The 57671-nt window shown below is 53.8% G+C and carries 49 protein-coding genes (2 of these 49 only partly in view); 26 read left to right on the top strand and 23 right to left on the bottom strand.

The genetic code is table 11. From position 1 onward, the window contains the following. From KWG64_RS12655 to KWG64_RS12625, 7 genes are all read left to right on the top strand, one after another. Window positions 1-994 carry the 3' portion of an intracellular growth attenuator family protein gene (locus KWG64_RS12655; protein ID WP_218522080.1) on the top strand. 1148 nt of this gene lie to the left of the window's left edge, so only the last 994 of its 2142 coding nucleotides appear in the window; its start codon lies off the left edge, out of view; the stop codon is at window positions 992-994. A gap of 122 nt (window positions 995-1116) precedes the next feature. Continuing rightward, window positions 1117-1806, top strand: a complete 690-nt coding sequence (yrfG, locus tag KWG64_RS12650) for a GMP/IMP nucleotidase (protein ID WP_218522079.1) — start codon at window positions 1117-1119, stop codon at window positions 1804-1806. 24 nt (window positions 1807-1830) lie between these two features. Next, window positions 1831-2235 carry a ribosome-associated heat shock protein Hsp15 gene (gene hslR, locus KWG64_RS12645; RefSeq protein ID WP_195825412.1) on the top strand — a complete coding sequence of 135 codons (405 nt, stop codon included), beginning with the start codon at window positions 1831-1833 and terminating at the stop codon, window positions 2233-2235. A gap of 21 nt (window positions 2236-2256) precedes the next feature. Continuing rightward, entirely contained in the window at window positions 2257-3141 is an 885-nt protein-coding gene (hslO, locus tag KWG64_RS12640) for an Hsp33 family molecular chaperone HslO (protein ID WP_152327523.1), read from the top strand. Window positions 3142-3380: 239 nt separating this feature from the next. Then, window positions 3381-5003 (top strand): phosphoenolpyruvate carboxykinase (ATP), encoded by a 1623-nt coding sequence (pckA, locus tag KWG64_RS12635; RefSeq protein WP_218522078.1) that lies wholly within the window; start codon window positions 3381-3383, stop codon window positions 5001-5003. Between the two features lie 112 nt (window positions 5004-5115). After that, the gene (locus KWG64_RS12630) at window positions 5116-5328 is read left to right on the top strand and encodes a plasmid stabilization protein (RefSeq protein ID WP_218522077.1); all 213 of its coding nucleotides are present in this window, start codon (window positions 5116-5118) and stop codon (window positions 5326-5328) included. Beyond that, a complete protein-coding gene (locus KWG64_RS12625) occupies window positions 5325-5804 on the top strand; it encodes a type II toxin-antitoxin system VapC family toxin (protein ID WP_218522076.1) in 480 nt (159 codons plus the stop codon). Before KWG64_RS12630 ends, KWG64_RS12625 begins: the two co-directional genes overlap by 4 nt. Window positions 5805-6436: 632 nt before the next feature. Here the strand turns inward: KWG64_RS12625 and envZ are convergent. Together envZ and ompR are read right to left on the bottom strand one after the other, a co-directional pair. Then, entirely contained in the window at window positions 6437-7798 is a 1362-nt protein-coding gene (gene envZ / locus KWG64_RS12620) for a two-component system sensor histidine kinase EnvZ (protein WP_152327527.1), read from the bottom strand. After that, a complete protein-coding gene (gene ompR, locus KWG64_RS12615) occupies window positions 7795-8514 on the bottom strand; it encodes a two-component system response regulator OmpR (RefSeq protein WP_009635740.1) in 720 nt (239 codons plus the stop codon). The genes envZ and ompR overlap by 4 nt, the downstream gene beginning before the upstream one ends. Before the next feature lie 650 nt (window positions 8515-9164). On the opposite strand from ompR, the gene KWG64_RS12610 reads away from it, so the two are divergent. The 4 genes from KWG64_RS12610 to KWG64_RS12595 all read left to right on the top strand — a co-directional run bounded on the left by KWG64_RS12610 (window position 9165) and on the right by KWG64_RS12595 (window position 14186). After that, on the top strand, window positions 9165-9713 hold the full coding sequence (locus KWG64_RS12610) for a fimbrial protein (RefSeq protein WP_218522075.1): 549 nt from the start codon (window positions 9165-9167) through the stop codon (window positions 9711-9713). A 92-nt stretch (window positions 9714-9805) separates the two neighbouring features. Continuing rightward, window positions 9806-10492, top strand: a complete 687-nt coding sequence (locus tag KWG64_RS12605; protein ID WP_218522074.1) for a molecular chaperone — start codon at window positions 9806-9808, stop codon at window positions 10490-10492. A 58-nt stretch (window positions 10493-10550) separates the two neighbouring features. Continuing rightward, the gene (locus tag KWG64_RS12600; protein WP_255562173.1) at window positions 10551-13085 is read left to right on the top strand and encodes a fimbria/pilus outer membrane usher protein; all 2535 of its coding nucleotides are present in this window, start codon (window positions 10551-10553) and stop codon (window positions 13083-13085) included. Window positions 13086-13094: 9 nt separating this feature from the next. Then, window positions 13095-14186, top strand: a complete 1092-nt coding sequence (locus KWG64_RS12595) for a fimbrial protein (protein ID WP_255562172.1) — start codon at window positions 13095-13097, stop codon at window positions 14184-14186. A 38-nt stretch (window positions 14187-14224) separates the two neighbouring features. Here KWG64_RS12595 and pbpC read toward each other — a convergent pair whose 3' ends face one another. After that, entirely contained in the window at window positions 14225-16594 is a 2370-nt protein-coding gene (gene pbpC / locus KWG64_RS12590; protein WP_255562171.1) for a penicillin-binding protein 1C, read from the bottom strand. A 58-nt stretch (window positions 16595-16652) separates the two neighbouring features. Next, window positions 16653-22670: an MG2 domain-containing protein gene (locus KWG64_RS12585; protein ID WP_218522073.1), complete on the bottom strand. Its 6018-nt coding sequence runs from the start codon at window positions 22668-22670 to the stop codon at window positions 16653-16655. 272 nt (window positions 22671-22942) lie between these two features. Between KWG64_RS12585 and greB the strand changes: the two genes are divergently transcribed. The 6 genes from greB to KWG64_RS12555 all read left to right on the top strand — a co-directional run bounded on the left by greB (window position 22943) and on the right by KWG64_RS12555 (window position 30189). After that, a complete protein-coding gene (gene greB / locus KWG64_RS12580) occupies window positions 22943-23416 on the top strand; it encodes a transcription elongation factor GreB (RefSeq protein ID WP_165060991.1) in 474 nt (157 codons plus the stop codon). 119 nt (window positions 23417-23535) lie between these two features. Then, window positions 23536-25869, top strand: a complete 2334-nt coding sequence (locus tag KWG64_RS12575; RefSeq protein ID WP_218522072.1) for a Tex family protein — start codon at window positions 23536-23538, stop codon at window positions 25867-25869. Window positions 25870-26294: 425 nt separating this feature from the next. After that, window positions 26295-26519: a ferrous iron transporter A gene (gene feoA, locus KWG64_RS12570; protein ID WP_195814764.1), complete on the top strand. Its 225-nt coding sequence runs from the start codon at window positions 26295-26297 to the stop codon at window positions 26517-26519. A 95-nt stretch (window positions 26520-26614) separates the two neighbouring features. After that, window positions 26615-28933, top strand: coding sequence for a Fe(2+) transporter permease subunit FeoB (feoB, locus tag KWG64_RS12565; RefSeq protein WP_218522071.1), 2319 nt, complete (start codon window positions 26615-26617; stop codon window positions 28931-28933). 8 nt (window positions 28934-28941) lie between these two features. Next, entirely contained in the window at window positions 28942-29178 is a 237-nt protein-coding gene (locus KWG64_RS12560) for a FeoC-like transcriptional regulator (RefSeq protein WP_195814766.1), read from the top strand. A gap of 90 nt (window positions 29179-29268) precedes the next feature. After that, window positions 29269-30189, top strand: coding sequence for a LysR family transcriptional regulator (locus tag KWG64_RS12555; RefSeq protein WP_195825399.1), 921 nt, complete (start codon window positions 29269-29271; stop codon window positions 30187-30189). Here the strand turns inward: KWG64_RS12555 and KWG64_RS12550 are convergent. The 11 genes from KWG64_RS12550 to bioH form a co-directional block, all read right to left on the bottom strand. After that, window positions 30169-30813, bottom strand: coding sequence for a hypothetical protein (locus KWG64_RS12550; RefSeq protein WP_218522070.1), 645 nt, complete (start codon window positions 30811-30813; stop codon window positions 30169-30171). The two genes, KWG64_RS12555 and KWG64_RS12550, sit on opposite strands and share 21 nt — an antisense overlap. A gap of 188 nt (window positions 30814-31001) precedes the next feature. Further along, entirely contained in the window at window positions 31002-31937 is a 936-nt protein-coding gene (gene mdcH / locus KWG64_RS12545) for a malonate decarboxylase subunit epsilon (protein ID WP_218522069.1), read from the bottom strand. A 27-nt stretch (window positions 31938-31964) separates the two neighbouring features. Then, window positions 31965-32591: a malonate decarboxylase holo-ACP synthase gene (locus KWG64_RS12540; RefSeq protein WP_218522068.1), complete on the bottom strand. Its 627-nt coding sequence runs from the start codon at window positions 32589-32591 to the stop codon at window positions 31965-31967. Window positions 32592-32610: 19 nt separating this feature from the next. Further along, window positions 32611-33573, bottom strand: a complete 963-nt coding sequence (locus KWG64_RS12535; protein ID WP_195814772.1) for an AEC family transporter — start codon at window positions 33571-33573, stop codon at window positions 32611-32613. Between the two features lie 188 nt (window positions 33574-33761). Beyond that, on the bottom strand, window positions 33762-34577 hold the full coding sequence (gene mdcE / locus KWG64_RS12530; protein ID WP_218522067.1) for a biotin-independent malonate decarboxylase subunit gamma: 816 nt from the start codon (window positions 34575-34577) through the stop codon (window positions 33762-33764). Then, the gene (locus KWG64_RS12525) at window positions 34574-35416 is read right to left on the bottom strand and encodes a biotin-independent malonate decarboxylase subunit beta (protein ID WP_195814774.1); all 843 of its coding nucleotides are present in this window, start codon (window positions 35414-35416) and stop codon (window positions 34574-34576) included. The genes mdcE and KWG64_RS12525 overlap by 4 nt, the downstream gene beginning before the upstream one ends. After that, complete coding sequence (locus tag KWG64_RS12520; RefSeq protein WP_165060969.1) at window positions 35406-35708, bottom strand: malonate decarboxylase subunit delta; 303 nt, start codon at window positions 35706-35708, stop codon at window positions 35406-35408. The genes KWG64_RS12525 and KWG64_RS12520 overlap by 11 nt, the downstream gene beginning before the upstream one ends. A 44-nt stretch (window positions 35709-35752) precedes the next feature. Continuing rightward, window positions 35753-36610, bottom strand: coding sequence for a triphosphoribosyl-dephospho-CoA synthase (locus tag KWG64_RS12515; protein WP_218522123.1), 858 nt, complete (start codon window positions 36608-36610; stop codon window positions 35753-35755). A 6-nt stretch (window positions 36611-36616) separates the two neighbouring features. Beyond that, on the bottom strand, window positions 36617-38278 hold the full coding sequence (gene mdcA / locus KWG64_RS12510) for a malonate decarboxylase subunit alpha (protein ID WP_218522066.1): 1662 nt from the start codon (window positions 38276-38278) through the stop codon (window positions 36617-36619). 308 nt (window positions 38279-38586) lie between these two features. Then, window positions 38587-38856 carry a YdgH/BhsA/McbA-like domain containing protein gene (locus KWG64_RS12505; RefSeq protein ID WP_195814778.1) on the bottom strand — a complete coding sequence of 90 codons (270 nt, stop codon included), beginning with the start codon at window positions 38854-38856 and terminating at the stop codon, window positions 38587-38589. 230 nt (window positions 38857-39086) lie between these two features. Continuing rightward, a complete protein-coding gene (bioH, locus tag KWG64_RS12500; RefSeq protein ID WP_218522065.1) occupies window positions 39087-39857 on the bottom strand; it encodes a pimeloyl-ACP methyl ester esterase BioH in 771 nt (256 codons plus the stop codon). A gap of 62 nt (window positions 39858-39919) precedes the next feature. Between bioH and gntX the strand changes: the two genes are divergently transcribed. Continuing rightward, on the top strand, window positions 39920-40609 hold the full coding sequence (gene gntX, locus KWG64_RS12495) for a DNA utilization protein GntX (protein ID WP_218522064.1): 690 nt from the start codon (window positions 39920-39922) through the stop codon (window positions 40607-40609). A 97-nt stretch (window positions 40610-40706) separates the two neighbouring features. Further along, window positions 40707-41282 (top strand): Fe-S biogenesis protein NfuA, encoded by a 576-nt coding sequence (nfuA, locus tag KWG64_RS12490; protein ID WP_120135273.1) that lies wholly within the window; start codon window positions 40707-40709, stop codon window positions 41280-41282. Between the two features lie 149 nt (window positions 41283-41431). On the opposite strand, the gene malQ is transcribed toward nfuA, so the two are convergent. The 8 genes from malQ to ulaA form a co-directional block, all read right to left on the bottom strand. Next, complete coding sequence (gene malQ / locus KWG64_RS12485; RefSeq protein WP_218522063.1) at window positions 41432-43564, bottom strand: 4-alpha-glucanotransferase; 2133 nt, start codon at window positions 43562-43564, stop codon at window positions 41432-41434. Between the two features lie 8 nt (window positions 43565-43572). Continuing rightward, window positions 43573-45987: a maltodextrin phosphorylase gene (gene malP / locus KWG64_RS12480; RefSeq protein ID WP_218522062.1), complete on the bottom strand. Its 2415-nt coding sequence runs from the start codon at window positions 45985-45987 to the stop codon at window positions 43573-43575. A 390-nt stretch (window positions 45988-46377) separates the two neighbouring features. Further along, entirely contained in the window at window positions 46378-47067 is a 690-nt protein-coding gene (locus KWG64_RS12475) for an L-ribulose-5-phosphate 4-epimerase (protein WP_218522061.1), read from the bottom strand. Next, entirely contained in the window at window positions 47064-47924 is an 861-nt protein-coding gene (locus tag KWG64_RS12470) for an L-ribulose-5-phosphate 3-epimerase (protein WP_195814784.1), read from the bottom strand. Before KWG64_RS12470 ends, KWG64_RS12475 begins: the two co-directional genes overlap by 4 nt. 10 nt (window positions 47925-47934) lie before the next feature. Then, window positions 47935-48591: a 3-keto-L-gulonate-6-phosphate decarboxylase UlaD gene (locus tag KWG64_RS12465; protein ID WP_218522060.1), complete on the bottom strand. Its 657-nt coding sequence runs from the start codon at window positions 48589-48591 to the stop codon at window positions 47935-47937. Window positions 48592-48624: 33 nt separating this feature from the next. Beyond that, complete coding sequence (gene ulaC, locus KWG64_RS12460) at window positions 48625-49095, bottom strand: PTS ascorbate transporter subunit IIA (RefSeq protein WP_218522059.1); 471 nt, start codon at window positions 49093-49095, stop codon at window positions 48625-48627. Between the two features lie 10 nt (window positions 49096-49105). Beyond that, a complete protein-coding gene (gene ulaB / locus KWG64_RS12455) occupies window positions 49106-49414 on the bottom strand; it encodes a PTS ascorbate transporter subunit IIB (protein ID WP_195814787.1) in 309 nt (102 codons plus the stop codon). A gap of 14 nt (window positions 49415-49428) precedes the next feature. Continuing rightward, complete coding sequence (gene ulaA / locus KWG64_RS12450) at window positions 49429-50832, bottom strand: PTS ascorbate transporter subunit IIC (RefSeq protein WP_195814788.1); 1404 nt, start codon at window positions 50830-50832, stop codon at window positions 49429-49431. A 404-nt stretch (window positions 50833-51236) separates the two neighbouring features. Here ulaA and ulaG point away from each other — a divergent pair, with 404 nt between their 5' ends. The 7 genes from ulaG to glpD form a co-directional block, all read left to right on the top strand. Further along, complete coding sequence (gene ulaG, locus KWG64_RS12445) at window positions 51237-52301, top strand: L-ascorbate 6-phosphate lactonase (RefSeq protein ID WP_165060948.1); 1065 nt, start codon at window positions 51237-51239, stop codon at window positions 52299-52301. A gap of 122 nt (window positions 52302-52423) precedes the next feature. Beyond that, window positions 52424-53179, top strand: coding sequence for an HTH-type transcriptional regulator UlaR (gene ulaR / locus KWG64_RS12440; RefSeq protein ID WP_104923682.1), 756 nt, complete (start codon window positions 52424-52426; stop codon window positions 53177-53179). An 84-nt stretch (window positions 53180-53263) separates the two neighbouring features. Further along, window positions 53264-53584, top strand: coding sequence for a thiosulfate sulfurtransferase GlpE (gene glpE, locus KWG64_RS12435; RefSeq protein WP_104923683.1), 321 nt, complete (start codon window positions 53264-53266; stop codon window positions 53582-53584). Between the two features lie 164 nt (window positions 53585-53748). Next, complete coding sequence (locus tag KWG64_RS12430) at window positions 53749-54939, top strand: PLP-dependent aspartate aminotransferase family protein (protein WP_218522058.1); 1191 nt, start codon at window positions 53749-53751, stop codon at window positions 54937-54939. Window positions 54940-55239: 300 nt separating this feature from the next. After that, entirely contained in the window at window positions 55240-56070 is an 831-nt protein-coding gene (glpG, locus tag KWG64_RS12425) for a rhomboid family intramembrane serine protease GlpG (protein WP_104923687.1), read from the top strand. A 9-nt stretch (window positions 56071-56079) separates the two neighbouring features. Then, a complete protein-coding gene (locus KWG64_RS12420; protein ID WP_104923688.1) occupies window positions 56080-56838 on the top strand; it encodes a DeoR/GlpR family transcriptional regulator in 759 nt (252 codons plus the stop codon). Between the two features lie 278 nt (window positions 56839-57116). Next, window positions 57117-57671, top strand: the beginning of a protein-coding gene (gene glpD, locus KWG64_RS12415) for a glycerol-3-phosphate dehydrogenase (protein WP_195825382.1). Its footprint extends 957 nt past the window's final position; only the first 555 of its 1512 coding nucleotides appear in the window; it begins with the start codon at window positions 57117-57119; its stop codon lies beyond the right edge, outside the window.

The raw sequence follows: 57671 nt of genomic DNA, 5'->3' as shown, positions 1-57671 counted from the left end.
GGTCAACAGCGTGCAGGAACTGGAAAAAACCGCATTGCGCGTCGGCGATACCCTGAAAGTTCAGGGAACCGGCATGTGCTATGTGCCGCCGTCCGCCAGCCGGACAGCCTCCGGTTATATGCCTTTTGACTGCTCCGGGATTTACTGGAATACCGCGACGCCGTTGCCGGTTCCGCAGTCCGAGATTATTGATGCCGCTACCGCGTTGCAGACCACGGTCAATAACCAGATGCATCCGGGGGAAAGCCCGGAGCAGAACATCAACCCGCAACTGGCGACCGCCATTGAAAAATCCGGCATGATCCTGCTCGATGATTTCGCGGATATTGTTCTGAAAACCGAAACGCTATGCGGCAAGAGCAATGACTGTGTGCGTCTGAAAAATGCGCTGGTCAATCTGGGTAACTCCAGTAACTGGAACGCATTAGTCAAACGCGCGAAAGCCGGTTCTTTGCAGGGGATTAATGTCCTGCTGCGCCCGGTCAGCGCGCAGTCGCTGAGTGAGCTGGTTAACAACGCAACGTCTTCGTTCTTCATTCAGGAAACCCGTCGCGCCGCTGACAGCCTGAACAGCCCGCCGCCGGGAGGCTTTTTGATCAGCAATGATGAAGGACATCAGCTTATTGAAATGCCGGTGCCGCCAGCCGGGTTGTCCGGAAATCCGGCGCAGGATCAGTGGAAACAGCTGCAACATCTCTCGTCACTGCTGCTGCATACGCCGTTCAGCGCGCAGGGCGTGATTACCAGTATCAGCATTGATGCCAACGGAACCCGCCATATTTCACTGCACAGCGAGCCGGATATTTCGACGCTATGGCGCTATCTGGGGACCAGTTTACTGCTGTTCCTGCTCATCGGGATCCTGCTGGTGAATACCCTGCTGTTTGTCCGCCGCTTCGTGAAAGATAAACGCCGTATCGACGACATTCAGCAATATTACAACTCTTGCTTTCACCCCACGCTGATGCCGATGCCGGTCCATAATCCCGGCTAAAAAACACACGGTGGCACTGCGCCACCGTGAGTGATTATGTTACCCTGACGCCCTTCCCTGCTTTTCATCATTCGTTCCTGCGCCGCCCGATTTGCATCCAGCCGCCAGGACATGGAGTTGTCATGCCCCCTGATTTTGACTGGAACAATATCGACACCGTTTTACTTGATATGGACGGTACGCTGCTGGATCTGGCCTTCGACAGCCAGTTCTGGTTGCAGGATGTGCCGCTGGCGCTCAGCCAGCAACGCGCCATTCCCCTTGAGAATGCGCGCCAGATTATTCATGACGAATACCTCGCCGTTCAGCACACCATGAACTGGTATTGCTTTGATTACTGGAGCGAACGGTTAGATCTTGATATCTACCAGATGACCACGAACATCGGCAAAAATGCGCGTTTACGCGACGATACGGTGCCTTTTCTGACCCGTTTGCGACAATCCGGACGCCAGACCATTTTGCTGACCAATGCGCATCCGCACAGCCTTTCGGTTAAAATTGAACATACCGGTCTGGATCAGCACCTTGATTTATTACTTTCCACCCACACATTTGGTTATCCGAAGGAAGATCAGCGGTTGTGGTCCGCGGTGCAACAACAGACCGGTTTTAATCCTGAGAGAACATTATTTGTCGACGACGGCGAACCTATCCTGAAAGCGGCAAAAACCTTCGGTATCCGCTATTGTCTGGGTATAGAAAATCCGGATTCCACCATGGCAGACAAGTCATTTCAGGATTATCCCTCGATTAATGACTTCCGCAGCCTGTTGCCTTCGATTGACCCCGTGGCAGGCCCGGCCAGGTAATACCGGCACGTTCAGGGGAGAAAAATGAAAGGCAAAACGGAAGAAGACGATAATGCAGTACGTCTCGATAAATGGCTTTGGGCGGCTCGTTTTTATAAGACCCGCGCGCTGGCACGCGAGATGATTGACGGCGGCAAAGTGCATTACAACGGCCAGCGGGGAAAACCCAGCAAGCTGATGGAACTGAATGCCGAAATCACCCTTCGTCAGGGAAATGACACCAAAACGATCATTGTGCTGGGGCTGACGACTCAGCGCCGCAGTGCGGAAGAAGCGCAGACGCTTTATCAGGAAACCGACGCGAGCATCGTCAGCCGGGAGAAAATCTCGGAAGCGCGGAAAATGAATGCGATGCCGCATCCGGACAGACGTCCGGATAAAAAGGAACGCCGCAACCTGATCAAATTTAAATATGGCGATCAAGAGTGATCGCCACTGAGAGAGAAAACTATGTCCAATCATGACCAACTGCACCGTTACCTGTTCAATAACCACGCCGTCCGCGGTGAACTGGTCGCGCTCAATGAAACCTTCCAGCAGATCGTTGCCGGTCACGATTACCCGGCAGAAGTCCGTAATCTTCTGGGCGAGATGCTGGTTGCTACCAGCCTGCTGACTGCCACGCTGAAATTTGACGGCGACATTACCGTTCAGCTGCAAGGCGACGGCCCGCTGAAACTGGCGGTGATCAACGGGAACAACCGTCAGGAACTGCGCGGTATTGCGCGCCTGCAAGGTGATATCGCTGAAGGCAGTTCTCTGAAAGAGATGATTGGCAACGGCTACATGGTGATCACCATTTCCCCAAGCGTGGGCGAGCGCTATCAGGGCGTCGTCGGCCTGGAAGGCGAGAATCTGGCGGAGTGTCTGGAAAACTACTTCATGCAGTCCGAACAGCTGCCGACCCGAATTTTCATCCGTACCGGTGAAATTGAAGGCCAGCCAGCCGCAGGCGGCATGCTGTTGCAGGTGCTGCCAGCCGAAGATACTGATCCGGAAGAATTCAGCCATCTTGCTCAGCTGACTACCACGATCAAAGCAGAAGAGCTGTTCACCCTGCCGGCCAACGAAGTGCTTTATCGTCTTTATCATCAGGAAGAAGTCACCCTGTATGAGCCGCAGGACGTTTGTTTCCGCTGCACCTGCTCGCGCGAACGCTGCGCCGGCGCCCTGCTGACGCTGCCTGATGAAGAAATTCTGGAAATGCTGGAAGCTGACGGGAAAATCGAAATGCACTGTGATTATTGCGGATCAGACTACGAGTTTGACGCGATGGATCTGGCTACCCTGAAAGCGGACGGCGACGTTCATCCGGGAAATGATCATATTCATTGATTGTTAACTCATGCGATCTGAGGGACTTTTCACTGAAAAGTCCCTTTTTTATTGCTTATATATAACCAACGTTGCACATATTTCGCGTTTTTCATCACAATTATGGAAAAATATTCACATCTCCCGTTATTCTTTGAGTTCTATCGCGGTTCAAAAGCGATAAATACCTACAATTACAACTAGTTTATCCCTAATGCGTCAGGCTTTGGGGTTTCAAATTCAGGCCAAGGAGCAGGGAAATGCCTACCACTATCGGGGTCACCGCCGAAACACTCGCCCGTTACGGGATCCATCAGAACAGCGAAATCGTCTATAACCCTGATTACGAACTTCTTTTCAAAGAAGAGACAGCGCCCGGTCTGGAAGGCTTTGAACGCGGGCAGGTGACAGAGCTGGGCGCCGTGAATGTCGATACCGGTATTTTTACCGGCCGCTCGCCGAAAGATAAATACATTGTCCGCGATGACACCACCCGCGACACGCTGTGGTGGGCCGATCAGGGCAAAGGAAAGAACGATAATAAACCGCTTTCTCAGGAAGTCTGGGCTTCACTGAAATCGCTGGTCAGCCATCAGCTTTCAGGAAAACGCCTGTTTATCGTCGACGCTTTCTGCGGCGCGAACGCCAACTCCCGTCTGAAAGTCCGCTTCATTACGGAAGTGGCCTGGCAGGCGCATTTCGTCAAAAACATGTTTATCCGTCCGACGGACAGCGAACTGGAAGGTTTCGAGCCTGACTTTATCGTGATGAACGGCGCGAAATGCACCAATCCGGACTGGCAGAAACAGGGCCTGAACTCGGAAAACTTCATCGCTTTCAACCTGACCGAACGCATCCAGCTTATCGGCGGATCCTGGTACGGCGGCGAAATGAAGAAAGGCATGTTTGCCGTCATGAATTACCTGTTGCCTTTGCAGGGGATCGCGTCGATGCACTGCTCTGCCAACGTGGGTGAAAAAGGCGATGTGGCCGTCTTCTTTGGCCTTTCCGGCACAGGTAAAACCACGTTATCCACCGATCCAAAACGTAAACTTATTGGTGATGACGAACATGGCTGGGACGACGACGGTGTCTTCAACTTCGAAGGTGGCTGCTACGCCAAAACCATCAAACTGAGCAAGGAAGCTGAGCCGGAAATCTTTGGTGCTATCAAACGCGATGCGCTTCTGGAAAACGTGGTGGTCAGCGCCGACGGCAAAATCGATTTTGATGACAACAGCAAAACCGAGAATACCCGCGTTTCCTACCCGCTCTATCACATTCAGAACATTGTGAAACCGGTATCGAAAGCCGGGCACGCCAGTAAAGTCATTTTCCTGACGGCTGATGCGTTTGGCGTATTACCGCCCGTTTCACGGCTGACCGCATCCCAGACGCAATACCATTTCCTCTCCGGCTTTACGGCGAAACTGGCGGGCACAGAGCGTGGCGTCAATGAACCAACGCCGACGTTTTCTGCCTGCTTTGGCGCTGCGTTCCTGATGCTGCATCCGACGCAATATTCCGAAGTGCTGGTAAAACGCATGGAAGCGGCGGGCGCACAGGCTTATCTGGTCAACACCGGCTGGAATGGTACGGGCAAACGTATTTCCCTGAAAAACACCCGCGCCATCATCGATGCGATTCTGAACGGGACTATCGACGACGCCGAAACCTTCACGCTGCCGTTGTTCAATCTGGCAGTGCCAACCGAACTGCCGGGCGTCGACAGCCATATTCTGGATCCGCGTAATACTTACGGCAGCCGCGTGCAGTGGCAGGAAAAAGCCGAACATCTGGCCCAGCTGTTTATCGATAACTTTGATAAATATACAGACACTCCGGCAGGCGCAGCGCTGGTGAGCGCAGGCCCGCACCGTTAAGCGATAATCTCTGCTTTCTCAGGCGCGGGCTTCCGCGCCTTTTTTATTGCATCCCTTTCGGTCACATTCCAGAATGACAGCAATGCTTCCACTGCTCTCACAGGAATTTCACATGGCTACCCTGACTGTCCGCAATCTGGATGACGAAGTGAAGGAATTGCTGCGCATCGCCGCCGCCAAAAAAGGCCATTCAATGGAAGAGGAGGCGCGTTTAATTCTGAAGCAGGCACTGACCAGCACGCCCCCTGATTTTGGCCTCGGCAGCCAGCTCCGCCAGCGTTTTGCCGCGCTGAATACGACGCCGCTGGAGCTGCCGCCCAAATGATTATTCTCAATACCGCCATCATCCTTGAGATGATCAGCCCCAAACCACAGAAGGCCGTTCTCCAGTGGCTTGATGCGCAGGACGCCGCTCAGCTTTACCTGACCAGCCTCACGGTCGCCGAACTCTTTATCTGGGTGGAAAATTTACCCGAAGACGCCCCGAAAACCGCGCTCGCCGACGCGTTGCTCGGCATGCTGAATCAGGATTTTGAGGGCCGCCTGTTGTCCTTTGACGCCGCCAGCGCGCTGCATTACCCGCGCGTAGCGGCTTTATCAAAACAGGCGAACGTGGCGATGACTGAACGCGAGACGCAACTGTCGGCGATTTGCCTGCAACATCACGCCAGCCTGGCGACAGACCACGGTGACAGGTTTGCGCATACCAGCATTACGCTGGTTAATCCGTGGGATGTGACGGAGACGCCAAGATGGCGGGAGGAAGCCGCGGAGTATTATGTGATGAGTCGGAAGAGTTAAAACGTTCGCGGGCGTTTTATCCCGCTAATAACTTGGGCTGGCTCCCAAACGGGCCTTAAGGTCAAGGTCGTGGGTTGCCACCCACACCGGCCTCAAGAGGCGCCTATCGCCGCGCCTCTTAAGAATCTCAGGCTCTTTCACTGCGCGCTACCGCTCGCTGGCTATGTTTCAGAAACTCCTGCGATTGCCGCGAAATCTTGCCGCTGCGCGGTCCCCTTACTCGGTTTCGAGCCATGGGTCTCGAAACGCTTCGTTCGGCAAGCTTTCTGAAAGCGGCTGGAGGCTTTATTAAAGTCAGAGGAAATCTGCCCAATAATTTCTTCCTACAAGCAGTTGGTAAGGTTGCGCTTTAGAAAGCCTTTGGCCGCTTTCAAAACGACGTCGAGTGAGTGGTGAGAAACAGCGAGAGTCTTTTTTCGAGCAGGTTCGAATCCGAGGCGAGAGAACCGCGCAGTGGCGGCGTTTGCGGCAATAACCGAAGTTGCTGAAAAATAGTTTGCGAGCGACAGCGCGGGTTGTAAAAAGACGGGGAGAGTCAAGAGAGGGGCCGTCCTGGCCCTCTCTTGTCGGTTTCGGCGCAGCGCGTTAAGCGATCACCTTACGTGAAAAACCGAAACCTCCACTCTTCCAATTTAAGAACCCGTAACGGTTACGGCAGCTTTCTGCAGCATCTCCACCGGTAATGGCAGATACGCCCTGATCCTCAATCCACCGCGGTCACTGCGGCCGATATCCAGAGTCCCGGAATGTGCATCAATAATACGCTGCACAATCGCCAGCCCCAGGCCGGTTCCGCTGGTAGTACGGGCACTTTCGCCACGCACAAACGGCTGGAACAGATGTTTAAGCTGGTCCGGCTCGATCCCCGGACCGTCATCTTCTACCTGGAACCACGCGCGCTGCAGTTCACGTCCGCTGCTGACTTTGATCCAGCCATTCCCGTAACGGGCGGCGTTCACCACCATATTCACTACGGCGCGTTTGATGGACAACGGATGCGCATTCACCAGCAATTCACCGTCGGCCAGATCGGAATCAATTTCACGTTCGTAGCCGCTTTCGGTGGCAATCACTTCGCCCAAAATACCGTTGAGATCGGTGATCTCCGTCGGCATCTCCTGCCCCGTGCGCAGATAATCAATGAACTGTTCGATGATGGCGTTGCACTCTTCGATGTCTTTATTTATCGACTCGGCGAGATAACCGTCACCATCACTCATCATTTCTGTCGCTAAGCGGATACGCGTCAGCGGCGTACGCAGGTCATGGCTTACACCGGCCATCAGCAGCGTGCGGTCATCGGCCAGCAACTTCACACCGGCAGCCATCTGGTTGAAGGCACGCGTCACGGAACGCACTTCGGAAGCACCGTATTCCCGCAATGGCGGCGGAATAATACCTTTCCCGACCTGCAAAGCCGCATGCTCCAGTTCGACAAGGGGTCGGTTCTGGATGCGGATAAACAGCCACGCGCCACCAATGGCCAGCAACATAATCGCCAGCGTATAGCGGAACAGCGGCGAGAAATCGCCCTGATGGATTTCGGTAAGAGGAACGCGTACCCAGATGTCAGGCGACAACCAGGTTTTCAGCCACACAACCGGGGTATTTTTGTTGACCTCAACGCGCACATCCGTCGGGCCACCAAGCTGTTGCGCCATCTGCTGGCTAAGAAATTCGTAGTGCTGCGCCCAGCGCAGACCGCTCTCCTCAGCCGCAGAGTTGGTGTAAAGCGAAATGCCCAGTTCGCGGTAAATCTCGCGACGAAACGCAGGCGGCACGGCCAGCAACGTGCCATCTTCCAGTTGCAGCCGGTCAGTCATCAGCATACGGACTTCATACGCCAGGACTTTATTGAACTGCTGCAAGCTTGGCAGAATGGCGAAGTTCAGCACCACCAGATAGGTCGTCACCAGGCTGACGAACAGCAAGGTGACGATTAATAACAGTGTTCGGGCAAACGAGCTACGCGGTGAAAAGCGTATTCGTCTCATGCCTTACTGCCGTCCGGCACAAATACATAGCCCAGGCCCCAGACGGTCTGAATATAACGCGGATGCGCCGGATCTTCTTCTACCATGCGACGCAGACGGGAAATCTGCACATCGATAGAACGCTCCATCGCACTGTATTCGCGACCACGAGCCAGATTCATCAGCTTGTCACGGGACAGCGGCTCACGCGGATGGCTCACCAGAGCTTTAAGTACGGCGAATTCACCGCTGGTCAGCGGCATAGGCTCATCTTCACGGAACATCTCGCGGGTACCGAGGTTCAGCTTGAACTTACCGAAGGAAATCACGGCCTCTTCCTGAGAAGGCGCGCCCGGCAGTTCGTTCGCCTGACGGCGCAGCACCGCACGGATACGGGCCAGCAATTCACGCGGGTTAAATGGCTTAGGAATATAGTCGTCGGCACCGATTTCGAGGCCCACGATACGGTCAACTTCTTCGCCTTTTGCCGTGACCATAATGATCGGCATCGGGTTACTCTGGCTGCGCAGTCGGCGGCAGATAGACAAACCATCTTCGCCAGGCAACATCAAATCCAGAACCATCAGATGGAATGACTCACGGGTCAGCAAACGGTCCATCTGTTCAGCATTGGCAACGCTACGCACCTGGAAGCCCTGTTCAGTCAGATAACGCTCCAAAAGTGCGCGCAGGCGCATGTCGTCATCGACCACCAGAATCTTGTGATTTTCTTGCATGTAACTCTCCCAAAGGCGTGAATGCCTGAAGCTTGTATTGTTAGAAATATCAATCAAAACAGACAGCGTTTATTGGTATATATTCTAGACGAAATTGTAACAATGGATATGGTTTTCCTAATTTATCAACAATATCAGAGCAATCTTCTTCCTTCTCTGCCGGGTTTTCTCCGCGTAAACCCGTGGATAAGCGCCTCTCTCTTCTTGTTTCTGGTTAAAAAACGCACGACCTGCTTTCTGAATCAAATAAAAGTGAGATTTAAATGAAAGGAACCATTCTTAAAAAGATCTGAAACAACGCCATTAATGCTCCTCAATTTACTTTCAATCGTCTCAGGCCTGTTGGAATATAATTAAATCACCAATTTAAAGAGAACGTATTAATTGTTTCTTTAGAATATATACACAGCGTATTTATCGCGAAAACAAACAATAAATTAATTGAATTAAAAAACATTAACGATCATCCATATGAATATGATTGATCAATTTTAAAACAGCGTATAATTCAACGAAGTAATGCGTACTACCCAATGCATAAAACAGTTGATAGAATCTTTTTCTGCGGAAATTTCATCAGTGACATTACGCAAATCCTGATAAACTCCGCAGAATAACCTTCAACGTTTTATTTCAGAATGGATGCAACAATGAAAACGACATACAAACTCATGGTAAGTGGGTTACTCCTGGCATTAGCCGGGAATAGCTATGCAGTAGATGGAACGATAAAATTCACCGGGGAAATACTTAAGACCGCATGTGTTATTAATAACAACTCTGATATCCATGTTGAATTAGGGCATTATGCCGCCGCGCAATTTACCAAAATTGGCGAGACGTCGCCCCAACATGTTCCTGTAATACTTCCCCTCACTAACTGCCCGGTAACAGACACTATCCCCCAATTCCGTGTTTGGGTGGAAGCCACTCCCGTGAACGCAAGTAACCCTAATTTAATCCAGGTTGGGGACGGCGTTGTGTCAGATGATATTGCTACCGGGGTAGGCATAGAAATTATTGATACCGCTAGTGGTGCGGTAATGCCGCTCAATAAACTGTCAGATATCAGTTACCCTATCACAGGTACAAACATGAATATCAACTGGACTGCTTATTACCGCTCATATGTCGCGCCGCTGGCTATCCATGAAGGTACTGCAGACGCAAGTGTAAATGTGACCCTCGATTACCATTAAAAACGAGTAACTCGCCAGACTGACCCATTTAAGTCTGGCGAGATCATTCAATAGCTGAATAACAATTACTCATTACTGGATGTAATAATTACATGCGTAATATAATAAGCTTTATAATTAATTTTTCGCTAACTTTTATTTTTACCATTCAGCTAAGTTATGGTGGAGGGATACTGGTCGGTCGAACCCGTGTAATTTACAATGCCGACAAGAAAGAAGCCTCATTACCTTTGAGCAATAATTCAGGCACTAACCCCTATTTGATTCAATCATGGATTGACAATAGTGATGGGAAAACTCGGGGACCATTCGTTGTTACACCACCGCTGTTTCGCCTGAACGCGCAGGAAGAAAATAACCTACGAATTTCCTATACAGGAAAAGAATTACCACAAGATAAAGAATCCGTATTTTATATTAATGTGCGCGCTATTCCCTCTACACCAAAAAATGACGTGAATGAATTAAAGGTTGTTGTAAAAACCCGAATAAAGCTTTTTTATCGTCCGGAAAAAATAGAGGGTACAGCATCGGATGCACGCAAATCCCTGACATTCTCAAGAGAGAATGGAGAGCTTCATATTACAAACCCTTCATCTTATTACGTGGTATTCAGTTATCTGATGGTAGGTAATTCCTTACTCAAAGATACCGATATGGTTGCTCCCGGAAGCCAGATCACGGTGAAATTACCTGACAATAATTCCGGAAATACGGTCGAGTGGCGAGCCATCACCGATTATGGCGGAGATACCGCTTTAATTAAAAAAACTCTGTAATTTTCGCCACACGGACCGCACCGCATGAATGCTTTTTGAAAGTTCAGGGACAATGACAATGGATTATTCGCCGTCTGTAAAAAAAGTGAGGGAGCGACGCTACTCAATTCTGTTTCAACGCCATTTTTTGAAAGTTTGCCTGACCTGCTCCTTTCCGGTAGTGAGCTTAGTTATCGATTCAGCTCAGGCTGAAGACGTTTACTTCGATCCGCAATTGCTTGAGCACCATGGTCAGTCCTCTGACAAAGTGGATCTTTCAATTTTCACTTTGAGTGACAAAGCACAAATTCCCGGCATTTACGACACGACAATCTACGTCAATCAGACTGAAGTGCTGGAACACAAAATCCGTTATGACCCGCTACCCGATGGTTCGCTGAGCCCTCAGATCACACCTGATTTGCTACGAGCCCTCAATGTAAGGGTTGATGCATTCCCTGCGTTGGTCACTCATCAGAATGATTTGCCGCTTGGCGATCTGGCGCTGTACATCCCGGCCGCCACTGCAAAATTCGATTTCAACCGTATGCGTCTGGATTTGAGCATCCCACAGGCAGCACTGAATCAACAAGCCCATGGATACGTTGACCCGAGCAGATGGGATGATGGCGTTCCCGCTTTGTTTTCTAACTATGCATTATCTGGCTCTCAGCGTAAGAACAATAATGGCAGCAATGATTCCAGCCAATATCTAAATATGCAAAACGGGCTAAATCTGGGCCCATGGCGTTTGCGCAATTACAGTACCTACAGCAGCGGCGATAATGAGCACAGCTGGGACAGCATTTCGACTTATGCTGAGAGAGACATTAAAAGCCTCAAATCCCAGTTCCTGGTGGGCCAAAGTTCCACATCCGGCGATCTGTTTCCCAGCCTGCAATTTACCGGTGTTCAGCTGGCCTCCGATGACAATATGCTGCCAGACAGCCAGCGGGGATTTGCTCCCACTATCCGTGGCATTGCTAACTCAAATGCTGAAGTCACCATCCGGCAGGATGGCTACATCATTTATCAAAGTTACGTGCCACCCGGGGCTTTCGAGATTAATGACCTTTACCCTTCTTCGTTTAGCGGCGAACTGGAAGTCACTGTAAAAGAAGCTGACGGTACGGAGCGCAGGTTTAATCAGCCTTTCTCTGCGGTGCCCGTTATGCAACGCCCCGGACGTTTTAAATACAGCGGCACTCTCGGCAAATACCGATCAAACGAAAGTGGTGATAAGGAACCTGAGTTTGCTCAGGGCACCGCTATTTATGGCGTGTCTAATGAAATTACCGCCTACGCCGGCACCTTATTGTCATCTGATTATCTTTCTGGCCTGGCGGGTGTGGGATTTAGTTTAGTCAATCTGGGCTCCGTTTCTGTCGATGTCACACAAGCCCAAACCACGCCGGGTAACAATCAGAACAATAGTGGTCAGTCTTATCGGGTCCAATATTCTAAAAATATCGAGACGACGGATACTAACTTCTCCGTCGCCAGTTACCGCTATTCCACCAGCGGTTTCTACGATTTTGACGAGGCTAACCAGTCACAGAACGACTCTTCCCAAGGCAATCACAAACGCAGCAAGTATCAGGTCAGCATCAATCAGTCACTATGGGAAGGTGCCAGCCTTTACACCTCGGTTTATCAGCAGGATTACTGGCAAGATGCCAGCAAAGAGAAAAATATCACCGTCGGGCTGAATACCAGTTTGAGTGGTATCAGCTACAGCCTCTCGTACTCCTACAGCCAGGTACAAGAGCAAAATAATGATCAGCAGGTTGCCCTGAACATTCGCGTTCCATTAAGTCGCTGGCTTCCGCAAAGCTGGGCTACGTATAACGTAACGCATCAAAAAAGCGATAACACACGTCAGCAGTTAGGCCTCAGCGGCAGCGCTCTGGATGATTATCGCCTCAGCTATTCGGTTCAGCAAAGTCACACCGATCACGGTGGAACCGACAACACCAATCTGAACGCGACCTACCGCTCGACATACGGCACGCTTAATACGGGCTATTACTATGACAATACTTCTCAGCAAACTAATTACGGTATTTCTGGTGGCGTTATCGCGCACTCTCACGGTGTCACACTTTCCCAACCTTTAGGTGAATCCTTTGCGTTGATTGATACCAATGGCGCCAGCGGTGCGAGAGTCCAGAATATTCCCGGTTTAAAAACTGACTGGCGTGGTTACGCCGTGGTGCCTTATCTGACTCCATACGCAGAAAACCGTATCGATCTTGACACCACGACCCTGCCCAAAGATGTTGATGTCACAAAATCTTCCGGAATGGTCATCCCTAACCGCGGGGCAATGGTCACTGCGCATTTCGATGCACGCATTGGCGTCCGCGTGCTTATTAAGTTGCTTCGCACTGATGAAACTCCGGTGCCGTTCGGTGCTGTCGCGGTCAGTGAAGATCAGACATTGGAAAATATCGTTGATGAAGGTGGTGTTCTTTATTTGTCAGGTGTGAAGGTCGATGAAGAAGTGGGCTTACATGTGAAATGGGGTGTAGCAGCTAATCAGCAATGCACAGCAAAGGTGAATCTCAAAACCTCTGCTGACTCAGTTCAATCCATCACAGCCTCATGTACTTAGGGAAAAAACATGAATCTAAAAACGCTTTTGTGCCCGGCATTGATATTTGCTCTGTTCTCTCTACACCCAAATGAAGCTCTGGCTGCAAGTTCTGTTATCTGTAATCCCTTGAACGGAGGGGCCGCTTCTTATGAAAACACTTTACTGCGCGATTTAAAAAGTGAAGAAAATAAAAGGTCATTTACTTTTGAAGAGGCATTAAACAGTGGCCAGCAAGGTTACCAGATATCTTGTGACTGTTTGGATGCGGATGCCGCCAGCTCCAGCGGAGTGCAACTTATCTACAGCCTGCAAACTTCGTTGCCAGCAGGACATGGACTTAATTATTATGAAATTAACGATCATATTGATTTAATGACACAAATTACTATTCCCAACAACAGTGATGTCACTGTTCCCACATTGAATGCCGTCAGTGATAAGACGTTACATCGCGACAGAAGCAACAACGGTATTTGCAAGCAACAAACAACGCACGACACTTTAACCGTTGGTTCCAAGGGGAAACTTAGCTTTTACATCACCACACCATTTGTTGGTGAGATTGATATTCCCCGTACCGAAATCGCCCGCGTTTACGCTTCTGCTGCCACCTCCGCAGAGAAAAATCCCTACTTGGGTACACCGGTAGCGATTCTCTATCTCAGTGGTACGCTGACGGTTCCGCAAAGCTGTGAGATTAATCAGGGAGAAATCATTTCTGTTAATTTTGGCGCTATTCAGGCCAGTAAGTTCGTTATCCGGAACAACCCGCCAGATAATTACAGCCCGGTGAACTTTGATATTAAATATGACTGCACTCAAAATGGCCTACCGGCAATACCTGCCGGCAACAAGCTGACGATGATCATCGAGGGGCAGGACGTGCAGGATCAGTATTATCTCGTTGCGCGCCGCCGCCCTTCCGACAATAAAGCTGATATCGGAATCATTGTGGAAGATGCGGGCACGTTTATTCCGTTCACTCAGGGCGTACTCGCGATGAACCAGAACGGATTGGGGAAAGTATCGCTCACAGCAGTGCCAATAAACCTCATCGGTGGCGAACTCGATACCGGCGAATTCGAAGCGACGGCGACGCTGAAAGTCGATATCCGGTAATTAAATCAGGCAGCGTCTTCGCTGCCTGATTTCCTTCCTTAATTCAAAATCTCAATACTGATTAACCGGCTGTCGGCGCGGCCATGATCATCGACGGCGCGGATTCGATATTGCCCGTTGTTGATAGGCCGCCAGTCGATGGCCGATTTACTGGCGGAACTGCCGAGGTAAATATCATCGACAAACCAGTAGACCGTTTTGCTGTCCGCATCCGTCACCGCGTTAAACGAAATCCTGTCGCGCCCTTGCTGCGATTGCCGCAGGGTGTAGACCGTGTTTTTGAGCGGAGACGTAATGCGCGGCGGATTTCCGCTGACCTCCACGCCCTCATCTTTACAGTGGTTCACCGGCGGTTTGCGCTTTGGCAGCCCCGCCTGAGCGAACACATTGGCCAGATCTGACGGCCAGAACTCGAACACTTCCGTGCGGGTTTCGTTTTCTTCATAAGGCGGGCACGCGACTTCACCGGTCAGCTTGTCCAGCCTGACCGGGCGGTAAACCGTATCGACCTTGATCGGTGATTTGCCGGGAATAAACCAGGTTTTGCCTTTTTGCTGGCACCACGGCGTCGGTAAATCCCCGCTGGCGAGGCAGATGTCGACCCGTTTTAGCTGTTTCGGGAACGGATGCCGGGGTTCCTGCAAAGCGGGATAGCTGGCGTTAATGCTGTCGATGATATTGAAGAACAGCGGCGCAGCGGCTTCCGCGCCCACAAAGACGTTGTTGCCTTTGCTGTCGAAATTACCTTCCCAGACCACCAGAACGTACGGCCCGAAAATCCCCACGCTCCAGGCATCGCGGAACCCCCAAGAGGTGCCGGTTTTCCAGTAAACCGGCAATGAGGAAGGCTGCTGAGCCAGCGTATCACCGGGGCGACGGTGCTGACGCAGCATGTCCAGCGTCATAAAGCTGGCCTCCTCACTGAGCAATCTGACCGGCGTCGTGACAGCCTGATCGCTCTTTTGCATCCGCAGCGGTTGCAGCAAGCCACGGTTTGCCAGCAGCGCATACAGTTTTGCCAGTTCCTGCATCGTCACTTCACCGCCGCCCAGCACCAGCGAGAGGCCATAGTGGTTTTCGCTCGACATATCCGCGATGCCGGACAACCGCAGAAACTGGTAGAACGTCGGCTGCCGCAGCTGTGACGCGACGTACACCGCCGGAATATTGCGGCTGAAGTTCAGGGCGTCGGTCGCCGTCACCGGCCCGAGAAAACGGCGATCAAAGTTCTCCGGCGCATAAGCCCCGAATGCCGAAGGCACATCTTTCAGGATGGTCATCGGATGCAACACGCCCTGCTCCATTCCCAGCGCGTAAATAAAAGGTTTAAGCGCCGAGCCCGGCGAGCGCTTGGCGTTCGTGCCGTTCACCTGCCCCTGAATTTCACGGTTGTAATAATCCGCCGATCCCACCAGCGCCCGCACGCCCATGTCGCGGGTATCCACCAGCAGAGCGGCGGCATTGTGGATCCCGCGGCTTTCATTGCGGGTGATAAAGGCGTTGACCTGCCGCTCGATCAACCGCTGCAAACCGGCATCCAGCGTGGTATCCACGCGGTTATCAGTCTGAACCAGCTGCTGATTTTGCTGGCGAAGCTGCTCAATAAAGTGCGGGGCGATGTACGGCATCTGCTCCGGTTGACGCAGCGCCAGCGGCAGTTTGAACAGTGAAATCTGGCTGCTGTCGGTCGCATAATGCGCCTGCCAGCGGCCAAACAGCCGGTTACGCGCCTGCGTCAGTGCCGTCCCCAGCACGCCGGTTTTGGCGTCGATGCGGTAACTGGGAGATTGCGGCAAAACGGCCAGCGTCAGCGCTTCCGGCAATGTCAGGTCTTTCGGGGCTTTATCGAAATAAATCAGGCTGGCCGCGCCGATGCTTTCAATGTTGCGGCCATAAGGCGCGTAGTTCAGATAGGCTTCGAGGATATCGTGCTTGGAATAACTCAGTTCCAGCTGGATCGCACGTAAAACCTGCATGATTTTGCCCGACGGCGTTCGGGTATTGAGATGCCAGTGCATCCGCGCCAGCTGCATGGTGATGGTCGAACCGCCCTGCATTTTTCCACCCGCCACATAACTGCGCCAGAAACCCCGCATCAGGCTGAACGGATTAAAACCCGGATTGATGTAAAACCAGCGATCTTCGTGCAGCAACAGGCCTTTTACCGCCAGCGGCGAAACCTGTTCCAGCGGAGTCCACACCCGATAACGATCGTCATTCGCCAGCGTGATGCGCATCAGCGTACCCTGCTGGTCATAATAAACGGATGAAAAAGGTTGCCCCTGAGAAAGCGGCGGATGCGGCCAGAGGCGGCACCCCAGAAGCAGCAGCGCCAGTAAAAAACCCGCCATAGCGATATTTTGCAGAAGGCGTTTGGCTGTTTTGAAAAAAAGAGGAAAGGTGTTCATCTTGCTACTCAGCGTCAGTTACGCCCCGCCAAAACAGCGGGGCGTAGTCTGCGGTCTATTATTTTTTAGCAACAGCCGGTTCGTCTGCCGGGACGACCACCAGTTTTTGATCACTGACGGACAGCGCCTGAACTTCGCGGTCATACATCGCTTCGCCATACGCCGGCGGGATGATGAAACTGCCGGTGTTGGTGGCTTTGATCTGATAGACAAACTCCTGCACATCGGTGCTGGCGCTACCGTAAATCACCACGCGGTCTTCGCGAATGTCGCTGTAATCCGGCGCCCACGTCGAGCCGGAGGCTGCCAGCGGTGACTGCCAGGATGCGGAAGCCTCTGCATCGCTGTTTTCATCGCTGCTGTCAGATTCCGGTTCCGGTGCCGTTTGCTGTACCACTTCAAATCCGCCCGGCAGTAAATCGACAATCGCCAGATTGTCCTGCCCTTCTTTCGAATTGGCGCGGATTTTCAGGTGTACGTTTATTTTCTGCCCCAGCGTAATTTGCGTGACCGGTTTACCCTGTTCATCGGTGTAATCACGGGTAATTTCCAGCCCGCGCGAAATGGCTTTCTTCGGCGCGGCGAGGTCATAACCGGCCTGCGTCACCACGTACCACGCCGGTGCGTCGTTACCATTCTCCACGCGCAATGCCTTCGCATCGGCGGTGAAATCGGCTTTCGCAAACAGCCCCTGAACGCTGGAAATCAGCTGCGGTTCAACATTTTTGGTTTTGCTGATCTGCGTGATTTTCAGCGCGTCCGGTGCCGTGGCCTGCGCCGCGACCTGTGCGGAATAACTCTCCAGGGCCAGAATGCTCATTGCCGAAGAATAGGTGGTGTAACGTTCCTCTTTCAGCGATCTGACCATGTTCTCCAGCACCTGCGGCGGAATGGCAGACACTTTTTCCGGGAAGTGGCGCGTGATGAGGTACAAACGCGTCGCGTCCTGAACCAGCGGATCAAAGTAACTCTGCGTCCACCAGGCTTTGCCATACGCCTTACTCAGCTGCTTCCACGTAGGCTGCAACAGGGTATTGGCTTCATCATCCATTTTCAGCATGCGGTAGGACGATGCCAGATACAGCGCGCTGAGATCAGTTTTCCAGGTGTCCGGATAGCGTTGTTGCAACGTGTCCTGCACCGACGCCAGCGAACTGGTGGTGATTTCGCCCTGACGTGTCAGCAGATAAACCGCCCAGGCACGCAGACGCAGCGAGTACAAATCATCACTCTGACTGGCCGCCAGCTCGCGCAATGCCGCATTGGCTTCATCGAGCATACCGGCCGGTAACGCAACGCCCGCAGCTTTGGCTTCCAGCAGATATTGCACCACGTAAGGCGTGACGAACGGATCGGTTTGCGGCGACGAACGCCACAGGCCAATCGCACCGCTGTCGTTCTGACGTGAACGCAGGATCGACAGCATGTCTTTCAGTTTTTTGCTGGTCTCCGCCTGACTCAGCGAACCTTTCATTTCCGGATGCTGACCTTCAAGGATCATCGGAATCGAACGGCTGACAATCTGCTCAGAACAGTAATACGGATAATCCGCCAGATACTGTGAAAGCCCGTTGGTCAGCACCAGCGGTGAGTTGGAAACCGCAGCTTTGCGCACCGCATAGGCATCAAACATCTGACGCAGATTATCGACCGTCTGGCTGCTGCCGCTCATGCGCCCCATCATTGACTGAGTGCGGAACGGCATGGCCGGGCGAACCGATGTGCTGATGGTGCGGCGGCTGGTTTTATCGGCATACGTTGCTTCAAAGACCAGCGGCGCATCGCCCGGCAAGGATTTGGCGCGCAGGCGGAAATTAATCACGCCTTCACGTTTTTCAGCCAGCGACAGGTTCTGATCCGCTTTACCGACCACTTCAAGCTGCGGCGGCACCGCCAGATGCACGGCGATGGCCACGCTCTTGCCGTTCAGCCCTTCGAGGTTATTGCTCACGCCGACGCTGACATCAAACTCATCGCCCGGCGCGACCATTGCGGGCACGTTTGGCGTCATGATGAAGTTATCGCGCACGGTCGCCGAGGTTTGCGCTTTGCCGATTTTGTCCGGTGTGACAGAAATCGCCATCACGCGGATTTTACCGTTGAAGTAATCCGGCACCTGATAATCAAACTGCTTCTCGCCGTTCACTTCGGTAATACCCGACCAGTACGCCACCGGTTTGTCGCGCTTGCGTTTGAACGGATTGACGTTCAGATCCAGCCCTTCGCCGCCGTCACCGCCCGGCGCTGCGGCCAGCTGCATCAGCTTGCTGAACTCCGGCAGGATCAGGTCGAGGATTTGCGAACTTTCCACGCCCAGCTCGCGCTTGCGGAAGAAATATTCCAGCGGATCTTTCAGGCGATAACGCGCCACCTGCAAAATACCTTCGTCCACGGCAAACAGCGCAACCTGCTGCGGGCCATCGGTCATGACGGTCATCGCCAGGTTTTCGCCCGGTTTAATGACTTCCGGCGCATCCACTTCCAAATAGTTCTGGCGCGCTTTGGTGCTGATTTTAAACGGCATCACGCCATAACTCAGCGGGCTCATGAAGATTTCATTGGAATTCACATCACGCACAAACTGCACGTTGATGTAACCGTTGCCTTCCATTCCGGCAGGCACGCGGATTTTCTGCACGGAACTGGTGGTATCCGTGTGGAACCACTGCCAGCTGTAAACTTTGTCTTTCTCGATGGTGATCAGCCCGCTGCCGGTATAAGGCGCGTTGATGGAAACCTCGATTTCCTCACCCGGCTGATATTCCGCCTGATTGAGTTTCAGTTTCAGCTCGGCGTTGCGATCCAGCGAACGGCTAAGGTTGGCGTTGCCCGCGACGGTATACGCAATGCGGTTAAGCACTTTGCCCTGCGCGTCTTCTACCACCAGCACGAAATCCCCCGGTTTATCGGTCGCCAGCGTCAGGTCGTTGCCCTGCGCGGTGAGCGAAAGCGGTTGTTCCGAAAGCTGCACTTCCTTCATTTTCGACTGATATTTATAAACGCCGGAATCCTGCTTAGTCAGAACCGAAATGTATTTCTGTTCAATCAGCGCCACTTTCAGCGCAGGCAGGGCAATCTGTTTCAGGGTCGGATCAACGGCAATCACGTTCAGATGACGAACCGCCCCGCGGTTGATGTACCCCAAATCGCCGTCCGGTTTCACGCCGATCAGATAATCGTACGGCGAAACCAGAACCCGCGCGGTCGCAGAGACTGAACGCCCGCCACCGGCCACAAAGGCTTCTGACAGCAGTTGCAGCTGATACGTCGCATCGGCATAAGATTTCAGATCCAGCGGAATATTCGCCGTGCCTTTTTCGTCAGTCGTGCGGTCTTCCAGATTGGTTTCAAACCCGTCACTGTTCTGGCGATTCTCGTAAAACGCATAGTCCGGGAACGCGTCGAAGCTCGGATACATCGGGCGCAGCGTCAGTTTCGACGTCACGCGGCGATCCTGCGCTGGCGTACCAAACAGGTTTTGCACGTCGATATTGGCCTGCAATTCCGTCGGTTTCACCCAGCCCTGCTTACGTTCCGGCGTCAGTTGCAGTTTCACTTTCAGCTGATCTGGCTCGAACTCTTTCACGTTAACTGAGGTGTGGCCCAGCAGCACGGAAGACTCGTTGTCTTTGCCGATCAGATACAGATAAACGTTCCATTCGCCGGTCGGTGAATTGTCGTCGGTGGTATAACTCAGCTCGTTGAAACCGCTGGCACCGAGCGTCAGCGGAACTGTGCTCATCAGCTTATCGCGCGGGTCATGAATTTCAGCGCGCACCGGAACACCGGCCAGGCCCATACTCCAGTCGGCGGCGCGGGTGATCAGACCGATATTGAAAGTGTCGCCCGGACGATAAACGCCGCGATCGGAGAACAGATAACTGCTCAGCGTGCGCGGGTCGTTCGGGGTTTCTTCGCCATCCACGTCGAACCGCGAGAAGTCGAGGCCGCGGTCGTTATTCCGGTCGGCAGGCAGGAACGAAACATCGCCCTCTTTTTCGACCAGGAACATCACCGGTTGGCGCTCGCTGGTGTAAACATCCAGCGCCGGGAAACGCACATGTCCGTCAGCGCCGGTGGTTTGCGTCAGCAGCGTGACGCCGTTTTTTGCGATAACCGACACTTTGGCGTTGCTGACCGGCGTACCGCTGTGAATCGACTGCACAAACACGTCGCGGGTTTTATCCTGCGAACGCTTGGCAATAATCCCCAGATCGGTGACCACCACAAAGCGGGAATCGCCGACCGGCGCTTCGTCTCCGCTCTGATCGTCATCCTGATACTGATAACCGTCATCATCAGTCGCCGGTTTTTCTTCTTTCTTCTTCGGATCCCATTCCGACAGCGTCAGCAGGAATACGCCGCGATGCGAACTCGGATCGGTGGACAGATAACGGGAAAGATCGACGCCCTGATAATTCACTTCACCCGGTTTGTCGTTATTCACCGCCGTCTGGTATTTGAAATGCTCGGTAAAATACTCGTCATTCAGACGGTTAAATTCCGCCGACGAATATTCACGGCTTTTAAATGACACGATGTGTTGCAGCTGGCTTGGGATAACGCGTTTGATGTCCAGACGCATTCCCGGCACGTTACGCGCGGCCACACTGATTTGTTTGTCACCGTTCACCGACAGCAGCGAACCCTGCGACATAAATTGCAGAGACTTTGGATAATCCGGAACTTCAACAATGCGGTAGACTTTTTCCGGCATTTTATAGCCGCCGGAAGACGTCAGCACATTGTCGATTTCCACCAGCATGGCGCGGTGCGCGGGCGCATCGAAGCGGAAACTGAACTGCGGCTGATAGTCGCTTTCGGCTTCGTTCAGCTGGATATTCAGCGGTGTGGATTGCGCCAGCACGTTATTTTCGACACTTTCCACATTCCAGCTGGCGTAATCGTCCGGGCCGGTTGCGGCGTCTGAATCGTTCGGATCGTGCTGCGGTAACAACCAGACTTTTACCGCGCGGCGGATGTCTTTATCTTTTACCGCATCGCTGAACCCGATGATCAGCGCACGCTGACCTTTCGCGCCGTCGGCATCTACCACCTGCGCGCTGGCGTCACTCACGGCCAGGCTGTAAAGCGTTGGCACGGAAACCCAGACGTTACGCGCCTGCGTGGTTGCGTTTGATGCCACCGACGCCTTTACGCCCTCGCCTATCGTCATGTGAACAGAACCGCCGTGATCGAGCGATTTCAGCGGTTCGGAATGCACCCAGGCGTTGAGTTTTTTCTGGTCGTAGACCACGGAATAATTGAGTTTGGATTCCGTTTTGGCTTTCCCTTCGCTCAGGCCCAGAGAGATTTGTTTCTCAAAACTGGCCACATCCACCGGCGCATTGAATTTGACGTTGAAAATCGCGCTGCGTTTTTGCGGATCCTGCGGGTCCTGATAATACTCGGCGGTGCCCGACTGATAATCGAAGGCAGGCGCTGTGAATTCATAACGCGTGGTCGCCAGTTTGATTTGCGGCGCGAGCAGTACGTCAGGCGTAAAACTCACTTCGTATTTTGTGCCCATCGGCAGCGGATTTTTTGGCGTGAAGACCAGCGTATAACCGCTGATCCATTTCCATTCACCTTCAGTTGCCGGTTTCAGCGTAATGCCTTTTTCGACGACTTTGCCGACATCCGTCAGCGGAGCAGCTGAATTTTTAAAATTAAAAATGGCCTGCTGAGGCGCAATTTTTTGCGCGGCATAATTAATCGCTTCCGGGTTACTGACCCGCACGCTGGTTTCCTGATACACCATCGGTGCCGGTTCGATCGGCTGCGGACGGTTTAACCACCAGTGCCAGCCGTAAACGCCCGCACCTGCCGCGCACAGCAACACCAGAATAGCCAGACTGATGGCTTTCGGGTGTCTATCGACGCCGCTTTCCATGCGCGTAAATCCGCGCTTCAGCCAGCCGGACATTGCCGTCAACCAGACCGGCGCACGCCAGTCGATATTGCCGACAACAGGTTTAATGACGCGCCCGAGCAGACCTGAAATAAAAGCCAGCGCGCGAAGGACGCCTTTTATCAATGTAAAAGGCAAACGAAGTAAGAATCTGAGTAAATCCATTTGTAGCTGTACCCCTAATCCCTATGACCCATAATCTGAAGTGATATTTAAGAAAAATATTTTGAAATTCAGAATATTGCGAAATGTGTTACGGAATATAAAATTCGCAAGAAGCGCGGCGAAGGATAATAACTATCCGACTAAAAAGCCATCATATAAAGCGTAGCAGCCCGACAGTTTTTTCGACCAATTTCTGCACTGTCAGCGGCGCAATTGTGTGAAACAATGGCGAAGGATTTTGGAAGATAACTGTGTGGAAGGCGACAGGTAACATGAAGACCAAACTGATTACCCGCGAAGGCTACGACAAGCTCAAAACTGAGCTGGATTTTCTGTGGCGAGAAGAGCGTCCGGAAGTCACCAAAAAGGTGACCTGGGCCGCCAGTCTGGGTGACCGCAGTGAAAATGCCGATTATCAGTACAACAAAAAACGTCTGCGCGAAATCGACCGCCGCATCCGCTATCTGACCAAATGCCTGGAACAACTGCGCATTGTCGATTATTCACCGCAGCAGGACGGCAAAGTGTTCTTCGGCGCGTGGGTGGAAGTGGAAAATGACGACGGCGATATCAAGCGCTTTCGCATCGTCGGTTATGACGAAATCTTTGGCCGTAAAGACTACATTTCTATCGACTCCCCGATGGCGCGCGCGCTGCTGAAAAAGGAAGTCGGCGACAGTCTGGTGGTCACCACGCCGGTCGGCGATGCGACCTGGTACGTCAATGAAATCGACTACGGCAAATAATCAGATAACGCCCAAAACGTGAGGCACATCGTCCCGACGGCTGGCATTTTCAGCCTTCAAATCGTATAACGGTGCCCTGTATTTACGTCACTCACTAACGAAAAACTGATACCAGACCTATGAATGATCAACTGAGCCGCATTATCGCAAGTGAATTGCAGGTTCGCCCGGAGCAGGTTGCTTCCGTGGTGCGTCTGCTGGATGAAGGTAATACCGTGCCCTTTATTGCGCGGTATCGTAAGGAAGTCACCGGTGGGTTGGATGATACCCAGTTGCGTCAGTTAGACACACGTCTGGGGTATCTGCGTGAGCTGGAAGACCGCCGCCAGACCATTCTCAAATCTATCGAAGAACAGGGCAAACTGAGCGACGATCTGGCTAAAGCGATCAGCACCACGCTGAGCAAAACTGAGCTGGAAGACCTTTATCTGCCGTTTAAACCCAAACGCCGTACGCGCGGGCAGATTGCGATTGAAGCAGGCCTTGAGCCGCTGGCCGATCTGCTGTGGAATGAACCGCTGAACGAGCCGGAAACCACCGCCGCTAAATTTGTCGATGCCGAAAAAGGCGTCGCCGATACCAAAGCCGCGCTCGATGGCGCGCGCTACATTCTGATGGAACGCTTTGCCGAAGATGCGTCTCTGCTGGCGAAAGTCCGTGATTACCTGTGGAAAAATGCGCATCTGACTTCCCGTATGGTCGATGGCAAAGAGCAGGAAGGCGCGAAATTCCGCGATTATTTCGATCACCATGAACCCATTTCTCAGGTGCCTTCGCACCGCGCACTGGCGATGTTCCGCGGCCGCAACGAAGGCGTGCTGCAACTGGCGCTGAATGCCGATCCTCAACACGATGAACCGCCAAAAGAAAGCTACGCCGAACAGCTGATTATCGATCATCTGGGCCTGCGTCTGAACAACGCTCCTGCCGACGTCTGGCGTCGCGCGGTGGTGAACTGGACGTGGCGCATCAAAGTGCTGCTGCACCTCGAAACCGAGCTGATGGGCACCGTGCGTGAACGCGCCGAAGATGAAGCGATTAACGTTTTCGCCCGCAACATGCATGATTTGCTGATGGCCGCACCGGCCGGAATGCGCGCTACCATGGGCCTCGATCCGGGTCTGCGTACTGGCGTAAAAGTCGCCGTTGTGGATAACACCGGCAAACTGGTGGATATCGATACGGTTTATCCCCATACCGGTCAGGCGACGAAAGCGGCGCAGCAGGTTGCCGCGCTGTGCATCAAACATAACGTTGAGCTGGTGGCGATCGGCAACGGTACCGCTTCCCGCGAGACCGAACGTTTCTTCCTTGATCTGCAAAAACAATTCCCGAAAGTGATTGCGCAGAAAGTGATCGTCAGCGAGGCAGGCGCGTCCGTCTATTCCGCTTCCGAACTGGCCGCGCTGGAATTCCCGGAGCTGGACGTATCGATTCGCGGTGCGGTCTCCATTGCCCGTCGTTTGCAGGATCCGCTGGCCGAGCTGGTGAAAATCGATCCGAAATCCATCGGTGTCGGTCAGTACCAGCACGACGTCAGCCAGAGCTTGCTGGCGAAAAAACTCGATGCCGTGGTCGAAGACTGCGTGAACGCCGTGGGTGTGGATCTGAACACCGCATCGGTTCCGTTGCTGACCCGCGTGGCAGGCCTGACCCGCATGATGGCGCAGAATATCGTGAACTGGCGCGACGAAAACGGGCAGTTCCGCAACCGCGAACAGCTGCTGAAAGTGAGCCGTCTGGGGCCAAAAGCCTTCGAACAGTGCGCGGGCTTCCTGCGCATCAACCATGGCGATAACCCGCTCGATGCCTCAACGGTTCACCCGGAAACCTATCCGGTCGTCGAACGCATTCTGGCCGCCACACAGCTGGCACTGAAAGAGCTGATGGGTGATTCCAACGCGCTGCGCGGCCTGAAAGCCAGCGAATTCACCGATGACAAATTCGGTGTACCGACCGTTACCGACATCATCAAAGAGCTGGAAAAACCGGGGCACGATCCGCGTCCTGAGTTCAAAACCGCGACCTTTGCCGATGGCGTGGAAACCATGAATGACCTGATGCCGGGCATGATCCTCGAAGGTTCGGTCACTAACGTCACCAACTTCGGTGCGTTCGTGGATATCGGCGTTCATCAGGACGGACTGGTACACATTTCTTCACTGGCGAACAAATTCGTCGAAGATCCGCACACCGTGGTGAAAGCCGGCGATATCGTTAAAGTCAAAGTGATGGAAGTTGATTTACAGCGTAAACGTATCGCCCTAACCATGCGTCTGGACGAACAACCGGGTGAAGCCCCGGCGCGGCGCTCCTCTGCACCGGCGGCAGGCAATAACCGTGATGCGCAAAAACGTCCTGCGGCAAACAAACCGGCGGGACGTAATTCCGCTCCGGCCGGGAATAATGCGATGGCCGATGCACTGGCCGCCGCGATGGGTAAAAAACGCTAATTTTTCCCTTTTCACCTTTCAAACGAAAGCCGCTGATAACCAGCGGCTTTTTTTATGTATTTTTTTTCGACACTTTTTAAACTCTGTCCTAATGAATCAATCACTGAGGTAAATCAATAAAACAGCTGCCCCACAGGCATAGCATAGCCTCGCGGTGGAGATACCCGTGAAGAGGCCAACCTCTTTTCTTTTGTCTCCTCACGCGTACTAATTATGATAACTATTCTCGTTTGTACTTCTTTGCGTATTCGCTACGCCGTCAGTTTCAGGCTGACAATTTCGCACCAGGGACAATTTCTGAGCAATTCTTTTTGCCACAATAATCGCAGTTAAGTGGGAACACCGGGCAAGGAAGCGCGGCACTGGAGGACCTTTACTCTCCTGCCGCCGTCTCCACATTTACCGGATCGCTTCGCGAGGAAACTATGCAACTTAAATCAAAATGTGCTTATAAAATTACCGGCTTTTCCCATGAGATTAGCCCGGCTTACCGCCAGAAACTGCTCTCACTGGGCATGCTGCCGGGATCATTCTTCAACATTATCCGCGTCGCGCCGATGGGTGATCCGGTGCAAATCGAAACCCGCCGCACCAGCCTTGTGGTCAGAAAGAAAGACCTCGACCTTCTCCAGCTCGAGATATTGGCCTGATCTTCAGCATCTGGCCACGTAGTCGTTTTGACCTTTTTGGGGCGGGCCGCTTTGACTCCCCGCGTTTTCCCTTTCTCACACGTAGATCTTAACGTATGAAACCATTGACTATCGGCCTGATTGGTAACCCCAACTCAGGCAAAACCACGCTTTTCAATCAGTTAACCGGCTCCCGTCAGCGCGTCGGCAACTGGGCCGGTGTAACTGTAGAACGCAAGGAAGGCCACTTCTCTACAGAAGACCATCAGGTCACGCTGGTGGATTTGCCGGGCACATATTCCCTGACGACCATTTCCGAGCAGACCTCGCTCGATGAACAAATCGCCTGCCATTACATTCTGAGCGGCGACGCGGATCTGATGATCAACGTGGTCGATGCCTCAAATCTTGAACGCAATCTGTATCTGACCTTACAACTGCTTGAGCTCGGCGTTCCGTGCATCGTCGCGCTCAATATGCTCGACATCGCTAAGATCCAGAATATCAACATTGATATCCCTGCACTTTCCGCCCGTCTGGGCTGCCCGGTCGTCGCGCTGGTTTCCACCCGCGCCAGCGGTATCAAAGAACTGAAAGCTGCCATCGATACGATCCCGCATGTCGAAAAACTCGAACGCGTGACCTATCATCCGGTTCTGCAGCAGGAAGTGGACGTACTCGCGGCTGCCATGCCGGAAAACATGGCGTTGCAACAACGCCGCTGGCTGGCGCTGCAAATTCTCGAAGGGGATATTTACAGCCAGACTCACGCGGGTAACGCACAAAAACTGCTGCCGGAAGTGAAAACGCGCCTGGCCGAACAACAGGTTGACGATCCTGCCCTGCTGATCGCCGATGCGCGCTATCAGAGCATTGCGTCGCTTTGCGCGGCAGTCAGTAATTCACACCTCACCGCGCCAAACAAACTGACGCAGGTGCTCGACCGCGTGATCCTCAACCGCTTCCTCGGCGTGCCGATTTTCCTGCTGGTGATGTACCTGATGTTCGTGCTGGCGATCAACATCGGCGGCGCGCTGCAACCGATTTTTGATATCGGCTCTGCGGCCATTTTCATTCAGGGCATGCAGTGGATTGGCTTTACGCTGCACTTCCCGCAGTGGCTGACGATTTTCCTTGCGCAGGGTATTGGCGGCGGTATCAACACCGTTCTGCCGCTGGTTCCGCAAATCGGCATGATGTACCTGTTCCTCTCTTTCCTTGAGGATTCCGGTTACATGGCGCGCGCTGCGTTTGTGATGGATCGCCTGATGCAATCGCTCGGTCTGCCAGGCAAATCTTTCGTGCCGCTGATTGTCGGTTTCGGCTGTAACGTGCCGTCCATTATGGGAGCCCGTACACTGGATGCGCCGCGTGAACGTCTGATCACCGTCATGATGGCACCGTTTATGTCCTGCGGCGCACGTCTGGCGATTTTCGCCGTATTCTCCGCCGCCTTCTTCGGGCAGGACGGCGCATCCGTCGTCTTCTCGTTGTATCTGCTGGGTATTGTCGTCGCGATCCTGACCGGGCTTTTGCTGAAATACACCATCATGCGCGGCGAAGCGTCTCCGTTTGTGATGGAACTGCCGGTGTATCACGTTCCGCATCTGAAAAGCCTGCTGCTGCAAACCTGGCAGCGTCTGAAAGGTTTCGTGCTGCGTGCCGGTAAAGTGATCGTGGTCGCCAGTATTTTCATCGGTGCGCTGAACAGCTTCTCCTTCAGCGGCCAGGCGGTCGATAATATTAATGACTCCGCGCTGGCGTCAGTGAGTAAAGTGCTGACACCGGTGCTTATCCCGATGGGCGTTCATCCGGATAACTGGCAGGCTACCGTCGGGCTGGTCACCGGTGCGATGGCGAAAGAAGTGGTCGTCGGGACACTGAATACCTTGTACACCGCCGAACACATCACCAGTGAAGAGTTTGATGCCGCGAATTTCAACCTGCTGAGCGAGCTGAACGGCGCAGTCCGGCAAACCTGGCAGGGCCTGAAAGATACCTTCAGCATCAGCGTACTTTCTAACCCTATCGAAGCCAGCAAAGGCGACGGCGAAATGGGCGTCAGTTCAATGGGCGTGATGAGCACGAAATTTGGCTCCGCGGTTTCGGCTTACAGCTACCTGATTTTTGTGCTGCTTTACGTCCCTTGTGTTTCCGTAATGGGCGCAATCGCCCGCGAAACCAGCCGCAGCTGGATGACATTCTCCATTTTCTGGGGGCTGAATGTTGCCTACTCACTGGCTACGCTGTTCTATCAGGCCGCTACGTTCAGCGATCATCCGGGGCACAGCGCACTCATCATATTGATTGTGCTGATCTTCAACGCCGTAGTGCTCACCAGCCTGCGCAAAGCGCGCAGCCGCGTCAGCGTTCATCTGCAACCGCGCAACGTGGCGGCCTGTTGTGAACCTGCCACCGGCAGCGATTGCCACTAGGAGAAATGATGGCCAGTCTGATTCAGGTACGCGACAGCCTTGCGCTGGCCGGGCGGGCAGATGCCCGCCAGCTCAGCCGCCAGCTGAATACGCCTCAGCCACTGATTGAAGCGATGCTCGAAAGGCTGGTCGCCATGCGAAAAGCGAAAACGGTCGACGCAGATGACAGCTGCCTGAGCGGCAGTTGTAAAAGCTGCGCCGACGGCAAAAAATGCCTGACGGTTTCCTATACGCTCATTAACTAAGGCACGTCGCCCTTACTGAATAGTCGCGCTGCGGCTATTCAGCTATCATCCACAGGTCGCAACGGCCATGAATGCGCCGCAGGAGCCTGCATGATCGACAGTGAAATTACCTTCCGTAAACTTGAAATTTTCCTCGCCTACATGGAAAAGCAGAACATCACCCGCGCAGCCGAACAACTGGGCCTGAGCAGCGTCAGTGTGCATCGCGCCCTGCACTCGCTGGAAGAAGGCCTGCGCTGCCCGCTGTTTATCCACCGCGGGCGAAACCTGCTGCCACTGCCTGCCGCCGAGGCATTGCTGGAACACGCGACCCAGGTCATCGAGCAGATGGAACACGGTATTTTAGCCACGCAGCGCGCCGCGGGTTTTGGTGATAAACGGCTTAAAGTCGGCACGCTCTATTCGCTGACGCTGGAAACCATTCCCCGTTTAATCATGGGGCTGAAAATGCGGCGTCCGGAGCTTGAACTGGAACTGGTGATGGGCTCGAACAACGATCTGCTGCAAAAGCTGGAGGACGGACAGCTGGATGCGATTCTGATTTCCACCAGCGACTCCAGCGTCGATGCCCAGCGTTATGATCAGTTGCCGTTATTTCAGGACGATATTTTCCTCGCTGCACCCGCCAGTTCCGATCTGGCATGTGAAGGCACCGCCGATTTGCGTGATTTTAAGCAGAAGAAATTTGTCTCGCTGGCGGAAGGCTTCGCGACTTACCACGGATTTCAGGAAGCCTTTCAGGTGGCAGGTTTCGAACCGGATATCGTCACACGCGTGAACGACATTTTCTCGATGCTGAGCCTGGTGCAGGCGGGTGTCGGGTACACGCTGATCCCCGGCAGAATGAAAGGGGTGTATGAAAATACGGTCCGGCTTTTGCCACTGGCCGAAGCCTACCAGATGCGCCAGACCATCGCGCTGGTGTTCCCGCACAGCCGCGAACACGATCCGAATTTACTCGCGCTGGCGGCAGAGAGCCGGATGTATGCGCTAGCGAGCCGCAAGCGCTGAAAGGCGCTCGCTGTTTTGCGCAATTAAAACCACTGGCCTGTGCGTTTTATCCGGATGATCACTCCAGATGGCGGATTCAGGAATGCTCACGCCGTCGTAACGCATTTTTGTACCGTCGTAAGGATAAAATTGGCCTTTCGCGGTATCCAGAACAAAAATCACTAATCCTGTTGAGTCCTGAGCAAGCCGTTTCCACAACGCACGGCCACCGGTATATTGCTCATTATCGCTCATCAGGGTGAGATCTTTTTTAGTGACCAGCGTTTCATACAACAAGGTCGCTAAACGGTAATCTCGCATTCCAGAATTGACGACGACACCTTCGATTTGAAATGCCTTATCGTCTTCCCAAAACTCACGAACCTCGAGAATTTCATCGTCATGCTTCCGGCGGGCAAGTTCAAGCGTAGCGACCACGTGGTGTCGTTTTTCGCCCCGGTTGTCTGTTCTGGTTTGGGCTTCTGCAATGGCTATAAACGGGATTTTTTCATCATAAATGACCAACATGTCGACATTGTTGAAATGTATCTCATCAATGACTTCAAACCGTCGGGCTAGGGTCGCTGTGCTATACGATCTGTCGAGCACTATCATTTTTGAATCCCCGCGAATTAAAACTGGCATGATATCCCTTCATGTAAAGAGGCAACGCTTCAGTCAACAATTGAAGCGTGGTTGGACAATAACATATTGCGCAATATTTCTACGAAAAGGAATGCGGAATATATAATTTTCTTTTGTACTTCATCATGTTACAGGTAAGCGTAACGCAACAAGAACATCAGTTCATGACCAACCTATCACACTAATTTCTAACGCTCGTTTTCGCGTAACCGGGTTGCGAGACGTCCCGCAACATGCATGCCGGACTGGCATACGGACAGCGCTTCGCCCTGATCCATGGCGCGTTTTGTCAGGCCGGTCAGCACACAGCCGGGCGGCATTTCGAGTGCCAGACGGACATCGCGCTGGTAGGCCGCGACCATGGCATCCCGCCAGTTCACGGTCCGCGCCATATTCATCGCTAAATCATCGGCGATTTTCTCCGGCTGCCAGTAAACGCGTCCGGTCGTTCCGCTGAGATAACCGCAAACCGGGCGGGAAAGTTTCACCTGTTTAAAGGCTTCCACCAGTCTGGCCGCAGGTTCATCAAGCAGCGCGCAATGCGACGGTACCGTGACCGCCAGCCGGTGAGTTTTCTGCGCGCCCTGCTCTTTCGCCAGCAGCATCACCTGTTTCATCGCGGCATCGCTGCCCGCGATAACCAGCTGATCTTCCGCGTTAATGTTGGCCAGATAAACCGGAAGCTCGTCGCTGTTAACCTGCGCTACCAGCGCTTCTATTTGTGCCTGACGCAGGCCGGTGATGGCAGAAAGGCCAAAGCCTTGCGGATAAGCCTGCTGCATTAACTCGCCGCGCAGGGCGACCAGTTTTACGGCATCGGAAAAGTCCAGCGCCCCCGCGATGACGGCGGCAGGAAAGGCCCCGATCGACAGCCCGCTGCAAAAATCAGCGTCGATGCCTTCGGCCTGGCATTGTTTTGCCCAAACGACACCGGCAATCAGCAGACAGAGCTGGACCGCGCGGGTGGAATGAAAAGCGCCGGCGTTATCAAGGAGGAGAACATCTTCGCCAAGCGCCAGGCTGGCCTGTTCAATCAGGGAGTGGGTCAGGGCATTATCGGGCAAATTGTGCAGCATTTGCGGCACCTGCGGGCCCTGACCGGGGAAGTTAAATAAGATTTTCATCGTGCTCCTTGCTTCTTTTGCCAGACATCAGCCTGTCAGCGATTGCCACGGATCACGCACCCGGAACGGGCCGGTCGCGGTTTTCAGCATCACATCACCGCCGCGCAGCCATTCGCTGAGGGCAAATCCCCCTTGCGGCGTATTGATCTGAACATCGGCACGGCACGGAAGCCGCTGAAGCTGGTCGTAAAAATCGAGAAACTGCGCGGGTGTCGCCGGAGAATCGCAGCGCACCAGCAAATCCAGATCGCTGTCAGCATGCATAACAGGAATATCACTGGCCAGCGCAAACGCACAACTGCCCGTCACGCCCCACGGGAAAGGCAGTTGCAGACTGCTTAACGTAATCAATGCCTGCACCGGTTGCTGTGAAACAAACGGGGATTGCAAAAGCGCATTGACGTCACTGACCAGCGATTCCGGCGTGACGACCCGCACCACAGCGGCCGGGTTCACCCAGGCCGCCGCACGCTGAATGCGGGTCAGCCCGCGTATCCCAACCGGAATGGCCCCGTCCGCACGCTGGTCGCGACGTACCACCAGCGGCAGCGCGGTGCGCCAGCTGCTGTTGATCCAGTCGGGTAAAACGTTGTCGCTTTCCAGCGCAGAACGGTCGCTAATCCAGATAAAATCATGGGCACGCGGGTCGGACATCTTTATAAATCCTGTCTTATCAGTGAAGTGCAGCCGTCAGTGAGATGAACAGCGGCAGTGTCACAATACACAACACGGAACTGATCAGCAGTGAAGCTTCTGCATCCGGAGACTGAACGCCGAAACGGTTGCCGAACACGATACCGAAGAAACCGGCAGACAGCGCAATCATCAGGATTGCGGTCACCGCCACCTGACCACTCAGGCCGAACGCCAGAACCAGACCCCAGGCGATAAACGGCTGAACCAGGTTTTTCGCGACACAGGACAACAACACCGGACCGTTAATTTTCAGCTTACGGGCTGACAGGATAACACCGGTCAGGAACAGCGCAGACGCGGTCGCTGACAGGCCCAGCGGTTTGATTGAGGCCAGGAAAATTTCCGGCATTTTAATGCCAAATGCCGCCAGAATCACACCCAGAAGCGGTGCCCAGACGATCGGTTTCTTCACTGAACGCCACATCAGAACCGGCAACAATGCCAGAGATGAACCCTGATTTTCGCCGCTCAGACGGGCTTTTTCACGTTCCAGAATCAGCAGGCAGAACGGTGTCATCAGCACGGAACCACAGGCGATAGACACCGCCACGGACAATGATGTTGACGGTGCATCACCCAGAACACTGCTCAGAATCGGCAGGCCGAGCGCCGCGTAGTTTGGCAGCGCCACAGTCAGCGTCAGAACGGCAGCATCCTGCGGAGATTTCTTAAACACTTTGGTGCAAATAAAGTAAATCGCGGCATAGGTGATCCACATCGCCAGAACCAGCACCAGAATCAGCGGTGATTGTTCAACAATACCGGCCCACGGCGTTTGTACGGTTGCTGCAAACAGCGCAGCGGGTAAAGCAAAATCCATCACGAAAATATTAAGTAAAGAGACATTCTGGTTATCCACCATTTTCGCTTTCCCGGCATAAAAACCGAGGATCATGATGACGAAAATAGGGGCAAGCGCGTGCAATATTACGTAAGTCATAGCGTTTTTCCTGAGGCAAAGTATGAATGCTCAGTCGGCGCCGGTGCGATGGTTTTTTTAGTATGACAGTCCAGTTGCAGACAACAGCAGGCCCTCGCCCCTGAACGCCAGGGGCGGGACCTGCAAATGCGGCTGCGTCACGCTGTTTGCAGGTGCGTTACCGGTTGAGACTGAAAGTTGTTAACGAATTACCATTCCTGACGCATCTGCTGGCGAACGCGCTGCGAACTTGCGCGATTTTCTGCACCCAGACGGTTGCTGAGGCTAACGCCTTCTTTGCGAGCATCCTGGATGTTTTGCCATACCGCGCTTTGTACGCGCGTGATGTCGTCGGGTGTTGCGCTGTCCGGGTTTGCGATGTCGAGTAATTGCGACAGCAGCCCCAGAGTGGCGTAGTTTTCGATGTCATAAGCCATCGGCGGGATGGTTGCCGCCAGTTTTTCCAGCGCATCCACAGAACGTAACGTGATGCGTGCGGCGGATTCTTTCCCCATCGCATGGATCATGACGCCGTTGTTTTTGAAGGCGATCAGCTTGTTGGCCTGATAACCGTGCGCCAGAAACGCACCGGACATCGCTTTACCCACAATCAGACCGACCACCGGATGACCGGCCAGACGGGCTTTGGCGTAAGCGCCTGCGGCACCGGCCAGCGCCTGATGAATACCAAACGCTTCTTCGCGACGGCCATAAGCCTGACTTGGCACATCAATCACTGCCACGATGGCGCGTTTGGTGTCGGAGTTTGCATCAGCGGCAATGGCGTCGTTAACGACTTTTGCCAGCGTCCACCCTTCCAGCAGACCGACTTCACCGCCCGCTGCGCGCGGATAGTGATTATTTTTATCCGGTACGACCGTAATGAAACGAACAGCCTGATCGTTGAGTTTGCCATCGGCGGCTTTCACCGAAGGGCAAAGACCGCTGACCGGAGTGGCCTCTTTGGTCAGTTCGGCAAACCAGTAATCACCCCGGCTGACGGTGTTGCTTTCTACGTTGCTCATGCGCGATCCTCCCGGTTAAACAGGGCTTCCGTCACTTCACGGCTGGCCTGCTGCGCGGTGTCAAAACCGGTCAGTTTTGGCAGGTAATAATCATAATTATCAGAACGATGTGTCGCCGGAACGCCTTTTTTGATGAAGGCGAGCACGTTGTCTTTCACTTGTGCAAGGGAGTCTTTGACCAGCGCATCCACAAAACCGCTGTGATAACGCACTTCGCCACCGGTCATGCTCCAGATAAACGGACGGTCGCGGGAATCGTATTCGTCGATACCGGCTTCCTGTTCGATAACCTGCGGACCGTTCAGGCCCAGACGCGCTTCACGGGTGACAATAAGGTAGCTGCATAAGGCCGCGGCGATGGACATCCCGCCGAAGCAGCCGACGGTCCCGGCCACCACGCCAATCACCGGCGTGTAGCGGCGTAAATCAACGATGGCGGCGTGAATATCGGCGATAGCCGCGAGGCCCAGATTGGCTTCCTGCAAACGCACACCACCGGTTTCGAGCAGAAGCACTGCCTGAGTCGGAATGCCGTTACGGTTATCTTCTGCCGCCATTTCCAGCGCAGCGGCCATTTTGGCACCGGACACTTCGCCCATGCTGCCGCCCTGGAAACTGCCTTCAATCGCGACGACTACCGCGGGCTGACCGTTGATCTGGCCTTTCGCCACAACCATGCCGTCATCGGCCTGCGGGACGATGCCCTGCGGTTCCAGCCACGGCGACATAATGCGTTCGAACGGCCCCAGCAGTTCACGGAAAGTCCCGGCGTCCAGCAATTTGCGGGCGCGCTGACGGGCGCTCAGTTCGATAAAGCTCTGATCAGTATCAGTTGGCATTTTCAGCCTCCTCAAAGACCTGTTCGATACGCAGACGGGCAACCCCTGGTGTGGCGCCAAAATCATTAATGTCCAGACGGCCTGCCGGTAATTCGCGCAGGGCGTTCAGACGGTCGAAAAAGTGCTGCCACAGGCTGTGGCTGCCATCGACGGAGGTAGTGACAATAATTTTCAGCTCAGTTGCTGCTTTTGGTTCATACAGCGCTTCTAAATCGCCGGAACCCACCACGCCAGCTTCGGCGCGGCCTGGCAGCGCTTTTGCCGCCGGGTAGTTAAATTCAAAACGTTCCATAACACCTCTTTGTACTGATGTTAGTTAATTCGTATCCGGTTCAGTCAGGCCACGCTGACGCGGTCGAGAAACAGGGTTGCAGCCAGTAAATCGGCGGCACCGCCGGGCGATGTGTTATCGGCCAGCATCCGCTGTTCCAGATGGCGCAGCCGTTGTTTGCCTGCGCACGTCTGAAGTCCGCCGGCATCCAGCACGGCCTGCGCGCCCTGATGCATGGCTTCCAGCGCCGGTAATCCGCCGCGCGATAACACGCAGGTATCGGAAAGCCGTGTCATCACCGCCAGCAACGCATCGACCTGTGCTTCGCTTTCGCTGGCACCGCGCGTGCGGCTGTAATGAAGCTGCGGCAACGCACAATCGAGAATGTGCGGGAAGCCGCTCTGCGCCTCTTCGCGGGCACCGGGCACCTGATAACGCTGCACGGCGTGCGAACCTTTACTGAATTTTTTCGGGCTGAAGGCGTCGGGTAATTTCGCGATTTTCGCGGCACGTTGTGCAATGTGCTGCGGGATCAGATTTTCCGGCTGCATGGCAACGGCGCTGACCAGCAACCCCATCGCCCAGATAGCGCCCCGGTGAGTATTCACTCCGCCGGTTTCCGCCATCATTTGTGCTTCGCCTGCACGGCCCAGACGACCAACTTCCTGACGCAGGGCGATATCCGCCGGGCGCTGCCAGCTGTGTAACGCCAGCGCATAAAAAGTCGGGGTCAGACTGCGTGCCGAACGCACCATCAGGTCTAACGTCAAATCCTGATGTGCGCCGGAACTCCGGCTGTCCACCAACCCCGGTTTCGGGCTAAGCCGCGCTTCGTCGATCAGCGCCTGCGTCGCCGTGTCTGCCAGCCTTTCGGCCAGCTCTTGCGCTGTGAGTACAGCGCCAATCGTTAAAGTCTGCGGCATCATCAATTACCAGCTGCGGAATTTGGCAGGCGGGTTATACAAACCGCCGGACCAGTCAACCAGCTCGCTCACGCTGCCAGCCGCCAGTAATGAACGGGTTGCGTCAGTGCGGCGAATCCCCATGTCTTCCGGGAAGACCACCAGTTCCTGACGGCGCAGGTCAGCAACGCGTTTGGCGTCAACGCCCAGACCAATGTCAGTGATACCGGCAACCGCAGCGACCATAGCGCGGCGCTCTTCCAGAGAACGGGCGCGGTACAAATACGCAATCCCTTCTTCGGTCAGCACGTGCGTGACGTCGTCGCCGTAAATCATCACAGGCGCCAGCGGCATCCCGGATTCTTTACCCACATCGACCGCTTCCAGTTTTTCAACAAACGTCGGTTTGCCACCGGCCTGGAAGGTTTCCACCATCTGCACGACCAGTTTTTTACCGCGCGCCATAGGATCCGGCTCTTCAATCATGTCGAGCCACGCAGGCGTTGAGTGACGGCGACCGTGCGGGTCATGCCCCATGTTCGGTGCGCCACCGAAACCGGCCAGACGGCCACGGGTCACGGTTGAGGAGTTCGCCAGACCATCGACCTGCAAGGTGGAACCGATGAACATATCCACTGCGTACTGGCCTGCCAGCTGGCAGAATGCGCGGTTGGAACGCATGGAACCGTCAGAGCCGGTGAAGAACACGTCCGGACGGGCGCGGATATACTCTTCCATCCCCAGCTCGCCACCGAAGCAGTGAACCGTTTCTACCCAGCCGCTTTCGATGGCAGGGATCAGCGTCGGATGCGGGTTCAGGGTCCAGTGTTTACAGATTTTGCCGCGCAGGCCGAGCTGTTCGCCGTAGGTCGGCAGCAGCAGTTCGATGGCGGCGGTGTTGAAACCAATACCGTGGTTCAGTGACTGCACGTTGTGTTTAGCGTAGATGCCTTTGATAGCCATCATTGCCATCAGCACATGAACCGGTTTAATCAGACGCGGGTCGCGGGTGAACAGCGGTTCGATGAAGAATGGCTTGTCGGCGACAACCACGAAATCAATCCAGTCGCCCGGAATATCAACGCGCGGCAGATCGGTTTCTTCATCTACCAGTTCGTTGACCTGCGCGATGACGATACCGTTTTTAAAGGCCGCGGCTTCGACCAGCGCCGGCGTATCTTCGGTGCTTGCGCCGGTATAAAGGTTACCTTTGCGGTCTGCTTTGAAGCCGGCGATCAGGGCGATGTTCGGCACCAGATCGACGTAAAGACGGGAATACAGTTCGATGTACGTATGGATCGCGCCGATTTCCATCTGGCCATCTTCCAGCAGCTGCGCGATACGCAGGCTTTGCGGGCCGGAGAAGGCGAAATCGAGCTTACGGGCAATGCCGCGTTCGAAGAGATCCAGATGTTCTGCGCGGCTGACGCTTGGCATGATCATGTGCAAATCATGCAGTTTTTCAGGGTTCACTTTCGCCAGTGAGCGGGAAAGGAAGTCAGCTTGTTTTTGGTTGTTACCTTCCATCACCACGCGGTCGCCGGAGGCAATCAGCGTTTCGAGGACAGGAATAATTTTATCTGTGGGTAATACTTTACCCTCGGCCACGGAACGGACACTGTCGATACGCCGTTGTTTTTCATTGCGGCGGGTGTCCCACGCTTTCGTGGTCTGCGGATGTTGCGGCATGCCAAACCTCCCTGGGTTGAGCTTGCTGAATTTTTCCCGGCGTGATGAAACAAAGAGGACGGTGGGAAGTTCAGTCAAGTGGCGGTTGCATCACATTTGACCTGTTTAAGTAGCCTGCTAAGTGTAGGAATCTATGTCAGTTCTATCAATTAAGCGGACAGACACTTCGTTACTCTCAGAGTAATGATTCAAGAGAATTCTTTAAAATCAGAAGGATAGTGATATTTAAAAGTGAGATGACGCAGATTTAATGAAAATAAAAAGGGATGCACGCTGGCATCCCCCGGATTTGCAGAGGAAAAAAGGAATTATTTGAACACTTCAGCCGTTGCAGTGATTTTCTTCTTCTCCTGAGCGGCGATGATCACGAAATACTTACCGCCTTTTTCATCCGCCAGTTTTGCCAGCTCTTCTCTGGCGTCCGATGGCGCAGTGTATTCATTGCTGGTCGTCACCACGCCCAGGCTGGTATAGCCTTTTTCTTTGGCTTCTTCTTTTGTAATCAGATCTGCCGCCATTGCGTTGACCGAGAATAACCCTGCCAGAACAGCTGCAATAATAATTTTATTTGATTTCATGACATTACCTCTAAATTGGATGAATAATTTTCAAAGAAAGCAGTCAAGATATGAACAGCAGGTACATTTGCGCTGGCATGACCTTCATGGTTAAACACCAGTAAACTCCCCAGAGACGCAAACAGGTACACGTAAAAACTTACGCCAGCCTTACCCCGTCATCATCGGCTTAAGTATTAGTCACCCTTGGGAATTAGCCAGAAATTAGACAAATATTTTTACATTGGCTTTCAGTCTGTAATCAGAAAGCGTTCGACAATTTCACAAAAAGCATCCGGGTGTGAGATGAACGGCGCATGGGCTGCTTTTTCAATGATTTCCGAGTGAGAATCAGGCAGTAACGCATCCATTAACGGCACGATTTTTCTCGGCACCAGCCCGTCCAGCGCACCATAAATGCGTAAAAGCGGAACCGTCAGCGCCGCCATTGGCTGGCGTAAATCCACGCTGCGTAAGATTTCCAGCCCGCCGTTCAGCACGTCCACCGACGGCACCGGCTGGCCGAGCACAACAGATTTCAGCAACCGCGTATCCTGCCGCGCGCTGTCGCTGCCGAGCGTTTGCAATGCCAGAAAACGTTCCACAGTGCGCTGAAAATCTTCACTCAGCTGATGCTGAAAACCGTGCAGCACATCGGGGCGGATCCCCGGCCAGTTTTCCTGCGCGGCAAAACACGGCGAGGAGGCCACGGTGACCAGTTTTTCCACCCGCTTCGGCGCGCTCAGCGCAACCTGGCTGGCGACCAGCCCGCCTAATGACCAGCCCATCCACGACGCTTTTTCAGGCGCGCCGTCGAGTACGATTTCGGCCATCTCCGCCAGCGTCATAGCGCCAAAATTCTCACTGCGGCCATAGCCCGGCAAATCCACCAGATGCAGACAAAAATGCGGCGCAAATCGCTCCGCCGTGTAACGCCAGACCTCTGCGTTCAGTCCCCATCCGTGAAGCAGCACAAGATGGCGATCTCCTTCGCCGATTGTCTCCCGGTAAAGCTTATTCATAGCGTATTGTCCGTTTCAGTCTGATTGTTCGATCCATAAAATGGCAAAAGGAACCCGCCGCTATGCTAACAATTGCCAGCCGCTGTTGGCTATGTCAGTGTCCGCTCCATCTGGCGATACAGGGCATTTGCAGTCTGTGTCTGCGACATTTACCCGCCGCACCGCCCTGCTGCCCGCGCTGCGGATTACCCGGCACCGGAGGAAATCTCGATTGCGGGCGCTGCCTGCAGCATCCACCGCCGTGGGACGCGCTGGTTTTCGCCAGCCCGTATGAACCGCCGGTCAGCGGGCTGGTGCTCCGGCTCAAATTCGCCCATCTTCCCGAGCTGGACACCACGCTCGCACGTCTGTTTCTGCTGCGCTGGCTGGCGCGCTGGCGGTCCGGCAATCTTCAGCGCCCGGATATCCTCCTCAGCGTGCCGCTGCATCAGAAACGTTATTTCTCCAGAGGCTACAATCAGAGTGAATTACTCGCCCGGCCACTGGCCCGCTGGCTGCACTGCGAATACCGCCCGTACGCCCTGAGCCGCGACCGGCAAACCGTGCCGCAGCAAAGCCTGAGCGAGCGGGAAAGAAAGTGGAATCTGCGTAAAGCCTTTAGTTGCCATGCCGATTTACACGGTAAAAACGTGATGCTGCTTGATGATGTGGTCACCACCGGCAGCACGGTGCGGGAAATCAGCAAAATGCTCATCAATCAGGGAGTTAATTCAGTGCAAATCGCGTGTATCTGCAGGACATTACAGACGTGAGCACGTGCTGCTAACACTCTGGCAACGCGAAGGGTGACGGGTAAAAACAAAGGGCGTATTATAACCAACTAGAGTAGTCAACTATTGAGCGAATGTTATGATCCTTATTACCGATGCTGCCCAAGAGCACTTTGCCAAATTGCTGGCAAGCCAGGAAGAAGGCACCCAAATCCGCGTATTCGTGATCAATCCCGGTACGCCGACCGCAGAATGCGGTGTCTCTTATTGCCCGCCAGACGCCGTGGAAGCGACGGATACCGAACTGAAGTTCGAGAAACTGTCCGCTTTCATCGATGAACTCAGCGCGCCTTATTTACAGGACGCGGTGATCGACTTTGTTACCGATCAGCTCGGTTCCCAGCTCACGCTGAAAGCACCTAACGCCAAAATGCGTAAAGTGTCTGACGATGCGCCGCTGATGGAACGTGTTGAATATCAGTTGCAGTCACAGATTAACCCGCAGCTGGCCAGCCACGGCGGTCGTGTTTCCCTGATGGAAATCACCGACGACGGCATTGCGGTTCTCCAGTTCGGCGGGGGTTGTAACGGTTGTTCTATGATTGATGTCACTCTGAAAGACGGCATCGAGAAAGAACTGCTGCAAAACTTCCCGGAACTGAAAGGCGTTCGCGATCTGACCGAACACCAGCGCGGCGAGCACTCTTTCTACTGATTAACCGTTAATCAGACAGAATGTAAAAAGCACCCTTCCGTTGGGTGCTTTTTTTATGGTTTGAATACGGGTGTCGCCATTAATACCCCACCCTAACCCTCCCCTTCGCAGGGGAGGGAGTTGCCCGAAGCCGCCTCAAGGTTTGGCTTTTAGCTCCTCCCCCTGCGAAGGGGGAGGTTGGGAGGGGGTTTAGCAGACGACTCAGAAGTTGCTAACCGTCGGCGGTTTAAATCCTCCAGCAGCAGATTAATGAGCTCATCGCTGAACAACGCTTCCAGGGTGTGCGTCAGTTTTCGCCGCCAGTTAGGGTATTCAGTGTTTGTACCCGGCACGTTAACCGGCGTCGACATATCCAGCCAGTCTTCCGGTTGCAGCCCGAGCAGCGCACTGGCGCTGTCCGCCAGATAACGCTGTAAACCCCGGTTCAGCACGGGCGTCATCGGCATTTTTTCCGCCGTATGTCCGGTGGATTTCGGCACGCAATGCGTCAGGTGCAACGCATCCAGCAATCCCTGTTTGCTGCGCTCACGTTCTGCACGCAGCTTTTCCAGCACCTGTGGATCCGGATAGACGCCCAGCGTCGCGCCGAGGGTTAAATCCCCGCCTTCCCAGTAGCCGCGCAAGGTCGGTAGATCATGCGTGGTCACCGTCGCCATCGCCTGAACGACATAGTTTTCAGGCGGCCGATAGGTGAAGGTTTTATCGTGCTCGAAATACAGCACTTTGTAGGAATAGACGCCGCTTTCACGCAGGCTGGCGACAATTTCTTTCGGCACAGTCCCCAGATCTTCACCAATCACCATGCATTGATGCCGCTGGCTTTCCAGCGCAAGCACCCCGAGCAGATCTTCAAGCGGATAACGGACATACGCGCCGTTGCCCGCCTCTTCGTCAAACGGGATCCACCACAGACGCAGAAGTCCCATAACATGGTCGATGCGCAAAGCCCCGCATTCCGCCATATTTGCACGCAGCAAATCGATAAACGGCTGATAGGCACGGGCTTTCATTTCGTGAGGATCAATGGGCGGAAGGCCCCAGTTTTGCCCCTGCGGCCCCAGAATATCCGGCGGTGCGCCAATCGTGGCATTCAGACAGTACAGCGACGGATCTGACCAGGTTTCCGCACCGCCTTCCGCCACACCGACCGCCAGATCACGGTATAAACCCAGCGGCATCTCCAGCTCCACACTGCGCTGATAACACGCTGAAAATTGCGTATGCGCCAGCCACTGCAGCCACTGGTAGAACTCAATTTCACCGGCATAATGCTGGCTGAATTCCGCCACATCCGCCCCTTTGGCGTCACGATAAGCGTCGGGCCATACCGGCCAGCCCCACAATCCCAGATCTAATCCCCGCAGGTGTTCATGCAGCGCATCGAACAGCGCCTGCTGGCGTAAACTTTCGCCGCCCAGCAGCACAAAACGACGGAAATCCCGCTTGCGCTGGCTGGCTTCCGGCAATTCACCAAAGAGCGGCCAGGCCAGTTTCAGCGCATTTAATTTCAGCCGCATCACCAGCGGATAATCGACAAACTCGGTGCTGCGCGCCTGCAACAAGGCATCGTGCGTTTCGATGGAATGCCACCAGCTTTGTGCCAAATCGCTGGCGGTAAATTCTTCCACCGCATTCACGTCGATGTACGCCAGATTCAGCCAGCGGCGTGACGACGGGCTGTACGGGCTGGCGCTTAGAGGATTGGCCGGATACAGCGCGTGTATCGGGTTTAGCCCGACGAACGCGCCGCCGCGCTGACCGACTTCTTCCACCATTTTTTTCAGGTCGCCAAAATCGCCGACGCCCCAGTTATTTTCCGACCGCAGCGTGTACAACTGAATCGTTGCGCCCCACAGTTTTTTACCTGCCAGCAGCGCGGGCGGCTCGTAACAGCGTGACGGCACAACAATAATCCGGCACGGCCAGATTTTGCCGTTTTGCGATAACGTCAGCTGATGGTAACCCGTTGGCAATCCGGCGCTGAGATTCAGAACCTTGCCAACCTCAACGGTTCCTTCGGTCTGGTCGCCGTTTTCAAGCGTGAACAGCCAGCCGAATGCGCCGCTGCCCTCCGGGGTCAGCAGCACTTTTTTGCCTTCCGTAAACACTTTTACCGCAGGCAAAGGCGTGATCTCAGGCACATCTTCCGGATCACGCCCCATGGCCGCCAGCAGCGATGCCCGCGTTTCGCTGGACACCGTTTCCACTTCATCCGACATATTTATAAAGCTGTCTAAAATACCTGCCCGGCGCGCAGCCTCAACAAGTTGCTTATCCTCCATGCCTGCTCCTAACGTTTTGCCTGCCAGATGCGCTGCTGGTAATCGCGGATTGAACGGTCGGCACTGAACATCCCGACGCGCGCGGTGTTAAGCAGCGTACGGCGCGTCCATTCGTCAGCGTTGCGATACAGTTCATCGACCCGTTTTTGCGCTTCGCAATACTGCGCAAAATCCGCCAGAACCAGATACGGATCGCCGCCATCGAGCAGGCTGTTGAGCATCAGGTCGAAAGCCTTTTTATCGCCGTTGGCATAAAAACCGCTGGCCAGTTCATCGAGAATCGCTTTGAGATGTTTGTCTTTTTTCACCACGGCTTTCGGCTTATAGCCTTTCTTCAGCTCGGCTTTCACTTCATCAACGGTCAGGCCAAAGATGAAAATATTGTCTTCGCCCACCTGCTCGGCAATTTCGACATTTGCGCCGTCCAGCGTGCCGACAGTCAGCGCGCCGTTAAGCGCCAGCTTCATGTTGCCGGTGCCCGACGCTTCTTTCCCTGCCGTTGAAATCTGCTCGGAAACGTCCGCCGCCGGGATCATCAGTTCCGCTACCGACACGCAATAGTCCGGGATAAATACCACTTTGATTCGATCGGCCACGATCGGATCGTTGTTGATCTTCTCCGCGACCTGATTGATCGCATAAATGATATTTTTTGCCAGGTAATAGCCCGGCGCCGCTTTGGCACCAAACAGGAAAACGCGCGGCACGATATCAAGTTTCGGGTTATCGCGGATCTGGCGGTAAAGCGAAAGAATGTGCAGCAAATTGAGATGCTGACGTTTGTATTCGTGCAGGCGTTTAATCTGTACATCGAAAATGGCATCCGGATTGAGCCTGATACCCATGCGATGCCAGACGTATTCCGCCAGCCGGACTTTGTTGTCGTGCTTGATTTTGCGGTAATGCTTACAGAATTTTTTATCTTTAACACCGTCTTCCAGACCTTCCAGCAGATCCAGATTATTCACCCAGGAATCCGTTTTCAGGCGTTCATCAATCAGTGCGGAAAGCGCCGGATTACACTGTTTCAGCCAGCGGCGCGGTGTGATGCCGTTGGTGACGTTGTGGAATTTTTCCGGCCACAGCTGGTGATATTCCGGGAACAGATCTTTGACCACCAGATCAGAATGCAGCGCCGCCACCCCGTTTACCGCAAAACCGGCCACCACGCAGAGGTTCGCCATCCTTACCTGTTTGTCGTGATGCACGGCCAGTTTCGCCCAAACCGCCTCATCGCCCGGCCAGGTTTTGCTGACCAGTTTTTTGAAGTTGGTGTTAATTTGCTTGATGATTTGGAAATGTCGCGGCAACAGGCTGCGCACCAGGCTTTCGTCCCAGGTTTCCAGCGCTTCCGGCATTAACGTGTGGTTGGTATACGCAAACGTGCGGCTGGTGATATGCCAGGCATCGTTCCAGCTCAGCTGATGTTCGTCGATCAGAACACGCAGCATTTCCGGGATCGCTATGGTCGGATGGGTATCGTTGAGCTGAATCACTTCGTAATCCGGCAGCTCACTGATTTTGCGACCAAGGAAATGGTGACGCCGTAAAATATCTGCCACCGAACAGGCGCACTGGAAATATTGCTGCATCAGGCGCAGGCGTTTACCGGCCTGATGGTTGTCATTCGGATACAGCACTTTGGTGAGTTTGGCCGCATCAATGCCCTGCTGCTCGGCTTTGAGAAACTCGCCGTCATTGAATTTTTCGAGATCAAACGGGTGCGGATGCGAGGCTTCCCATAAACGCAGCGGCTGCGTAATTCCGTTTCGATAGCCCATCACCGGTAAATCCCAGGCTTCGCCGCGCAGCGTAAATTCGGGTTCCCAGCGGGAAACACCCTGTTCGTTCTTCACGATTTTCCCGCCAATGCCAACATTCACCGCCAGCGAACTGTTATGGCGGAACCACGGAAATTCACTGCGGTGCCAGTCATCCGGCGACTCTTTTTGTTTGCCATCGACAAAGCGCTGACGGAATAAACCGTACTGATAGTTCAGGCCATAGCCGGTGCCCGGTTGCCCGACCGACGCCATCGCATCGAGATAACAGGCCGCCAGACGCCCGAGCCCGCCGTTACCGAGCGCCGGATCGATTTCTTCTTCAAGCAGGTCTGTCAGGTTGATATCAAACGGCTCAAGCGCGCTGGCAATTTTTTCGTACCAGCCAAGGTTAATCAGGTTATTACCGGTCAGACGCCCGACCAGAAATTCCATCGATATGTAGTTAACGTGACGGGTGATCTTTTTACTTTTACTGCTCACGGACTCATTTTGCGGCGGGAGTTGTTCAGCCACGGCGGCGCTGACCGCGTGCCACCATTGATGCCGGGTCATGTCCCTGGCTGAAGTAAGTCCAAACGCTTGCCACTGGCGGGTTAGTGCCGCCAAAAAAACATCCTGCTTGAGCGTGATTTTCGACATAGGGCAGTCTCTTTTCTGTCAGTGGGGACGGAACGTTTCCGTGAGAAAAAATGCAAATGTGATTTACCCAAAATAATTCGAGATGCAGGAAGGCAGCAAACGAACGAATCCCGATGAGCTTACACAGGTAAGTGATTCGGGTGAGTAAGAGCAGCCAACGCACCTGCAACTTGAAGTATGAAGGGCAAAAGTGTGATCTCTACACACTTATGTATAAACCCAATGCCGAAAAAATGCTCACTGCCTGAACGGCAAAAAATGCATGAAATCATGTCTGAGGGAATTTCGGCATGGCCGGAGATGTCATTAATACCCCACCCCAACCCTCCCCTTCGCAGGGGAGGTTGGGAGGGGGTTTGGCTGGCGATTCAGAACTTATGTAATGATTTTCTATTTTTGCCCGTAATAGGCATCCGGCCCGTGTTTGCGGCTGAAGTGTTTGTGCAGCAGATAATCATCCATCGGAGGCTGCGAGCGTTGCAGCGTGCCGGTGATCCACGCCATTTTCGCGACTTCTTCCAGCACAACGGCGTTATGCACCGCCAGCTCCGGCGTGGTTCCCCAGCAGAACGGGCCGTGCTGCGCCACCAGAATGCCGGGCATGTGCAGCGGGTTAATGCCTTCCAGCGTTTGGGCAATCACCCGGCCGGTTTCCAGTTCGTATTCACCGGCCACTTCTTCACGCGACAGCGGACGTGTACACGGAATGGCGCCCGCGAAATAGTCCGCATGCGTGGTGCCTAACGCGGGGATCGCAACGCCAGCCTGCGCCCACGATGTGGCATGGGTCGAATGGGTATGCACGATGCCGCCGAGTTCCGGGAAACGGGCGTAAAGCTCGAGATGCGTAGCGGTATCCGATGACGGCCTGTAACGCCCTTCCACCACTTCACCGCGCAAATTCACGACCACCATATCGCTGGCCTGCATTTTTTCGTATTCCACACCGCTCGGTTTGATGACCACCAGCCCGCGCTCGCGGTCGATGCCGCTGACGTTGCCCCAGGTGAAAGTCACCAGACCGTACGCAGGCAGCGCCATATTCGCTTCAAAGACGCGTTGTTTCAGTGATTCCGTCATGCCACTTCTCCCATATCCAGCCCGGCTTTCTGCATTTTATCCACGACCCACGCGCGCGCATTGCGGACTTCCTGCATCGGATCAGCAGCGGTTTCACTCCACATTTCGATGAGATAAGGCCCGCGATAGCCGCTTTTCTGTAGCGTTTCGAAGCAGCGCTCAAATTCCACGACGCCGCTGCCAAACGGTACGTTTTTGAATACGCCCGGCTGCGTATCTTTAATGTGTACCGCGACGATATGCCCGGCACCGCTCGCCAGTTCCATCTGCACGTCGTTGTCCCAGGCGGATAAATTGCCGATGTCCGGATACAGCTGGAACCACGGGTTATTCAGGTAATGCGTATACCCCAAGGCTTTGCTGATCGAATTCATCAGCGGGTAATCCATGATTTCCATCGCCAGCGTGACCTGCGCCCGGCTGGCCATTTCGACGGATTCCTGCAAACCAGCACGGAAACGCTCACGGGTATGATCGTTGGCCTGCTGGTAATAGACGTCATAACCGGCGAGCTGAATGACACGGATGCCTAAATCCTGCGCCAGCACGATGGCTTTACGCATGATTTCCAGCCCCTGATTACGGGTTTCATCGTCTTCAGAGCCCAGCGGGAAACGCCGGTGCGCGCTCAGGCACATCGACGGAATGCGGATGCCGGTACGAGAAATCGCATCAACAACCAGCAAACGTTGCTCGCGTGACCAGTCAAGCCGCGCCAACCGGCTATCGGTTTCATCGACCGACATCTCGACGAAATCAAAACCCAGCTCTTTCGCCAGCGTCAGGCGCATCAGCCAGTCTTCGCCCGCAGGCAAAGCTTTTTCATAGATCCCGAGTGGAACGGCTTTATGCATCATGCGATTTCCCTTAGCCCCAGAGCTGGCTGATGGATTTTTTGAACTGACGCGCCGCGTCTACCGGGTCTTTCGCGTCACGGATGCTGCGCCCTGCGATGAAGACGTGAACCGGAATGTCTTTGAACAGCGGCAAATCTTCCAGCGCCAGACCGCCGGTGATCGTGACTTTAAAGCCCATATCAGAAAGGCGTTTAATTGCCGTAATATCGGCATCGCTCCACGCCACACCGGCGGCCTGAGCGTCGCGGCTGCGGTGATAAACCACCTGCTGAATGCCCGCGTCATGCCATTCTTTCGCCTGTTCCCACGTCCAGTAACCGGTCAGTTCAATCTGCACGTCGCCGCAAAATTCTTTCGCCACGTCCAGCGCGCCTTTGGTGGTGTTGATGTCGGCGCAGCAAATCACGGTGACCCAGTCGGCGTTGGCTTCAAAACACATGCGTGAGAGGATTTTGCCCGCGTCGGCAATTTTGGCGTCAGCCAGCACGATTTTTTCCGGATAAAGCGCTTTCAGATCACGCACCGCGCGCACGCCTTCGGCCACGCACAGGATGGTGCCGACTTCGATAATGTCGACTTCACTGGCAATCAGACGCGTGGTTTTGTAAGCGTCGTCCATGGACTGGTTATCCAGCGCAACCTGCAACATCGGTAATGAATGAGACATAGTGAATTCCTTCTCTGATGACTAAATAATGAATCAGTGAGCCGCCGAAGCGGATGTCAGGTCGATCAAGTCCAGCACCTGCTGAGCGGTAGTGCAGGCGCGCAGGCGGTCGAAGTTAGCTTCATCATCAAACAGGTTCACGACCTGCATGATGCCGACTTCCTGATGCGCGTTGGCATCCACGGCGGCGAGCGTGATCAAGATATCCACCGGATCGTTATCTTCATGGTTGAACACCAGCGGCTTTTTCAGCGTAACCAGCGCGAAACCGGTTTTTTTGACGCCCTCTTCAGGGCGGCCATGCGGCATAGCCAGGCCCGGCGCAATCACGAAGTAAGGCCCGAAACGCTCAACGCCATCCAGAATCGCCTGGTAATAGCGTGGCTCGACGACATTGGCGGCGACCAGCATATCGACGCCCATTTTCACCGCTTCCTGCCAGGTTTCTGCCTCCGCGTTCAGGCAAATCGAGTTATTCTCGGCCAGCGAATCTCGCAGTTTCATTGCGCGCTCCTTACTTTTTCAGCGAGGTTGGGAAGTGAGCATTAATGACTTCCATCACTTTCGGGCCGAAATCCGCCGCCGAAAGCATGTTGCGCACACCGACGACGTATTTGTTGCCGCTGACGGTGATTTCGTCGGCGACGTGCGTGGAGGCGACGATAATGTCCGCACCGCCCAGCTCAGATTTGTACTCACCCACCGCGCAGCTGTTCATGGTGTGATCCACGCCTTCCTGTGTCAGAAACTGCCCGATTTTCATCTTCATGATCATCGAACTGCCTTGCCCGCAACCGCAAACTGCCAGAATTCGTACTGTCATGGGAACCTCGTTGATTAGTGAGTAGTGGACTCATTAAGAGCTTGTTTTTCGGCATCTTCTTCGGCGCGAAGTGTGCGACCGGCGAAGAACATATACAGCACCGCGATCAGGGCAATCACGCCCATGAAGGCCATTCCAACGCTAAAGAATCCCTGCATCATTGGCGGTGCCAGAATTGACCAGTCAGCCATACCCATCCAGGCGCTGAGGCCGGTCAGTTTGATGGCCCAGACGCAGCCAAAGATTTCGATCATCCCCATCACCAGGCAGATTTTCAGCGCGGCGCGCCAGCCACCGAAGTGATTCGCGAATACGCCGATGGTGGCGTTGGAGAAGAACATCGGGATAAAGCCGGGAATGATCATGATGGAAGAACCCACGCCAAACAGAATGGCGACGGCAATCAGCTGGCCGATGGTGCCCCACATAAAGCCCCAGACCACGGCGTTTGGCGCGAAGCTGTAAATCGCCGCGCAGTCGATCGCCAGAACAGCACCGGGAATCAAGCGTTGGGAAATCCCGTTAAAGGCTTCGGTCAGTTCAGCGACGAACATACGCACGCCCTGAATGATGATGAAAATGGCCACCGCAAACATCAGGCCGGTTTGCAGGATGTAAATCGTCCAGTGTGTTTTACCGGCCATTTTCTGCAACGTATCAAGACCGAACGAGCAGAGGATAATGCCGAAGAACACGGTCATCACGATGGCGGTAGAAACGATATTGTCGTGGAAAATATTCAGCCAGCCGGGCAGTTTGAGGTCTTCAACGCTGTCCTCTTTCTTACCGAGATACGGTGCGATTTTGTAGGCAATCCATGACGCAAACTGCTGCTGGTGCCCGATAGAAAAACCGCTGTTTTCCGTTACGGACTGCGTCGGTTTGTACATCATGTTGGAGGTGATCCCCCAGTACAGCGAAACCAAAATCGCCGTCGACCAGATGGTGGTCCACATCGGCCAGCCGATGATGTAGAAGAAGACGGCAATCAGACCGGCCTGCTGGAACATGATGTGGCCCGTCAGCATGATGGTGCGGATGCCGGTAATGCGGCGGAAAACCACCATCAGTATGTTCAGCGCGAGCGCGATAAGTACCGCGTAGCCGACCCAGCTGTAGGCATCGCCCATGCGTTCGACCGTTGCCATCATTGAGGCGTAGGTATCTGAAATAGCACCGTTAATGCCGTAGACTTCAGAAAGTTTCGCCACCACAGGTTTAAATGTGCCCGTCAAAATGCCGGATCCCGCCTGCAGTAACATAAAGCCGATGATGGTTTTGATGGTGCCTTTGATGATAACCGTCGCGCTCTTTCTGAGCAGGATGTAACCGAGCATGGTTACAAGCCCCAGCAATAACGGCGCGTTGGTCATTACCTGATTAAAAAATACGGTAAAGAGGGTGTAGAGGAATTCCATATAACTCTCCGTCTGACCTTGTTTGATCTCTTCAGCGCAGGACTCTGCACGTAAAAGTGAGGGACAGACGAACTCTAATGCTCACATTGAATCAGATAAAGATTCACAATGATTATTTGTGAGCGGTCTCGCAAGATATCGTCATCTCTCTGTTTCACACATAAATAGATAAATTAATATTTTGTATATTTATCATATAAATAAATAGATTATTCTATTAGCTACACTTCCTGCTCATTCAGATTACCAGTCTTTACTTCGCCCGAATTCGTCCAAAACCGTCAATTAAAATCATTGTCATGGCAAAATTTCGATGATAAGTTTCTCACAATCGAATCATATATAATCATTAAATGACTTATTGTGATTCAATCATTCAAACCAAACTCAGATGAGGGAATACAATGAGCAAAGTAGAAACGATCAGCCGCGAATCCTGGATCCTCAACACTTTCCCGGAATGGGGCACCTGGCTGAACGAAGAAATTGAGCAGGAAAAAGTCGCGCCGGGCACTTTTGCGATGTGGTGGCTGGGCTGTACGGGGATTTGGCTGAAATCTGAGGGCGGCGCGAATATTTGTGTCGATTTCTGGTGTGGCGTGGGCAAGCAAAATCACAGCAGCCCGCTGATGAAAACCGGCCACCAGATGCAACGCATGGCAGGCGTGAAAAAGCTGCAACCGAACCTGCGTACCACGCCGTTCGTGCTGGATCCGTTCGCGATCAGAGAGATCGACGCCGTATTGTCCACCCACGATCACAACGATCATATTGATGTGAACGTTGCGGCTGCCGTGATGCAAAACTGTGCTTCCGATGTGCCGTTTATCGGCCCGCAAACCTGCGTGGATTTGTGGATCAGCTGGGGCGTGCCGAGAGAACGTTGCATCGTGATGACGCCGGGCAAAGTGGTGAAAATCAAAGATGTGGAAATCCATGCGCTGGATTCTTTCGACCGCACCGTGCTGATTACCTTGCCTGCCGATCAGAAAGCGGCTGGCGTTCTGCCGGATATGATGGATCAGCGCGCGGTAAATTATCTGTTCAAAACGCCGGGCGGAAACCTTTATCACAGCGGCGATTCACATTATTCCAACTACTACGCGAAACACGGCAACGAGTACAAAATTGATGTCGCACTCGGCTCCTACGGCGAGAATCCGCGTGGCGTCACCGACAAAATGACCAGCGTCGATATGCTGCGCATGGCGGAATCACTGAATACAAAAGTCGTGATCCCGTTCCACCATGATATCTGGTCGAATTTCCAGGCCGATCCGCAGGAAATCCGTGTGCTGTGGGAAATGAAAAAAGACCGCCTGAAATACGGCTTCAAACCCTTTATCTGGCAGGTTGGCGGCAAGTTCACCTATCCGAATGACAAAGACAATTTCGAATATCACTACCCGCGTGGATTCGAAGATTGCTTTACGACAGACACCGACTTACCGTTTAAATCCTTCCTCTAAGCCATTGTGAGAAAAGGCGGAGACTATTCTCTCCGCCTTTTCAGAAACAATGTTATTCGCATTACTGCTCGTTTATAATCACGCGGTAATCATCTACTTTCGGATTTCCCCGCGGAGACACCATGACAGAGCCACAACGCCACAATGCCATCCTTGATCTTTTGCAGCGTCAGGGCCAGATTTCTGTCGCTGATGTCATTGATCATTTTGATATTTCTCCGGCCACCGCACGTCGTGATATCACTAAGCTCAACGAGTTGGGGAAATTGCGTAAAGTGCGCAACGGCGCTGAAGCCGTTAACCAGCCGCGCCAGAACTGGACTCCGCTTAATATTCACCAGACCCATAATCTCAACGAAAAAATGCGTATCGCTAAAGCCGCGGCCGAATTGTGCCAGCCGGGTGAAAGCGTGGTGATTAACTGCGGCTCGACAGCGTTTTTGCTGGGACGCGAGATGTGCGGAAAAGACATTCAGGTGATCACCAACTATCTGCCGCTGGCCAATTACCTGATTGAGCAGGAACACGACAGCGTGGTGATCATGGGCGGCCAGTACAATAAAAGTCAGTCGATTACGCTGGCGCCGCAGGATGGCGATGCGAGCCTGTACGCCGGGCACTGGATGTTCACCAGCGGTGCAGGGCTGACCACCGATGGCCTGTATAAAACCGATATGCTGACCGCGATGGCGGAACAGAAGATGCTGAATTACGTCGGAAATCTGGCGGTGCTGGTCGACAGCAGTAAAGTCGGGCAACGCGCAGGTATGCTGTTCAGCCGCACGGAACAAATCAATGTGCTCATCACCGGCAAAGAAGCCGACGGCGAAATTATCGAAAAATTACGCCTCAAAGGTGTGAAGGTGATTCTGGTTTAACGCTTTTCCCCTGCAGTTTGTCTGGTCTTGATAAACCAATAATTGGGTAGAATGGCGGAATCATCTTTTTAAGAGGCACCTCCGATGGAACAATTTGAAGCAATCAGCGTTGAACAGGCGCATACCCGCCTGAAATCCGGCGAAGCGGTAATGGTCGATATTCGCGACCCGCAAAGTTTTGGTGCCGCTCATGCGCCCGGCGCATTCCATCTGAGCAATGAAAGCATGCGCGCCTTTATGGAACAGGCCGATGCCAAAACGCCGGTTCTGGTCATGTGCTATCACGGCATCAGCAGCCGTGGCGCGGCACAATTCCTGATCAGTCAGGGATTTGAATCGGTTTACAGCGTTGACGGCGGCTTTGAAGCCTGGTCACAAACCTTCCCGCAAGATATCGAAGCCTGATCCCCTCTCTCCGGCGCAGACTAACGTTTTTATAAACCGAGTTTTTATAAACCGAGTCTTTATAACCAGGCTATCCGGTTTGCGCCGAAAATGTTCTTAAGCCGAAAAAGCTACCGTTCTCCAGTGTTGATATAATTTCCGCCTACTATCGACAGGATTTCAAGATGAAACAACTGAACAAAACACGTTCTTTGGGTATGCGTACGCTCGCCGTTCATGGTGGCCAGCAGCCGGATGCTCAGACCGGTGCCGTTGCGACACCGATTACCGCCTCTTCCGCGTTCTCTTATCCCGATTTTGACAGCGGCGCACGTCGTTTCAGCGGTGAAGAGCCGGGCTATATGTACAGCCGTTTTGCTAACCCGACGGTGACCGTTTTTGAACAAAAACTGGCCGCGCTGGAAGGCGCAGAAACCTCCGTGGCCTGTGCAAGTGGCATGGCGGCGATCAGCGCCACATTATTTGCCCTGCTGGTGCCGGGCGATGAAATCATTCATGTCGGTACCCTGTACGGCGGAACCGAAGGTGTGGTGCGTAATCTTCTGCCACGTTATGGCATCAAACCAGTTCACGTCGCGAACGTCGGCGAACTGGAATCAGCATTCACTAAAAACACCAAAGTCGTGCTGGTTGAGACACCGGCAAACCCGGGTCTGGACATTGCCGATCTGGCAGAAATCGCGCGTTTATCCAAAGCGGTTGGCGCCATCAGCGTGGTGGATAACACCTTTGCGACACCTTACCTGACGCGTCCGCTGGCGCTGGGCATCGATATCGTTCTGCACTCGGCGACCAAATACATCAGCGGTCACGGCGATGCGACCGGCGGCGTGGTGGCTGGCTCTGCGGCATTAATTACACCAATCCGCACGCTGAGCCTGAAACAGTTCGGTGGTTGCCTGAGCCCGTTCGAAGCCAGCTTGCTGATCCGCGGGCTGAAAACTCTGCCGTTGCGCGTGGAAGCCAGCTCACTGAGCGCACAGGCGGTAGCGGAATTCCTCGACAGTCACAACGCAGTGGAAACGGTATTCTATCCGGGGCTGCCGGAACATCCGGGCCATGCCATCGCAGCGCGCCAGATGAAACTGTTCGGCGGTATTATGGCGATTGAGCTGAAAGGCGGGCTGAACGCCGCACGGACTTTCCTCGATAAGCTGAACATCATCACGCAGGCGGTTTCCCTCGGCGATACCGATTCGCTGGCCTGCCATCCGGCCTCCACCACTCACAGCGCCGTCGCGCCGGAAGTCCGCCGTCAGAGCGGAATTACCGATGGTCTGGTGCGCATCAGTATCGGTATCGAAGACACCGACGACCTGATTGCCGATCTGGAACAGGCGCTGGAAGGGCTTTAATCGTTCGGCTAATAAATGTGCCGGTTTCTGTCAGTATTCTGGCGATAACCGGCATTTATCGCCAGAATACTGGCGATCTGCATTCCATCAATCATGTCCGGGAACCGGGTAATATTTCACGAGATCTCGATCCATCTCACACCCACGTGATTTTTTTGGCCACCGAAGGTAACACCGCCCCCGTAAATTCTCCCCCTTATCTCGTCTGACGTTATAATCGACTTCCCACACGCTGGCAGATAAGGTATTGCCCTAAAATGACGGCAACAAATCAAACAATTAGGGAAATCACTTAACGCTATGGTGCGCATTCTTAACCTGAACAACCCTCGCCTCGCTCAGGCTTTTGTCGATTACATGGCGACGCAGGGTTTCACGCTGACGATTAAACACGAAAGTCAGGAAGTCCAGCTCTGGCTGGAAGACGAATCACGTCTGGAAGAGGCAGAAAAGCAGGTTGCGCTGTTTGTTCGTGACCCGCTGCACCCTCGTTATCAGGCCGCCAGCTGGCAAACCGGCAAGGCGCAGCCGGGTTTGCGGATGTCGCATACTCCCTTTATGAAAACGCTGCGCAGCCGTGCAGGCCCGCTGACGATTGGCATGATCGTGCTGTGTATCGCCGTCTATATTCTTCAGCAAATGGTCGGTTTCGAGCAGGTCATGAACTGGCTGGCGTGGCCGGACAGCTCGCGGTATTTGCAGGTCTGGCGCTGGTTTACGCCTGCATTGATGAATTTTTCCTTATTTTCATTGCTCATCAATCTGGTCTGGTGGTGGTATATGGCCAGCCAGATTGAACAGCATCTTGGCAGCGGAAAATTATTCACCGTCACGCTGATTGCGGCGCTGATCAGCGGCTGGGGCCAGTCGATGGTCAACGGTTCGTGGTTCGGCGGTTTGTCCGGCGTGGTCTACGCTCTGATGGGTTATGTCTGGCTGACCGGCGTGTTGAAACCTGAAAGCCGGTTGTACGTTCCCGGCGGATTACTGGCTATTTCGCTGATCTTCATGTTCATCGGCTATGCCACAGGTGGTGCAGCGGTGGCTAATGCTGCCCACACATTTGGCCTGGGTCTGGGTCTGGTGATGGCATTTGTTGATACGCGCTTACCGCGCAAAAAACGCAAGTAGGGGATTTGGGTGAAACAAACACAACGCCATGACGCGATTATCGAGTTAGTTCGCCAGCAGGGTTATGTCAGCACAGAAGAACTGGTCGATCATTTCGCGGTCAGCCCGCAAACCATCCGCCGCGATCTCAATGATCTGGCAGAGCAGAATAAAATCCATCGCCATCACGGCGGTGCGGCGCTGCCATCGAGTTCCGTGAACGCGGCCTACAACGACCGTAAAGTGATGTGGTCAGAAGCAAAAGCGCGTATTGCTCAACGCGTTGCGGGCCAGATACCGGACGGTTCGACGCTGTTTATCGATATCGGCACCACGCCGGAAGCGGTGGCGTACGCACTGCTCAATCATAAAGATCTGCGGATTGTAACCAACAACCTGAACGTGGCGACGCTGTTCAGCGCCAAAGACGATTGCCGCCTGTTCCTCGCCGGTGGCGAAGTCCGCGCCCGCGATGGCGGTGTGATGGGTGAAGCGACGCTCGATTTTATCTCCCAGTTCCGCCTCGATTACGGCATTCTCGGTATCAGCGGTATTGATATGGATGGCTCGCTGCTCGAATTCGACTATCACGAAGCGCGAACCAAGCGCGCGATTATCGAAAACTCCCGCTGCGTAATGCTGGTGACTGACCATTCCAAGTTTGGCCGTAACGCAATGGTTAACCTTGGTAAAATGGATTTGATTCACTATCTGTTTACCGACAAACAGCCACCCGAGAGCGTGAAGCAAATCATCGATAAGTACGACGTACACCTCGAGCTTTGCTGATTTCCGGCTCTTTCAGGGAGCGTCGCCCGGGCGCTCCTGCTTTATCTCTCTTCCCTGCTTCTGCTTAAAACGAACAATTTCGAAAAATTCCACGCGTTGTTGCGTTCGGTTTTGTCCCCGGCTCACCGTTTTGCTCGTTACTGACACAAAAATGTTACCTCCATCACGCATAATTGTTTTTATTTGGTTAACTCTTGGCTTGTTTGTCGAATCTCGATTACAATCGTGAGCGAAAACGAACATAAAAGAGCTATTGCGAACATCTGGAGGAAGATGACGTGGAAACCAAAGACTTGATCGTAATTGGTGGCGGTATTAATGGTACCGGCATCGCAGTAGATGCAGCTGGCCGCGGGCTGTCTGTTCTGCTGCTTGAAGCGCAAGACTTGGCCTGCGCGACCTCTTCGGCCAGTTCTAAACTGATCCACGGTGGCCTGCGTTACCTGGAACACTACGAATTCCGTCTGGTCAGCGAAGCGCTGGCCGAACGTGAAGTGCTGTTAAAAATGGCACCGCATATTGCCTTCCCGATGCGTTTCCGTTTACCGCATCAGCCGCATTTGCGTCCGGCCTGGATGATCCGCGCCGGTCTGTTCCTGTACGACCACCTGGGTAAACGTACCAGCCTGCCCGCCAGTAAAGGCCTGAAATTTGGCAGCGAATCGGTACTGAAACCAGAACTGACCAAAGGTTTTGAATACTCAGACTGCTGGGTTGACGATGCGCGCTTAGTCGTCGTCAACGCGCAGGAAGTGGAAGAACGCGGCGGCGAAGTGCGTACCCGCACCCGCGTGACCCGCGCATGGCGTGAAGACGGTTTGTGGATGGTGGAA

The organism is Rahnella sp. PD12R (genome assembly GCF_019200965.1).
GTDB lineage: Bacteria > Pseudomonadota > Gammaproteobacteria > Enterobacterales > Enterobacteriaceae > Rahnella > Rahnella laticis.
The sequence above is the reverse complement of the archived record's forward strand: the minus strand, read 5'-3'. Positions and strand labels throughout refer to the sequence as shown.

Excerpts from the sequence above, each read along its gene's own strand:
- yrfG (WP_218522079.1), top strand. The coding sequence starts at position 1,117 with ATGCCCCCTGATTTTGACTGGAACAATATCGACACCGTTTTACTTGAT.
- hslR (WP_195825412.1), top strand. The coding sequence starts at position 1,831 with ATGAAAGGCAAAACGGAAGAAGACGATAATGCAGTACGTCTCGATAAA.
- hslO (WP_152327523.1), top strand. The coding sequence starts at position 2,257 with ATGTCCAATCATGACCAACTGCACCGTTACCTGTTCAATAACCACGCC.
- pckA (WP_218522078.1), top strand. The coding sequence starts at position 3,381 with ATGCCTACCACTATCGGGGTCACCGCCGAAACACTCGCCCGTTACGGG.
- KWG64_RS12630 (WP_218522077.1), top strand. The coding sequence starts at position 5,116 with ATGGCTACCCTGACTGTCCGCAATCTGGATGACGAAGTGAAGGAATTG.
- KWG64_RS12625 (WP_218522076.1), top strand. The coding sequence starts at position 5,325 with ATGATTATTCTCAATACCGCCATCATCCTTGAGATGATCAGCCCCAAA.
- envZ (WP_152327527.1), bottom strand. The coding sequence starts at position 7,798 with ATGAGACGAATACGCTTTTCACCGCGTAGCTCGTTTGCCCGAACACTG.
- ompR (WP_009635740.1), bottom strand. The coding sequence starts at position 8,514 with ATGCAAGAAAATCACAAGATTCTGGTGGTCGATGACGACATGCGCCTG.
- KWG64_RS12610 (WP_218522075.1), top strand. The coding sequence starts at position 9,165 with ATGAAAACGACATACAAACTCATGGTAAGTGGGTTACTCCTGGCATTA.
- KWG64_RS12605 (WP_218522074.1), top strand. The coding sequence starts at position 9,806 with ATGCGTAATATAATAAGCTTTATAATTAATTTTTCGCTAACTTTTATT.
- KWG64_RS12600 (WP_255562173.1), top strand. The coding sequence starts at position 10,551 with ATGGATTATTCGCCGTCTGTAAAAAAAGTGAGGGAGCGACGCTACTCA.
- KWG64_RS12595 (WP_255562172.1), top strand. The coding sequence starts at position 13,095 with ATGAATCTAAAAACGCTTTTGTGCCCGGCATTGATATTTGCTCTGTTC.
- pbpC (WP_255562171.1), bottom strand. The coding sequence starts at position 16,594 with ATGAACACCTTTCCTCTTTTTTTCAAAACAGCCAAACGCCTTCTGCAA.
- KWG64_RS12585 (WP_218522073.1), bottom strand. The coding sequence starts at position 22,670 with ATGGATTTACTCAGATTCTTACTTCGTTTGCCTTTTACATTGATAAAA.
- greB (WP_165060991.1), top strand. The coding sequence starts at position 22,943 with ATGAAGACCAAACTGATTACCCGCGAAGGCTACGACAAGCTCAAAACT.
- KWG64_RS12575 (WP_218522072.1), top strand. The coding sequence starts at position 23,536 with ATGAATGATCAACTGAGCCGCATTATCGCAAGTGAATTGCAGGTTCGC.
- feoA (WP_195814764.1), top strand. The coding sequence starts at position 26,295 with ATGCAACTTAAATCAAAATGTGCTTATAAAATTACCGGCTTTTCCCAT.
- feoB (WP_218522071.1), top strand. The coding sequence starts at position 26,615 with ATGAAACCATTGACTATCGGCCTGATTGGTAACCCCAACTCAGGCAAA.
- KWG64_RS12560 (WP_195814766.1), top strand. The coding sequence starts at position 28,942 with ATGGCCAGTCTGATTCAGGTACGCGACAGCCTTGCGCTGGCCGGGCGG.
- KWG64_RS12555 (WP_195825399.1), top strand. The coding sequence starts at position 29,269 with ATGATCGACAGTGAAATTACCTTCCGTAAACTTGAAATTTTCCTCGCC.
- KWG64_RS12550 (WP_218522070.1), bottom strand. The coding sequence starts at position 30,813 with ATGCCAGTTTTAATTCGCGGGGATTCAAAAATGATAGTGCTCGACAGA.
- mdcH (WP_218522069.1), bottom strand. The coding sequence starts at position 31,937 with ATGAAAATCTTATTTAACTTCCCCGGTCAGGGCCCGCAGGTGCCGCAA.
- KWG64_RS12540 (WP_218522068.1), bottom strand. The coding sequence starts at position 32,591 with ATGTCCGACCCGCGTGCCCATGATTTTATCTGGATTAGCGACCGTTCT.
- KWG64_RS12535 (WP_195814772.1), bottom strand. The coding sequence starts at position 33,573 with ATGACTTACGTAATATTGCACGCGCTTGCCCCTATTTTCGTCATCATG.
- mdcE (WP_218522067.1), bottom strand. The coding sequence starts at position 34,577 with ATGAGCAACGTAGAAAGCAACACCGTCAGCCGGGGTGATTACTGGTTT.
- KWG64_RS12525 (WP_195814774.1), bottom strand. The coding sequence starts at position 35,416 with ATGCCAACTGATACTGATCAGAGCTTTATCGAACTGAGCGCCCGTCAG.
- KWG64_RS12520 (WP_165060969.1), bottom strand. The coding sequence starts at position 35,708 with ATGGAACGTTTTGAATTTAACTACCCGGCGGCAAAAGCGCTGCCAGGC.
- KWG64_RS12515 (WP_218522123.1), bottom strand. The coding sequence starts at position 36,610 with ATGCCGCAGACTTTAACGATTGGCGCTGTACTCACAGCGCAAGAGCTG.
- mdcA (WP_218522066.1), bottom strand. The coding sequence starts at position 38,278 with ATGCCGCAACATCCGCAGACCACGAAAGCGTGGGACACCCGCCGCAAT.
- KWG64_RS12505 (WP_195814778.1), bottom strand. The coding sequence starts at position 38,856 with ATGAAATCAAATAAAATTATTATTGCAGCTGTTCTGGCAGGGTTATTC.
- bioH (WP_218522065.1), bottom strand. The coding sequence starts at position 39,857 with ATGAATAAGCTTTACCGGGAGACAATCGGCGAAGGAGATCGCCATCTT.
- gntX (WP_218522064.1), top strand. The coding sequence starts at position 39,920 with ATGCTAACAATTGCCAGCCGCTGTTGGCTATGTCAGTGTCCGCTCCAT.
- nfuA (WP_120135273.1), top strand. The coding sequence starts at position 40,707 with ATGATCCTTATTACCGATGCTGCCCAAGAGCACTTTGCCAAATTGCTG.
- malQ (WP_218522063.1), bottom strand. The coding sequence starts at position 43,564 with ATGGAGGATAAGCAACTTGTTGAGGCTGCGCGCCGGGCAGGTATTTTA.
- malP (WP_218522062.1), bottom strand. The coding sequence starts at position 45,987 with ATGTCGAAAATCACGCTCAAGCAGGATGTTTTTTTGGCGGCACTAACC.
- KWG64_RS12475 (WP_218522061.1), bottom strand. The coding sequence starts at position 47,067 with ATGACGGAATCACTGAAACAACGCGTCTTTGAAGCGAATATGGCGCTG.
- KWG64_RS12470 (WP_195814784.1), bottom strand. The coding sequence starts at position 47,924 with ATGATGCATAAAGCCGTTCCACTCGGGATCTATGAAAAAGCTTTGCCT.
- KWG64_RS12465 (WP_218522060.1), bottom strand. The coding sequence starts at position 48,591 with ATGTCTCATTCATTACCGATGTTGCAGGTTGCGCTGGATAACCAGTCC.
- ulaC (WP_218522059.1), bottom strand. The coding sequence starts at position 49,095 with ATGAAACTGCGAGATTCGCTGGCCGAGAATAACTCGATTTGCCTGAAC.
- ulaB (WP_195814787.1), bottom strand. The coding sequence starts at position 49,414 with ATGACAGTACGAATTCTGGCAGTTTGCGGTTGCGGGCAAGGCAGTTCG.
- ulaA (WP_195814788.1), bottom strand. The coding sequence starts at position 50,832 with ATGGAATTCCTCTACACCCTCTTTACCGTATTTTTTAATCAGGTAATG.
- ulaG (WP_165060948.1), top strand. The coding sequence starts at position 51,237 with ATGAGCAAAGTAGAAACGATCAGCCGCGAATCCTGGATCCTCAACACT.
- ulaR (WP_104923682.1), top strand. The coding sequence starts at position 52,424 with ATGACAGAGCCACAACGCCACAATGCCATCCTTGATCTTTTGCAGCGT.
- glpE (WP_104923683.1), top strand. The coding sequence starts at position 53,264 with ATGGAACAATTTGAAGCAATCAGCGTTGAACAGGCGCATACCCGCCTG.
- KWG64_RS12430 (WP_218522058.1), top strand. The coding sequence starts at position 53,749 with ATGAAACAACTGAACAAAACACGTTCTTTGGGTATGCGTACGCTCGCC.
- glpG (WP_104923687.1), top strand. The coding sequence starts at position 55,240 with ATGGTGCGCATTCTTAACCTGAACAACCCTCGCCTCGCTCAGGCTTTT.